The sequence below is a fragment of the Kitasatospora sp. NPDC088346 genome, assembly GCF_044740765.1.
Classification (GTDB): Bacteria; Actinomycetota; Actinomycetes; order Streptomycetales; family Streptomycetaceae; genus Kitasatospora.
In genome coordinates this window covers 1-55,003 of the sequence record NZ_JBIURH010000042.1, presented here as the reverse complement: position 1 = coordinate 55,003, position 55,003 = coordinate 1, and the positions used below count along the sequence as shown (strand labels likewise).

Annotated in this window: 52 protein-coding genes and 2 pseudogenes (1 of these 54 cut by a window edge); 26 read left to right on the top strand and 28 right to left on the bottom strand. The window is 75.2% G+C overall.

Annotated features, from left to right (window positions below; translation table 11 throughout):
- The 8 genes from ACIOFR_RS33475 to ACIOFR_RS33440 all read left to right on the top strand — a co-directional run.
- Positions 1-321 carry the 3' portion of a DJ-1/PfpI family protein gene (locus ACIOFR_RS33475; protein WP_401003114.1) on the top strand. 318 nt of this gene lie to the left of the window's left edge, so 321 of the gene's 639 nt are visible here — the last part of the coding sequence; its start codon lies beyond the left edge, outside the window; its stop codon occupies positions 319-321.
- 335 nt (positions 322-656) lie between these two features.
- A complete protein-coding gene (locus tag ACIOFR_RS33470) occupies positions 657-1,124 on the top strand; it encodes a hypothetical protein (RefSeq protein ID WP_401003112.1) in 468 nt (155 codons plus the stop codon).
- Between the two features lie 338 nt (positions 1,125-1,462).
- Positions 1,463-2,233: a hypothetical protein gene (locus ACIOFR_RS33465; protein WP_401003111.1), complete on the top strand. Its 771-nt coding sequence runs from the start codon at positions 1,463-1,465 to the stop codon at positions 2,231-2,233.
- Between the two features lie 584 nt (positions 2,234-2,817).
- Positions 2,818-4,476 carry an APC family permease gene (locus ACIOFR_RS33460; RefSeq protein ID WP_401003109.1) on the top strand — a complete coding sequence of 553 codons (1,659 nt, stop codon included), beginning with the start codon at positions 2,818-2,820 and terminating at the stop codon, positions 4,474-4,476.
- A 153-nt stretch (positions 4,477-4,629) separates the two neighbouring features.
- On the top strand, positions 4,630-5,754 hold the full coding sequence (locus ACIOFR_RS33455; protein ID WP_401003107.1) for a phosphotransferase family protein: 1,125 nt from the start codon (positions 4,630-4,632) through the stop codon (positions 5,752-5,754).
- A gap of 2 nt (positions 5,755-5,756) precedes the next feature.
- Positions 5,757-6,998: an acyl-CoA dehydrogenase family protein gene (locus tag ACIOFR_RS33450; RefSeq protein WP_401003105.1), complete on the top strand. Its 1,242-nt coding sequence runs from the start codon at positions 5,757-5,759 to the stop codon at positions 6,996-6,998.
- Positions 6,999-7,020: 22 nt separating this feature from the next.
- Complete coding sequence (locus ACIOFR_RS33445) at positions 7,021-8,196, top strand: acyl-CoA dehydrogenase family protein (RefSeq protein ID WP_401003134.1); 1,176 nt, start codon at positions 7,021-7,023, stop codon at positions 8,194-8,196.
- Positions 8,193-9,314, top strand: coding sequence for an acyl-CoA dehydrogenase family protein (locus ACIOFR_RS33440; protein WP_401003103.1), 1,122 nt, complete (start codon positions 8,193-8,195; stop codon positions 9,312-9,314). Before ACIOFR_RS33445 ends, ACIOFR_RS33440 begins: the two co-directional genes overlap by 4 nt.
- 173 nt (positions 9,315-9,487) lie before the next feature.
- On the opposite strand, the gene ACIOFR_RS33435 is transcribed toward ACIOFR_RS33440, so the two are convergent.
- From ACIOFR_RS33435 to ACIOFR_RS33425, 3 genes are read right to left on the bottom strand one after another with little or no spacing between them, the layout of a single operon-like run.
- Complete coding sequence (locus tag ACIOFR_RS33435; protein WP_401003132.1) at positions 9,488-10,474, bottom strand: NADPH:quinone oxidoreductase family protein; 987 nt, start codon at positions 10,472-10,474, stop codon at positions 9,488-9,490.
- Between the two features lie 50 nt (positions 10,475-10,524).
- The gene (locus ACIOFR_RS33430) at positions 10,525-11,313 is read right to left on the bottom strand and encodes an SDR family oxidoreductase (protein ID WP_401003101.1); all 789 of its coding nucleotides are present in this window, start codon (positions 11,311-11,313) and stop codon (positions 10,525-10,527) included.
- The gene (locus ACIOFR_RS33425; protein ID WP_401003099.1) at positions 11,310-12,065 is read right to left on the bottom strand and encodes an SDR family oxidoreductase; all 756 of its coding nucleotides are present in this window, start codon (positions 12,063-12,065) and stop codon (positions 11,310-11,312) included. Before ACIOFR_RS33425 ends, ACIOFR_RS33430 begins: the two co-directional genes overlap by 4 nt.
- 111 nt (positions 12,066-12,176) lie before the next feature.
- Here ACIOFR_RS33425 and ACIOFR_RS33420 point away from each other — a divergent pair, with 111 nt between their 5' ends.
- The 3 genes from ACIOFR_RS33420 (at position 12,177) to ACIOFR_RS33410 (ending at position 13,744) form a co-directional block, all read left to right on the top strand.
- On the top strand, positions 12,177-12,788 hold the full coding sequence (locus tag ACIOFR_RS33420; RefSeq protein WP_401003097.1) for a TetR/AcrR family transcriptional regulator: 612 nt from the start codon (positions 12,177-12,179) through the stop codon (positions 12,786-12,788).
- A 65-nt stretch (positions 12,789-12,853) separates the two neighbouring features.
- Positions 12,854-13,411: a GNAT family N-acetyltransferase gene (locus ACIOFR_RS33415; RefSeq protein WP_401003095.1), complete on the top strand. Its 558-nt coding sequence runs from the start codon at positions 12,854-12,856 to the stop codon at positions 13,409-13,411.
- Positions 13,412-13,489: 78 nt separating this feature from the next.
- The gene (locus ACIOFR_RS33410) at positions 13,490-13,744 is read left to right on the top strand and encodes a hypothetical protein (protein ID WP_401003093.1); all 255 of its coding nucleotides are present in this window, start codon (positions 13,490-13,492) and stop codon (positions 13,742-13,744) included.
- A 76-nt stretch (positions 13,745-13,820) separates the two neighbouring features.
- Here ACIOFR_RS33410 and ACIOFR_RS33405 read toward each other — a convergent pair whose 3' ends face one another.
- A complete protein-coding gene (locus tag ACIOFR_RS33405; RefSeq protein ID WP_401003091.1) occupies positions 13,821-14,621 on the bottom strand; it encodes a VOC family protein in 801 nt (266 codons plus the stop codon).
- 169 nt (positions 14,622-14,790) lie between these two features.
- Between ACIOFR_RS33405 and ACIOFR_RS33400 the strand changes: the two genes are divergently transcribed.
- Positions 14,791-16,008 (top strand): NAD(P)/FAD-dependent oxidoreductase, encoded by a 1,218-nt coding sequence (locus ACIOFR_RS33400; protein WP_401003090.1) that lies wholly within the window; start codon positions 14,791-14,793, stop codon positions 16,006-16,008.
- 22 nt (positions 16,009-16,030) lie between these two features.
- Here ACIOFR_RS33400 and ACIOFR_RS33395 read toward each other — a convergent pair whose 3' ends face one another.
- The 3 genes from ACIOFR_RS33395 to ACIOFR_RS33385 are packed head-to-tail and all read right to left on the bottom strand — an operon-like array spanning position 16,031 to position 23,126.
- Positions 16,031-17,020, bottom strand: a complete 990-nt coding sequence (locus ACIOFR_RS33395; protein WP_401003088.1) for an ABC transporter ATP-binding protein — start codon at positions 17,018-17,020, stop codon at positions 16,031-16,033.
- Positions 17,017-19,794 (bottom strand): hypothetical protein, encoded by a 2,778-nt coding sequence (locus ACIOFR_RS33390; protein WP_401003086.1) that lies wholly within the window; start codon positions 19,792-19,794, stop codon positions 17,017-17,019. Before ACIOFR_RS33390 ends, ACIOFR_RS33395 begins: the two co-directional genes overlap by 4 nt.
- A complete protein-coding gene (locus ACIOFR_RS33385) occupies positions 19,791-23,126 on the bottom strand; it encodes an FtsX-like permease family protein (protein WP_401003084.1) in 3,336 nt (1,111 codons plus the stop codon). The genes ACIOFR_RS33390 and ACIOFR_RS33385 overlap by 4 nt, the downstream gene beginning before the upstream one ends.
- A 150-nt stretch (positions 23,127-23,276) precedes the next feature.
- Here ACIOFR_RS33385 and ACIOFR_RS33380 point away from each other — a divergent pair, with 150 nt between their 5' ends.
- Together ACIOFR_RS33380 and ACIOFR_RS33375 are read left to right on the top strand one after the other, a co-directional pair.
- On the top strand, positions 23,277-23,993 hold the full coding sequence (locus ACIOFR_RS33380) for an ABC transporter ATP-binding protein (protein ID WP_401003082.1): 717 nt from the start codon (positions 23,277-23,279) through the stop codon (positions 23,991-23,993).
- Positions 23,994-24,045: 52 nt separating this feature from the next.
- The gene (locus ACIOFR_RS33375) at positions 24,046-25,425 is read left to right on the top strand and encodes an MFS transporter (RefSeq protein ID WP_401003080.1); all 1,380 of its coding nucleotides are present in this window, start codon (positions 24,046-24,048) and stop codon (positions 25,423-25,425) included.
- Here ACIOFR_RS33375 and ACIOFR_RS33370 read toward each other — a convergent pair.
- Entirely contained in the window at positions 25,385-25,654 is a 270-nt protein-coding gene (locus ACIOFR_RS33370) for a DUF1876 domain-containing protein (protein ID WP_401003130.1), read from the bottom strand. The genes ACIOFR_RS33375 and ACIOFR_RS33370 overlap by 41 nt on opposite strands.
- A gap of 132 nt (positions 25,655-25,786) precedes the next feature.
- Here ACIOFR_RS33370 and ACIOFR_RS33365 point away from each other — a divergent pair, with 132 nt between their 5' ends.
- A complete protein-coding gene (locus ACIOFR_RS33365; RefSeq protein WP_401003078.1) occupies positions 25,787-26,383 on the top strand; it encodes a DUF1990 family protein in 597 nt (198 codons plus the stop codon).
- Here ACIOFR_RS33365 and ACIOFR_RS33360 read toward each other — a convergent pair.
- From ACIOFR_RS33360 to ACIOFR_RS33345, 4 genes are all read right to left on the bottom strand, one after another.
- Positions 26,337-27,674: a hypothetical protein gene (locus tag ACIOFR_RS33360; RefSeq protein WP_401003076.1), complete on the bottom strand. Its 1,338-nt coding sequence runs from the start codon at positions 27,672-27,674 to the stop codon at positions 26,337-26,339. The two genes, ACIOFR_RS33365 and ACIOFR_RS33360, sit on opposite strands and share 47 nt — an antisense overlap.
- A complete protein-coding gene (locus tag ACIOFR_RS33355) occupies positions 27,671-29,623 on the bottom strand; it encodes a hypothetical protein (protein WP_401003074.1) in 1,953 nt (650 codons plus the stop codon). Before ACIOFR_RS33355 ends, ACIOFR_RS33360 begins: the two co-directional genes overlap by 4 nt.
- 20 nt (positions 29,624-29,643) lie before the next feature.
- Complete coding sequence (locus tag ACIOFR_RS33350; RefSeq protein ID WP_401003072.1) at positions 29,644-30,432, bottom strand: toll/interleukin-1 receptor domain-containing protein; 789 nt, start codon at positions 30,430-30,432, stop codon at positions 29,644-29,646.
- Between the two features lie 134 nt (positions 30,433-30,566).
- Positions 30,567-31,811 carry a multiprotein-bridging factor 1 family protein gene (locus tag ACIOFR_RS33345; protein ID WP_401003071.1) on the bottom strand — a complete coding sequence of 415 codons (1,245 nt, stop codon included), beginning with the start codon at positions 31,809-31,811 and terminating at the stop codon, positions 30,567-30,569.
- A 193-nt stretch (positions 31,812-32,004) separates the two neighbouring features.
- On the opposite strand from ACIOFR_RS33345, the gene ACIOFR_RS33340 reads away from it, so the two are divergent.
- Together ACIOFR_RS33340 and ACIOFR_RS33335 are read left to right on the top strand one after the other, a co-directional pair.
- Positions 32,005-32,637 carry a class I SAM-dependent methyltransferase gene (locus ACIOFR_RS33340; protein ID WP_401003069.1) on the top strand — a complete coding sequence of 211 codons (633 nt, stop codon included), beginning with the start codon at positions 32,005-32,007 and terminating at the stop codon, positions 32,635-32,637.
- A 65-nt stretch (positions 32,638-32,702) separates the two neighbouring features.
- Positions 32,703-33,257 carry a hypothetical protein gene (locus ACIOFR_RS33335; protein WP_401003067.1) on the top strand — a complete coding sequence of 185 codons (555 nt, stop codon included), beginning with the start codon at positions 32,703-32,705 and terminating at the stop codon, positions 33,255-33,257.
- 82 nt (positions 33,258-33,339) lie between these two features.
- Here ACIOFR_RS33335 and ACIOFR_RS33330 read toward each other — a convergent pair whose 3' ends face one another.
- The 3 genes from ACIOFR_RS33330 to ACIOFR_RS33320 form a co-directional block, all read right to left on the bottom strand.
- Positions 33,340-34,008 carry a zf-HC2 domain-containing protein gene (locus ACIOFR_RS33330; RefSeq protein ID WP_401003065.1) on the bottom strand — a complete coding sequence of 223 codons (669 nt, stop codon included), beginning with the start codon at positions 34,006-34,008 and terminating at the stop codon, positions 33,340-33,342.
- Positions 34,005-34,589: a sigma-70 family RNA polymerase sigma factor gene (locus tag ACIOFR_RS33325; RefSeq protein WP_401003063.1), complete on the bottom strand. Its 585-nt coding sequence runs from the start codon at positions 34,587-34,589 to the stop codon at positions 34,005-34,007. The genes ACIOFR_RS33330 and ACIOFR_RS33325 overlap by 4 nt, the downstream gene beginning before the upstream one ends.
- A 198-nt stretch (positions 34,590-34,787) precedes the next feature.
- Entirely contained in the window at positions 34,788-35,390 is a 603-nt protein-coding gene (locus tag ACIOFR_RS33320; protein WP_401003061.1) for a hypothetical protein, read from the bottom strand.
- Between the two features lie 200 nt (positions 35,391-35,590).
- Between ACIOFR_RS33320 and trxA the strand changes: the two genes are divergently transcribed.
- Positions 35,591-35,983, top strand: a complete 393-nt coding sequence (gene trxA / locus ACIOFR_RS33315; RefSeq protein ID WP_401003060.1) for a thioredoxin — start codon at positions 35,591-35,593, stop codon at positions 35,981-35,983.
- A gap of 86 nt (positions 35,984-36,069) precedes the next feature.
- Here the strand turns inward: trxA and ACIOFR_RS33310 are convergent, their stop codons facing one another.
- Entirely contained in the window at positions 36,070-36,699 is a 630-nt protein-coding gene (locus ACIOFR_RS33310) for a TetR/AcrR family transcriptional regulator (protein WP_401003058.1), read from the bottom strand.
- Positions 36,700-36,835: 136 nt separating this feature from the next.
- Here ACIOFR_RS33310 and ACIOFR_RS33305 point away from each other — a divergent pair, with 136 nt between their 5' ends.
- Positions 36,836-38,362, top strand: coding sequence for an APC family permease (locus ACIOFR_RS33305; protein WP_401003056.1), 1,527 nt, complete (start codon positions 36,836-36,838; stop codon positions 38,360-38,362).
- Positions 38,363-38,503: 141 nt separating this feature from the next.
- Positions 38,504-39,921 (top strand): annotated as a pseudogene (locus ACIOFR_RS33300) (dihydrolipoyl dehydrogenase family protein).
- Between the two features lie 51 nt (positions 39,922-39,972).
- Here ACIOFR_RS33300 and ACIOFR_RS33295 read toward each other — a convergent pair.
- Entirely contained in the window at positions 39,973-40,734 is a 762-nt protein-coding gene (locus ACIOFR_RS33295) for a pirin family protein (protein ID WP_401003054.1), read from the bottom strand.
- 160 nt (positions 40,735-40,894) lie between these two features.
- Here ACIOFR_RS33295 and ACIOFR_RS33290 point away from each other — a divergent pair, with 160 nt between their 5' ends.
- Both ACIOFR_RS33290 and ACIOFR_RS33285 read left to right on the top strand, forming a co-directional pair.
- A complete protein-coding gene (locus tag ACIOFR_RS33290; protein WP_401003052.1) occupies positions 40,895-41,983 on the top strand; it encodes a WD40/YVTN/BNR-like repeat-containing protein in 1,089 nt (362 codons plus the stop codon).
- A 157-nt stretch (positions 41,984-42,140) separates the two neighbouring features.
- On the top strand, positions 42,141-42,560 hold the full coding sequence (locus ACIOFR_RS33285; protein ID WP_401003050.1) for a molybdopterin-binding protein: 420 nt from the start codon (positions 42,141-42,143) through the stop codon (positions 42,558-42,560).
- Between the two features lie 45 nt (positions 42,561-42,605).
- On the opposite strand, the gene ACIOFR_RS33280 is transcribed toward ACIOFR_RS33285, so the two are convergent.
- The 5 genes from ACIOFR_RS33280 to ACIOFR_RS33260 form a co-directional block, all read right to left on the bottom strand.
- Positions 42,606-42,950: a hypothetical protein gene (locus ACIOFR_RS33280; RefSeq protein ID WP_401003048.1), complete on the bottom strand. Its 345-nt coding sequence runs from the start codon at positions 42,948-42,950 to the stop codon at positions 42,606-42,608.
- 206 nt (positions 42,951-43,156) lie between these two features.
- Positions 43,157-44,020 carry a leishmanolysin-related zinc metalloendopeptidase gene (locus ACIOFR_RS33275; RefSeq protein ID WP_401003046.1) on the bottom strand — a complete coding sequence of 288 codons (864 nt, stop codon included), beginning with the start codon at positions 44,018-44,020 and terminating at the stop codon, positions 43,157-43,159.
- Positions 44,021-44,066: 46 nt separating this feature from the next.
- Entirely contained in the window at positions 44,067-44,729 is a 663-nt protein-coding gene (locus ACIOFR_RS33270) for a hypothetical protein (protein ID WP_401003044.1), read from the bottom strand.
- Positions 44,726-45,898, bottom strand: a complete 1,173-nt coding sequence (locus tag ACIOFR_RS33265) for a hypothetical protein (protein ID WP_401003043.1) — start codon at positions 45,896-45,898, stop codon at positions 44,726-44,728. The genes ACIOFR_RS33270 and ACIOFR_RS33265 overlap by 4 nt, the downstream gene beginning before the upstream one ends.
- A 404-nt stretch (positions 45,899-46,302) precedes the next feature.
- On the bottom strand, positions 46,303-46,797 hold the full coding sequence (locus ACIOFR_RS33260; protein WP_401003041.1) for a molybdopterin-dependent oxidoreductase: 495 nt from the start codon (positions 46,795-46,797) through the stop codon (positions 46,303-46,305).
- A 348-nt stretch (positions 46,798-47,145) separates the two neighbouring features.
- Here ACIOFR_RS33260 and ACIOFR_RS33255 point away from each other — a divergent pair, with 348 nt between their 5' ends.
- On the top strand, positions 47,146-48,627 hold the full coding sequence (locus ACIOFR_RS33255; RefSeq protein WP_401003039.1) for a PucR family transcriptional regulator: 1,482 nt from the start codon (positions 47,146-47,148) through the stop codon (positions 48,625-48,627).
- A gap of 24 nt (positions 48,628-48,651) precedes the next feature.
- Here the strand turns inward: ACIOFR_RS33255 and ACIOFR_RS33250 are convergent, their stop codons facing one another.
- Both ACIOFR_RS33250 and ACIOFR_RS33245 read right to left on the bottom strand, forming a co-directional pair.
- Positions 48,652-49,164, bottom strand: coding sequence for a protein phosphatase (locus tag ACIOFR_RS33250; RefSeq protein WP_401003037.1), 513 nt, complete (start codon positions 49,162-49,164; stop codon positions 48,652-48,654).
- A gap of 107 nt (positions 49,165-49,271) precedes the next feature.
- Positions 49,272-49,736: a MarR family winged helix-turn-helix transcriptional regulator gene (locus ACIOFR_RS33245; RefSeq protein WP_401003035.1), complete on the bottom strand. Its 465-nt coding sequence runs from the start codon at positions 49,734-49,736 to the stop codon at positions 49,272-49,274.
- A 148-nt stretch (positions 49,737-49,884) separates the two neighbouring features.
- On the opposite strand from ACIOFR_RS33245, the gene ACIOFR_RS33240 reads away from it, so the two are divergent.
- Complete coding sequence (locus ACIOFR_RS33240) at positions 49,885-50,667, top strand: dioxygenase (protein ID WP_401003034.1); 783 nt, start codon at positions 49,885-49,887, stop codon at positions 50,665-50,667.
- Positions 50,668-50,694: 27 nt separating this feature from the next.
- Here the strand turns inward: ACIOFR_RS33240 and ACIOFR_RS33235 are convergent, their stop codons facing one another.
- On the bottom strand, positions 50,695-51,093 hold the full coding sequence (locus tag ACIOFR_RS33235; RefSeq protein ID WP_401003032.1) for a VOC family protein: 399 nt from the start codon (positions 51,091-51,093) through the stop codon (positions 50,695-50,697).
- 15 nt (positions 51,094-51,108) lie between these two features.
- Positions 51,109-51,522, bottom strand: coding sequence for a DUF4267 domain-containing protein (locus tag ACIOFR_RS33230; RefSeq protein WP_401003030.1), 414 nt, complete (start codon positions 51,520-51,522; stop codon positions 51,109-51,111).
- 109 nt (positions 51,523-51,631) lie between these two features.
- On the opposite strand from ACIOFR_RS33230, the gene ACIOFR_RS33225 reads away from it, so the two are divergent.
- Complete coding sequence (locus tag ACIOFR_RS33225; protein ID WP_401003028.1) at positions 51,632-52,225, top strand: TetR/AcrR family transcriptional regulator; 594 nt, start codon at positions 51,632-51,634, stop codon at positions 52,223-52,225.
- A gap of 19 nt (positions 52,226-52,244) precedes the next feature.
- Positions 52,245-53,010: pseudogene (locus ACIOFR_RS33220) on the top strand (IS5 family transposase); the annotation flags it as partial.
- A gap of 9 nt (positions 53,011-53,019) precedes the next feature.
- On the opposite strand, the gene ACIOFR_RS33215 reads toward ACIOFR_RS33220, so the two are convergent.
- Complete coding sequence (locus ACIOFR_RS33215) at positions 53,020-53,784, bottom strand: maleylpyruvate isomerase family mycothiol-dependent enzyme (RefSeq protein ID WP_401003026.1); 765 nt, start codon at positions 53,782-53,784, stop codon at positions 53,020-53,022.
- A gap of 75 nt (positions 53,785-53,859) precedes the next feature.
- On the bottom strand, positions 53,860-55,003 hold a 1,144-nt coding region (locus tag ACIOFR_RS33210), incomplete at its 5' end, for an ISL3 family transposase (RefSeq protein WP_401003024.1).

Sequence of the window (55,003 nt, the reverse complement as noted above, 5' to 3'; positions counted from 1 at the left end):
GCGGGCGCCGGACTGCTCGCGGGCCGACGGGCCACCTCGCACTGGCTCGCCCTGGACCGCCTCACGGAACACGGCGCGATCCCGTCCACCGACCGGACGGTCATCGACGGCAAGTACGCCACCGCAGCCGGTGTCTCGGCCGGAATCGACCTCGCGCTCCTGCTCGCCGGCCGGCTCGCGGGGGACGAGGTCGCCCAGGCGATCCAGCTGATGACCGAGTACGCACCCGAGCCCCCGTACGGCGCGGGCAGTCCGGCGACGGCGCCCGCCCACCTGGTCACGGCGATGCGCGCCCGGTCAGCCGAGTTCCTCGGCGCCTGAGCCCTGGGCCGTCCCCCGCAGCCTGGCTCGGCCCACCGGCACAACCGTCCCGGTCGGGCCCCACCGGCACCCCGACGCCGCTCCGCCCCGCAGCCCCGGCCCCGCAAGCCCCGACCCCCGGGCCCGCTCATCCGAAAGGCCCACCGCCCGCCGCTCTCGGCATCCAGCCCCGGGCCGGCCCGGTGTTCGATCCCCACCGGGCCCCACCGGGCCCCACCGGGCCCGTGAGGATGCCCCGCCCGCGACCGGGCACCGCCTCGCGGCCGACCGTCCACCCCCGCCCCGGGCGGCCGGCGTTCCGCACGGTCCCGTTCGGGCTGAGTGACACTGGATGCATGGGCGAGACACAGGGCAGCAGCAGCGGGGACATCTTCACCCCGCCGGTCGTGGTACGCCCGCCCACCCGGGGCACCCGACCGTACCGGCGGGTCGAGATCTACGGGCGGGCGGTCGGCAAGGCCTTCGACGCCGCCGACGTGGCGGAGTTCATCCGCCGCGCGGGCGTCGACGAGCCCGACCTGAGCGACCCCGACCTGGTCGGCTGGCGCGGGGGCGACCAGACCGTGTGGTCCGCCACCGGGCACGGGGCCGAGCACGACGAGCTTCCGGACGGCGGGCTGCCCGACGACGGACAGCCGAGCGGACCGACCCAGGCCGCCGACCCCGCCGAGTCCACGAGGCCCGAAGCAGCGCCCGAGGCGTCCGACGCACCCGACGCACCCGACGCACCGACGAAGCCCGAGGAACCCGTCGGCCCCGCAGAACCCGCGGAACCCGAGGACGAGAGCGCCGCCGCGAGCTGAGCCACCCGGCTCCGAGCCGTCGAGCAGCACCGCCCGCACCCGCCCGCAGCGGACACACCCCACGCCGACGCGCCCGCGCCCCGGCGCACCACCCACGCGCCGCCGCTCCCACGCGCGCGCTCAAGCTCCCGACCGCACGCCACGCCACCCCATCCCGGCGCCGCCCGCACGCCCGGCAGGCCCGCACGCCCGCCCGCCCGCCCGCGCGCACGCCGATCAACCATCCAGGGCAATTCGTTCCCCCCAGGCGCTGATGCTGCCGCGCCTGCGGTGGCCGGGGAGGCGAACCCGGGCGGTAGTGGAGGAAAGCGCCACCACCCCCGCCCGAGGAGCAGCGCATGAGTCGGACCCGCCAGGCAGCCACGTTCACGTCCGCCGCGCTGCTCGTCGTCACGGTGGGCAGCTGCGCGACCGAATGGCGTCCGCTCCCGCCGGAGGCCCCGACGCCGACGGTGACCGCCACCGTGACCGCCACGGCCACGTCGCCGGTCGCCCCCGTGGCCGGACCGGCTCCGGCCGTCGTCGCCCCGGCCGCCACCGGCTCTCCCGACCCCAATGCCTCGGGCGCCGCCTCGGCACCCGCGTCCCCCGGTGCCACCGCCTCCCCCGCCGCCTCGGCGTCGGCCTCGGTTTCCGCGTCGGGTTCGGCCTCGCCCGCCCCCGCGGCGTCCGCGGCGGCCGGCGCCGGTTCGACTGCCGGTTCGGCGGCCGGATCTGGGGCCGCCGTCGCCGTCGCGAGCACCGACCGTCTGGGTCAGGTGCTGGTCGACGGCCAGGGCCGCACGCTCTACGTCTTCGAGGGCGACAGCACCACCATGTCCACCTGCTACGACGCCTGCGCCAGCGCGCTGCCGCCGCTGACCACCAAGAGCTTCCCGGTGGCCGGCCCCGGCGCCGACGACGGGCTGCTGGGCACCAGCCTGCGCGCGGACGGGAGCTACCAGGTGCTCTACAACGGCCGCCCGCTGTACCTGTGCGCCGAGGACACCTCGACCGGCGACGCGTACGGCCAGGAGGTCAACCGGTTCGGTTCCACCTTCTACGCCGCGGACGCCTCGGGGCACTCCGTCAAGGCCTCCGCGGCGCCCGCGGAGGACAGCGCCGGCTGACGCTCCCGACCGACCGGGCCGGAACCGTCCGGAACCGTCCGGAACCGTCCGGAGCTGCCCGGCGACCCCGTCCCAGCCCTCCCGCAGCCGCTCCCCCGGCCCCCGAGGCCGCCCCGAAGCCGCCCCGAAGCCGCCCCGAATCCGTCGCGCATCCGTCCCGACGGCGGTCCCGACGGCGGTCCCGAACCTGCCCCGAACCCGCCCCGCCCCACCCGAATCCGTCCGGATCCACCCGATCCACCGGCAATTCGCACAGGTGATACATCACCAAAACTATCGATCAAGTCATGTATAAATCCTTACCGTCAGGGCCGGTTTTTCGGGCCGGAACCCCTCATGACTATGCAGCGACCGGCGAACCGATACCATCGCCCGACAATTCTCAAATGTTCCTCAAATCTCCAGGCCACCCGGCCCGACCTGCACAGATGCACTTACTGAAGCCATATGTGCAGTACCCGTGAAGCCGACCCCGTGAATGTAACTATTCGGCTTCGCGTCTGTTCTGCGACGGCACGCTCGCCCTAGCCTTGGGCAACTCTCAACCCCTCCACCTGCCATTCACCGAGAGGCTGCCTACCCCCATGGCTTCTGTCGACCAGCTCGCCCCCTCAGCCGCCCCACCGTCCGGTTCGCCGGGTCGCAGCCGTTCGCTGCGACGTGAGGTCGGGCTGATCGGCCTGCTCTGGGCCTCCGTGGGCTCGATCATCGGCTCCGGCTGGCTCTACGGCGCGAAGAACGCCGTCATGGTCGCCGGCCCGGCCGCGCTCGTCTCCTGGGGCATCGGGGCGGTCGCGATCGTCCTGCTCGCCTTCGTGCACGCGGAGCTGGGCGGCATGTTCCCGGTGGCCGGCGGTACCGCCCGCTACCCGCACTACGCCTTCGGCGGCCTGGCGGGCATGTCCTTCGGCTGGTTCTCCTGGCTGCAGGCCGCGACGGTCGCGCCGATCGAGGTCGAGGCCATGATCGGCTACGCCGGTCACTGGGAGTTCGCGAAGAGCTTCCTGAACGACAACGGCACCCTCACGGTCAGCGGCTTCGTCGTCGCCGTCTTCCTGATGGGCGTCTTCGTCGCGGTCAACTTCCTCGGCGTCCGGGTGCTGTCGCACACCAACAGCGCCGCCACCTGGCTGAAGATCTTCGTGCCGCTGCTCGCGATCTTCGCGCTGGCCGTGTCCAACTTCCACGGCGGCAACTTCACCTCGCACGGCTTCGCGCCGTTCGGCACCAAGGGCATCCTGGCCGCGATCAGCACCAGCGGCATCATCTTCGCCCTGCTCGGCTTCGAGCAGGCCATCCAGCTCGCCGGTGAGAGCAAGAACCCCAAGCGCGACATCCCGCGCGCGGTGCTCGGCTCCGTCGCGATCGGCACGATGATCTACGTCCTGCTGCAGGTCGTCTTCATCGCCGCGCTGCCCGCCGCCTCCTTCGCCAACGGCTGGGAGAACCTCGACTTCCCCGGCATCAGCGGCCCGTTCGCCGGTCTCGCCACCACCGTCGGCCTCGGCTGGCTGGCCTGGGTGCTGTACTTCGACGCCATCGTGTCGCCCGGCGGCACCGGCCTGATCTACACCACCTCCACCTCCCGCATCTCCTACGGCCTCAGCAAGAACGGCTACGCCCCGCAGATGTTCGAGCGGGTCGACCGCCGCGGCGTGCCGTGGTTCGGCCTCACCATCTCGTTCCTGACCGGCGTGATCTGCTTCCTGCCCTTCCCGAGCTGGCAGGAGCTGGTCGGCTTCATCACCTCGGCCTCGGTGCTGATGTACGCGGGTGCCCCGCTCGCCTTCGGCGCGCTGCGCCGCCGCCTGCCGAACCGTGAGCGCTCCTACCGCCTGCCCGGCGGCGCGGTCATCGCCCCGCTGTCCTTCGTGGTCGCCAGCCTGATCATCTACTGGACCGGCTGGCACACCCTGGCCCGCCTCGGCATCGCCATCGTGCTCGGCTACGTGCTGCTCGGCAGCTACGCCGCGTACGCCACCAAGAAGGGCCTGCCGAACGCTCCCAAGCTGGACTGGCGCGCCGCCCAGTGGCTGCCCGCCTACCTGCTCGGCCTCGGCGTGATCTCCTGGCAGGGCAGCTTCGGCGACGGCCTGGGTCACCTGCCGATGTGGTGGGACATGCTCGTGGTCGCGGCCTTCGCGATGGCGATCTACTCCTGGGCCACCCGGGTCGCCCTGCCCGCGCACCTGATCGAGCAGATGATCGAGGACGTCGAGGTGGTGGACGAGGGCGGTCACTGACCCCTCACGCCCTCCCGACACGTCCGCGGAGCCCGGCCGGTACCCACCGGCCGGGCTCCGCGCGTGCGGGGGGCGGGTTGTGACCGTTGACAAGGGCGACACCTCGCGGGGATTCTAAGCAAGCGCTTAGTCAACGACCCAGGCGAGGAGCCCATGACCGACGCCCCCGACAGCCCGGACACCTCGGACGCCCCCGACGCCCCCGACGCTCCCGACAGCCCGGACGCCCCCGCCGCCGCGGACCCCCAGGACACCACCGCGGCCCTCCCCGGGCTCGACCTCGCACGGCTGCGCGAGCGGCTCGACCGCGACCTGCCCGGCCTGCTGGACGGGCCGCTGCGGGCCCGGCTGTTCGAGGGCGGCAAGTCCAACCTGACCTACCTGCTGACGGACGGCACCGGTCGCTGGGTGCTGCGCCGGCCGCCGCTGGGCCACGTCCTGGCGACCGCGCACGACATGGCCCGCGAGTTCCGGGTGCTCGGCGCGCTGCACCCCACGGCCGTGCCCGTCCCCGAGCCGCTGCTGCTGATCGAGGACGCGGAGGTGATCGGGGCACCGTGCTACCTGATGCAGTACGCCCCCGGCGCCGTCTTCCGGGACGAGGAGCAGTTCGCGGGCCTCGGCCCCGAGCGGGTGCACGGTCTGGGGCTGCACCTGGTGGACACCCTGGTCGCGCTGCACGCGCTGGATCCGGCGGCCGTCGGGCTCGGTGACTTCGGGCGCCCCGAGGGCTTCCTGGAGCGGCAGCTGGGGCGCTGGGGCAAGCAGCTCGCGGCCTCGCGCAGCCGCGAGGTCGCCGGGATCGACGAGCTCCAGGCGCACCTCGCCGCCACGCTGCCGCCCTCCCCCGCGCCCGCCCTGGTGCACGGCGACTACCGGCTGGACAACGTGCTGGTCGACGGGGACGACCGGATCACCGCCGTACTGGACTGGGAGATGTCCACCGTCGGCGATCCACTGACCGACCTCGGCCTGCTGGTGATGTACGTCGAGCTGGCCCGCCGCTTCGACGGGGTGCTGCCGGGTGCCGTGCTGGCCCCGGGCTTCCCCGCCACCGGGGAGCTGGTCGCCCGCTACGCGGCGGGCTCCGGGCGGGACGTGTCCGCGCTCGGCTGGTACGTCGGTTTCGCGTCGTTCAAGCTCGCCGTCGTCCTGGAGGGCATCCACTACCGCTGGACCAAGGGCGGCACGGTCGGCCCCGGTTTCGACCGGGTCGGCGAACTCGTGCCCGCCTTCGTGGAGTTCGGCCTCGCCGCACTGAAGCTGAAGGAGCACTGACCGTGGACTTCGCCTACGACGACCGCACCGAGGAGCTGCGCGGGCGGCTGCTCGCCTTCATGGACGAGGTCGTGTACCCGGCCGAGCCGGTGCTGACCGCCCAACTCGCCGACCCGGCCCGGGAGGCGTGGACCGTCCCGCCGGTCGTCGCCGAGCTCCAGGCGGCGGCCCGGGCGCGCGGCCTGTGGAACCTCTTCCTCGTGGACCAGCACGGCGGCCCCGGCGGCCCCGGCGCGGGCCTCACCAACCTCCAGTACGCGCCGCTCGCCGAGATCACCGGCCGCTCGCTGCTGCTGGCCCCCGCCGCGCTCAACTGCGCGGCCCCGGACACCGGGAACATGGAGCTGCTGGCCGAGTTCGGCGACGAGGCGCAGCGCAAGCAGTGGCTGGAGCCGCTGCTGGCCGGCGAGATCCGGTCGGCCTTCGCGATGACCGAGCCGGAGGTGGCTTCCTCGGACGCCACCAACATCACCACCCGGATCGAGCGGGACGGGGACGAGTACGTCGTCAACGGCCGCAAGTTCTACATCACCGGTGCGATGAACCCGAACTGCCGGATCCTCATCGTGATGGGCAAGACCGACCCGGGCGCCGACCCGCGCCGCCAGCAGAGCATGATCCTGGTCCCGCGGGACACCCCCGGGGTGACGGTGAAGCGCGGGATGACGGTGTTCGGCTACGCCGACGAGGACCACGGCGGGCACGCCGAGGTGCTGTTCGAGGACGTCCGGGTCCCGGCCGGGAACCTGATCGGCACCGAGGGCTCGGGCTTCGCGATCGCGCAGGCCCGGCTCGGCCCGGGCCGGATCCACCACTGCATGCGGGCGATCGGGGTGGCCGAGCGGGCCCTGGAGCTGATGTGCGACCGGGTGAGCGGGCGGGTCGCGTTCGGCAGGCCACTGGCCGAGCAGGGCGTGGTGCAGGACTGGATCGCGGAGGCCCGGGTCCGGATCGAGCAGGCCAGGCTGCTGGTGCTGAAGACCGCCTGGCTGATGGACACCGTCGGCAACCGGGGCGCGCACACCGAGATCCAGGCCATCAAGATCGCCGTCCCGGCGACGGTGGAGTGGATCCTCGACAAGGCCGTCCAGGCGCACGGCGCCGCCGGGGTCGGCCAGGACACCCCGCTCGCCCAACTCTGGGCGGCGATCCGGACGCTGCGGCTGGCCGACGGCCCGGACGAGGTGCACAAGCGGTCGCTGGCGCGGCGCGAGCTCGCACGCCGGCAGGACGGGAGGGGCTGAGGTGGGGTCCGAACAGTACGACGTGGAGTCGGAACTGCGCGAGCGGGTCAGGAGGTTGCTCGCCGGGCACGATCCCGCCGGCCCCGACCGGACGGCCTTCCTGCGGGCCCGGTTCGACGCCGGGCTGGCCTGGGTGCACTTCCCGCCCGGACTCGGCGGCCTCGGCGCACCGCGCGCCCTGCAGTCCCTGGTGGACGCGGAGTTGGAGGCGGCCGGGGCGCCGGACAACGACCCGCGCCGGATCGGCATCGGGCTGGGCATGGCCGCGCCGACGATCCTGCGCTACGGCACCGAGGAGCAGAAGCGACGCTTCCTCCGCCCGCTGTGGACCGGCGAGGAGGTGTGGTGCCAGCTGTTCAGCGAGCCCGGCGCCGGCTCCGACCTGGCCGCGCTGGCGACCAGGGCCGTGCCCGAGGGGGACGGCTGGCGGGTCGACGGACAGAAGGTGTGGACCTCGACCGCGCACACCGCCCGTTGGGCCATCCTGATCGCCCGGACGGACCCGGACCTGCCCAAGCACCGGGGCATCACCTACTTCGTCTGCGACATGACCGACCCCGGGGTGGAGGTCCGCCCGCTGCGGCAGATCACCGGGGAGGCCGAGTTCAACGAGGTCTTCCTGACCGGGGTCCGGATCCCGGACGCCCACCGCCTCGGCGAGGTCGGGGAGGGCTGGCAGGTCGCCCAGACCACGCTGAACAACGAGCGGGTGGCGATCGGCGGCCAGGCGATGCCCCGCGAGGGCGGCATGGTCGGCGTGGTCGCCACCACCTGGCGCGAGCGGCCGGAGCTGCGCACCCACGAGCTGCACCAGCGGCTGCTGAAGTCCTGGGTGGACGCCGAGGTGGCCAGGCTGGCGGGCGAACGGCTGCGCCAGCAGCTGGCCGTCGGCCAGCCTGGCCCGGAGGGCGCCGCGATGAAGCTGGCGTTCGCCCGGCTCGCCCAGGAGTTGAGCGGTCTGGAGGTCGAACTGCTGGGCGAGGAAGGCCTGGTGTACGACGACTGGACGATGCGGCGGCCGGAGACCGTCGACTTCAACGGCCGCCGGGCCGGGTACCGCTACCTGCGGGCCAAGGGCAACTCCATCGAGGGCGGCACCTCGGAGATCCTGCGCAACATCATCGCCGAACGGGTACTGGGCCTGCCGGCCGAGCCCCGGACCGACAAGGACACCCCCTGGAAGGAGCTGCCGCGATGAGCGCCCCCGATCTGCTCTACTCCGAGATCGAGGAGGACCTGCGCGCCAGCGTGCGGGACCTGCTCGCCGACCGCTGCCCGCCCTCCGCCGTGCTGACCCGCTGCGAGGGCCCGTCCCCGTACGACCCGGCGCTGTGGCGCGGCCTGGCGGTGGAGCTCGGGGTGACCGGGCTGCACGTCCCGGAGCAGTACGGCGGCGCGGGTGCGACGCTGCGGGAGACCGCCGTGGTGCTGGAGGAGCTCGGGCGCCGGGTGGCTCCGGTGCCGTTCCTGGGCAGCGCCGTCCTGGCGACCGGGCTGCTGCTGGCGGCCTGCCCGCAGGACCCGCTGCTCGCGCAGCTTGCGGCGGGTGCCCGGACGGCGACGCTCGCCGTCCCGCTGTCCACCGCGCCGGGGGCGGGTTTCCCCGGCACCGTCCGGGCGGCGGGCGGCGGCCGCCTGAGCGGCCGGGTCACCTCGGTGGCGGACACGTCCGGCGCGGACCTGCTGCTCGTCCCCGCCGAGGGGCCGGCCGGCCCGGCGCTGTACGCGGTGGAGGCGGACGCGGCCGGGCTGGGCGTCGCCCGGCGGACGTCGCTGGACCTGACCCGGCCGCTCGCGGACATCACGCTGGACGAGGTGCCCGGGCGCAGGCTCGCCGAGGGCGGGCCGGCCGTCGCGGCACTGCGGCAGGCGCTGACCACCGGCGCCGGACTGCTGGCCTCGGAGCAGCTCGGCGTGGCCGAGTGGTGCCTGGCGACGACGGTCGAGTACCTGAAGGAACGCCGCCAGTTCGCCCGCCGGCTGGGCTCGTTCCAGGCGCTCAAGCACCGGCTGGCCGATCTGTGGCTGGAGACGGTCGGGGCCCGGGCGGCGGCGCGGTACGCGGCCGCCACCCTGGCGGCCGGCGGTCCGGACGCGGAGGTCGCGGTGGCGGTCGCCCAGGCGCACTGCGGCGCGCTCGCGGTGCGGGCGGCGGAGGAGTGCGTCCAGCTGCACGGCGGGATCGGCATGACCTGGGAGCACCCGGCGCACCTGTACCTCAAGCGGGCCAAGGCGGATCAGCTGGCGCTCGGCACCCCCGGCCACCACCGCGCCACGCTGGCGCGGCTGGTGGACCTGCCGGGTCCGGTGGGCTGACCGTCCGGTGGGCTGACCGCCGGACGGCCGACGGGACGGACGCCGCCGACGGGACGACGAAGGACGACGAAGGACGAAGAAGGGGGCCGCGCCGGCGTACGGCGCGGCCCCCTTCGGTCGGGCTCCCCGGCCGGGCACCTTGCGGCCCGGCCCCTGCGGTCGGGCCCGTGCGGTCAGAGCCCCGGGAGGACGGCGATCCGGCCGGTGCTGGCGCCGGCCGCGACCGCCTGGACGGCCTCGGCGGCGCGGGCGAGCGGCAGGCGCTCGCTGACCAGTGGGCGGACCACGCCCTTGGCGGCGAGCTCGGTGAGCTCCCGGTGGGCCTGCCGGACGGCCTGCGGATCCCGGGTGTTGTAGAGGCCCCAGTGGAGGCCGAGGACGGAGTAGTTCTTGACCAGGGCGTGGTTGAGCGCCGGGGCGGGCACGGTGCCGCTCGCGAAGCCGACCACCAGGATCCGGCCCTCGAAGGCGACGCACTTGGTGGAGGCGGTGTAGGCGTCCCCGCCGACCGGGTCGAAGACGACGTCGGCGCCGCGGCCGCCGGTGGCCTCCTTCACCGCGGCGGCGATGTTCCCGGTGCGGCGGTCGATCACCAGGTCGGCGCCGAGGTCCCGGGCCGCCGCGGCCTTCTCGGGGCCGCCGACCACGCCGATCACGGTGGCCCCGGCGGCCTTGCCGAGCTGGACGGCGGCACTGCCGACGCCGCCCGCCGCCGCGTGGACCAGCAGCGTCTCGCCGGCCGCCAGCCGGGCCCTGCGGTGCAGGCCGAACCAGGCGGTCTGGTAGCCGATGTGCAGGGCGGCGGCCTCGGCGTCGTCCAGGGCCCCGGGGGCGGGGAAGGTCGCGGCGGCGTCCATCAGCGCGTACTCGGCGAAGGCGCCGGCGGGCAGCAGCGGCGTGCCGATCACCCTGCCGCCCGTACCGTCCGCGGTGCCCGGGCCGTCGACCACCTCGCCGCACAGCTCCACGCCGGGCGTGAACGGCAGCGGCGGGCGGACCTGGTAGTGGCCCCGGCACATCAGCGCGTCGGGGAAGTTGACGGCGGCGGCCAGGACCCGGACCAGCACCTGGCCCTCGCCCGGTACCGGCCGGGGCACGTCCGGCCGGAGCCGCATCACCTCGACGGGCTCGCCGAGCGCCCCGACCTGCCAGGCCCTCATCGCACCCGTGGCACCCGTCCCGTTCGCCGCACCCGTCCCGTTCGCCGCGTTCATCGGTGGCCCTCCTCGGTGGCTCCGGACAGTTCCAGTCCGCGCTGCAGCTTGTTCATCCCGGCCAGCCAGCGGTCCGGGGTGGTCGCCCGGGCCGCGTAGTAGTCGGCCACCTCGGTGTGCGGGAGGATCAGGAACTCCTCGGCCGCGACGGCCCGCAGCACCGCGTCGGCGACGGCGGACGGCTCGATCGCGGTCGGTTCGAGCAGCGCCTGCCCGATCTCCCCGGTCGAGTCGAGCATGGCGGTGCGCACGCCCTGCGGGCAGAGCGCGTGCACCTTCAGGCCGCGGTGCCGGTAGGTCGCGGACAGCCACTCGGCGAAGGCCAGCGCGCCGTGCTTGCTGACCGCGTACGGGGCCGAGCCGAGCATGGTGAGCAGGCCGGCGGCCGAGACGGTGGCCAGGAACCGGCCCTCGCCGCGCTCCAGCCAGGCGGGGAGCAACTGTTCGGCGGCCCGGACGTGGGCCATCACGTTCACCTCCCAGGCCTGTGCCCAGGCCTCGGGGCCGGCGTCCGCGCCGCCGGTCGGGGCGACGCCCGCGTTGGCGCAGTAGAGGTCGACGGCGCCCAGCTCGCGGCGGGTGGTGGTGAGCAGCGCGGCGATGCCCTCGGCGGAGGCGGCGTCGCCCGGGACGGCGAGGCCGCCGATCCGGGCGGCGACCTCCTCGGCGCGGGCGGCGTCGAGGTCGTTGACCGCGACCCGGTCGCCGCGGGCGGCGAAGGCGGTGGCGAGCGCCGCGCCGATGCCGCCGCCGGCACCGGTGACAACGACGACCTGCCCGGTCACAGCCCGCCCCCGAGGGTCACGCCGCCGTCGACGACCAGGGTCTGGCCGGTGATCCAGCCGGCGTCGGCGGAGAGCAGGAAGGCGACCGCGCCGGCGACGTCCTCGGGGACACCGAGGCGGCCGAGCGGGTAGGCGCGGATGACCTTCTCCTCCCGGCCCTCGTACAGCGCCTCGGCGAACTTGGTCTTGACGATGGCGGGGGCGACGGCGTTGACCCGGATGTCCGGTCCGAGGTCGGCGGCGAGTTCGACGGTGAGCCGGATCAGGGCGGCCTTGCTGACGCCGTACATGCCGATGCCCTGCGAGGCGCGGATGCCCGCGATGGAGGCGAGGTTGACGACGGCTCCGCCGTGCTCGCCCATCCAGGCGTCGCGGGCGAGGCGGGTCCAGGCGAGCGGTGCCAGCACGTTGACCGCGAAGATCTTGGCGGCGGCGACCGGGTCGGTGTCCAGGACCGGGCCGTAGACGGGGTTGATGCCGGTGTTGTTGACCAGCATGTCCAGCCGGCCGAAGGCCTCCATGGTCCGGGCGACGGCCTCCTCCTGGTGGGCGGTGTCGTCCGCCTTGCCGGCCACCGCGATCGCGTGGTCGGCGCCGCCGAGGTCGCGGACGGCGTCGTCGAGCGGCTCGGCGTTGCGGGCGGTGATGCACACCTTGGCGCCGCGCTGGACGAGTTCGCGGGCGATGCCGAGGCCGATGCCCCGGCTTGCTCCGGTGACCACGGCCACCTGGCCCTTGAGGGAGGAGGTCATCGCCGAACCTTTCGAGAGGGTGACTAAGCGCTTGCTCAGCATCTTGGTGACGGGCCACACTGTCAACAGGCCGAGCCGTCCGGCGTTGATCCATCTGCGAGGATTAGTCCTATGAATGACCGAGCGACCGCCGACCTCTGGCCCGGCGAAGGCACCGAGGCCCCCCGTCGGCTGCTGCTCGCGGCCGTGGACTCGTTCGCCCGGCGCGGCTACCACGCCACCACCACCCGGGACATCGCCACCGCCGCCGGGATGAGCCCCGCCGCGCTCTACATCCACTACCCGTCCAAGGCCGCGCTGCTCGCCGAGATCAGCCGCACCGGCCACCAGGCCACCTTCGACCTGGTCGAGCGCGCCGAGGCCGCCAGCACCGATCCGGTACGGCAGATGCGGCGCCTGGTCGAGGACTTCACCGTCTGGCACGCCCGCGGCCACACGGTCGGCCGAATCGTCAACAACGAGTTGCACGCCCTCCCCGAGGACACCTTCGCCGCCGTGGCGGAGCTGCGGATCCGGATCGAGGAAACGGTTCGCCGCATCATCGAACACGGCGTCGCGGCAGGCGTCTTCGAGGTCTCCGACCCACGGACGGCCGCCCGCGCCGTCACCTCGCTCGGCGTCGACGTCTCCCGCTGGTACACCGAGCGCAGCAGCGAGGCGCCGGAGGAGCTGGGCCGCCGCTACGCCGAGCTGGTGCTGCGGATGCTGGGCGCGACCGGCTGACCCCGGCCCGCCGGCCCCCGCCGTCACCCCTCCCCACCGCCCGCGGGCCGGAGTACGGTGACCCGATGATCACTCGACCCGTCGCCGTCACCCCCGAGATCCTGCTGCGCCCGGTCGCCGGGGACGACTCCGCCGCACTGCTGCGCGCGTACCTGCGCAACCGCGAGCACCTGCGCCGCTGGGACCCGCGCCGGGACGACGAGTTCTTCACCGCAGCCGGCCAACAGGCCCGACTGCGGGAGCAGTTGGAGCAGCGCGAGGCCGGGCGGACGGCACCGTTCGTGCTGGTGCACGGCGAGGAGGTAGTCGGCGCCGTGACGCTGTCCAACCTGGTGCGGGGCCCGCTGCAGAGCGCCGGCCTCGGCTACTGGATCGACCACGGACACGTCGGCCGGGGCCTGGCGAGCGCGGCGGTGACGCTGGTCTGCCGGGCCGCCGACCAGCAGCTCGGGCTGCACCGCCTGGAGGCCGGGGCGGCCACCGACAATCCCGGTTCGCAGCGGGTGCTCACCAAGTGCGGATTCGAACGGATCGGCACCGCGCCGAGGCTGCTGCTGATCGACGGCCAGTGGCGGGACCACGTGCTCTTCCAGAAGATCCTCAACGACCGCCTGCCGGCCTGAGCCGCACCCGACCGGCCGCGCCGCCTTCCCGACACCCCTCACCTTAGGTTAGGCTCACCTAAGAATCGAGGAGGACGGATGCCCCACGCCGAGAACCAGCCGACCCGCGTCGCCGACCGGCCCACCACCCGGCACACCGCACCGACGGCCGCCGAACGAGCCCGCACCATCCTGCAGTTCGCCTCCTCCGTGGTGGTCGACGTGCCGGGCATCGAGCTGGTCAACCGGCCGGGCATCCTCCTGGACGCCCGCTTCGAGTTCCACCGCCCGGTCACGGTGCCGGACGAGCTGCCGGAGGCCATGCACCGGCTGTTCGCGGGCCTGCGGCACTGAGCTCCCGCGGCAGCACCGACCGGGCCGGCCCAGCTCCCCCGGCCGAACTCCCCCGGCCGCGCCCGGCGCCGCGCCCTCAGCCGAGCGGGCTGATGACCGAGAAAAGCCCGCCCTCGGGGTCGCTCAGCCGGGCCACCCGCCCGTACGGGGTGTCGACCGGATCGCCCACCACCTTGCCGCCCAGCTCCACGGCCTGCCGGAGCGCGGCCCCGGTGTCGGCGACCGAGAAGAAGACCTCCCAGTGCGGGCCGAGTCCGGCCTCCGCGCCGCGCAGCGCGGCGATGCTGCGGCCCTCGACCCGCAGCACCACCCGCTCGTGCTCGTAGCGCACCTCGAAGTGCGCCGGGTCCCGGCCGTCCCAGCGGAACACCTCGCCGTAGAACAGCGCGGCCGCGAACGGGTCGGGGGTGCGCAGCTCGATCCAGGACGGCGTGCCGGGCGCGCCCATCCAGGTCTCGTCGGCCGGCTCGCCCTCCCAGATGCCGAAGGCCGCCCCGGCGGAGTCGGAGGCGAGGACGATCCGGCCGGCGTCGAAGGCCAGCGGGCCGACGCCCACCGTGCCGCCGCGCTCGCGGACGCCGTCGGCGGACTGGTCGGCGCTCTCGGTGCCGAAGACGGTCGTCCAGGCGACCGGGACCTGCCAGTCGCCGCCGATGACACCCAGCCCGGCGACCTCCACCCCGTCCACCACGGCCCGCAGGTACGGTCCCCAGCGATCCGGCCCCGGCTCGAAGCTCCAGCCGAGCAGCGGTCCGTAGAACGCCTTCGCAAGGTCGAGGTCCCTGGCCGTGAGACTGACCCAGCACGGCGCACCCGGCACGCAGCGCACCCTGACCGTCTTCTCGTCGACCGTCTTCTCGCCCATCGGATCACCCATTCGGAGCCGTCCCTTCCGGTCCTGCCGACCTCAGCCTAGGTGCTGCCGGGCCGACCGGGCCGGATTGGACCGGTGCGCCCCCGGCCGGGTGACTCCGGCGTGGCCTGCGCCCGGACGGATCGCCGCTCGGCTGTGATGGGCGGTCGGAACACGGGGTAAGGAGCGGGGTATGGACACCTCATACGTCATCCTGGGCGCGAGCCTGGCCGGGGCGAAGGCGGCCGAGGCGCTGCGCGAGGAGGGCTTCGACGGTCCGGTCGTGCTGGTCGGCGACGAGCCCGAACGCCCCTACGAGCGTCCTCCGCTCTCCAAGGGCTACCTCCAGGGCGGCACCGAACGGGAGAAGATCTTCGTCCATCCGGCCGACTGGTACGCCGGGCACGGGGTCGACCTGCGGCTGGGCACCACGGCCACCGCGATCGACCTCGGCGCCCGCACGGTGACGCTCTCGGACGGCAGCCGGATCGGCTGGGCGAAGCTGCTGCTGGCCACCGGTTCGGCACCGCGCCGGATCCCGGTGCCCGGCGGGGACCGGCCGGAGGCGCTGTACCTGCGGCGGGTCGGTGACAGCGAGCGGCTGCGGGCCGCGTTCCGGCCGGGCGCCCGGATCGTCGTCGTCGGGGCGGGCTGGATCGGGCTGGAGGCGGCCGCGGCCGCCCGGGCCGCCGGCTGCGAGGTCACCGTGCTGGAGACGCTGGAACTCCCGCTGCTGCGGGTGCTCGGACGGGAGGTGGCGCAGGTCTTCGCCGACCTGCACGCGGCCCACGGCGTGGACCTGCGCTTCGGCGTCCAGGTCTCCGAACTCACCGCCGAGGGGGTCCGGTTGGGCGACGGCACGCTCGTCCCGGCCGACGCCGTGGTGGTCGGCGTCGGGATCAGCCCGAACACCGCGCTCGCCGAGGCCGCCGGCCTGGAGGTCTCCAACGGCGTCCGCACCGACCAGCACCTGCGCACCTCGCACCCGGACGTCTTCGCGGCCGGCGACGTCGCCAACGCCTTCCACCCGCTGTACGGCAAGCCGATCCGGGTCGAGCACTGGGCCAACGCCCTCAACCAGCCGAAGGTCGCGGCGGCCTCGATGCTGGGCCGGGACGCCGTCTACGACCGGGTGCCGTACTTCTTCACCGACCAGTACGACCTGGGAATGGAGTACACCGGGTACGCCGAGCCGGGCGGCTACGACCGGATGGTGTTCCGGGGCGACGTCGCCGCACGGGAGTTCATCGCGTTCTGGCTGGCCGGCGGGCGTGTGGTGGCCGGGATGAACGTCAACGTCTGGGACGTCACCGACCCGATCCGCGACCTGGTCCGCTCCGGCCGGGAGGTGGACGCGGCCGCCCTGACCGACCCCGGGGTGCCGCTGGAGGAGCTGGCGAAGCCCCTCTGACCGGGACGGCCGGGCGCGGCGCTCACTCCTCGGCCGCCGTGCCCGGCCGGACCTCGATGTGGTCGGCGGCGAGGTCGACCGCCACCCGGTGCTCCATGCCGAGCGCCTCCAGGAACTTCGCCGGGAGCTGGACCCGGCCGGTGCGGTCGAGCATCACGTACTCCCGCTCGGTGACCGACTCCGTCCCGTGCTCGTCGGTGACGGTGCGGCGGAGCACCTCGCTGCTGGTCCGGCCGTCCCGGACGGCCACCGTACGGCGCACCTCGCCGGCCACCAGCGGGTCGTGGGTCACGATGACGACCGTGGCGCCGAGTTCGCGGTTGACGGTGCGGAAGGCCTCGAAGATCCCTGCCCCGGTCTCCGAGTCGAGTTCGCCGGTGGGCTCGTCGGCGAGCACCACCGCCGGGTCGTTGGCCAGGGCCACCGCGATCGCCACCCGCTGCTGCTGCCCGCCGGAGAGCCGGTCCGGCCGGCGGTCGGCCAGCTCGCCGACGTCCAGGGCCTCCAGGAGCTCCGCGACGCGGACCCCCTGGCGCTTCGCCGCGGCGCGCGAGCGTCCGCCGCCGCGCAGTTGCATCGGCAGGGCCACGTTCTGGGCGACGGTCAGGAACGGCTGGAGGTTGCGCGCGGTCTGCTGCCAGACGAAGCCGACCACCTCGCGCCGGTAGCGCAGGCGCTCCCGGGCGGACATGCCCAGCAGGTCGCAGCCGGCCACGGTGGCCCGGCCGGCCGTCGGCACGTCGAGGCCGGCGAGGATGTTGAGCAGCGTCGACTTCCCGCTGCCGGAGGCGCCGACCAGGGCGACCAGGTCCCCCCGGTCGACCAGCAGGTCGAGCCCCTGGAGGGCCTGCACCTCGATCCGGTCCGCGCTGAAGATCCGCACCAGCCGGTCGCAGACGATCGCCGCGCCGGCCCCGTACGCCCGGGGCTCGGCGGCGGCCAGCGCCCGGTGCTGAAGGTCCCGCAGGGTCGGCGACCCGTCCGCGGCCAGGTCCTGGGACGCGCTGCTCAACGGCTGTCTCCCGCTCTCAACTCGGTGCTGATCTGTCGGCGGCCGCGCAGGGCGGCTTCGGCCAGTACGCCCAGGACGACCGGCACGGCGACGGCCAGCGCCTGGAGCAGGACGGGGGCGGCGGCGGGCCGCAGCCCGGTGTCCACCGGGGTGCCCACCATCGACGAGAGGTCGACGGCCGGTCCGAGCAGCGCCACCGCGGCGAGCGCCGCCAGGGCCCCGCCCACCGTCGCGACCAGGGCCTGCGGCAGGGCCTCGGCCAGCAGCAGGGCCACCGCCTGGCGCGGGCGCAGGCCCATCGTCCGCAGCCGGGCGAGCAGGGCGGCCCGCTCGGGCGCGGCCCGGACCAGTCCCAGCAGGACGGAGAGCAGGGCGAATCCGGCAGCCCCGGCCACGGTCGCGCCGAACAGCCGCTGCGCCGTCCGCTGGAGCGGGTCGTCGCCCAGTTCCGCGACCTGCGCGGCGCTGGTCCGCACCTGGTGCGCGGACCGCTCGGCGTCCTCGCCGGTGACGCCGGTGGCGCGGGCGAGCCGGCGCAGCGCGTCGTCGTCGACCGTCCCGAGGCCGAACCACCGGTTGGGCCTGGCCAGTTGCGGCAGACGGGCGGAGGCGGGGCCGACCGGGAGGACGATCGTGGCGGTGCTCACGCCGGGGAGGGCGGGCGTGCCGTCGACCGGGCCGGCGAAGGCGGTCGGGAGGTCGCCGCCACCGGGGAGGCGCAGGGTGTGCGGCCCGGTCGGCTGCCGGTTCGCCAGGTCCCGGCTGACCAGTGCGGGCACCGCGTCGGCCGGGCCGCCGCCGGTCGCGAGCAGCGCCGGGTCGAACCGGCCCCGCCCCACCGTGCGGGCCAGTTCCGCGTACGGCTCCGGGTCCACCACGACCAGGGTCACCCGGACGGGGACGCCGTCGGCGCCGACCACGGTGACCCCGTCGTCGGTGTGCGCCGCGGTGGCGGTACGGACCCCGGGCAGCGCGGCCGCGGCTGTCAGGAACGGCTGGGGGAGGTCGGTGCCGGGCACGGCGGACACCTCGGCGTCGCCGCCGACGGCGAACCGGGCGGCCTGGAGCCGCGCCGTGTCCACCGAGGCCAGCACGGTGGCGCCGAAGCCCGCGGTGGTGACCGCGAGCACCAGGGCGAGCTGGGGCAGGAGCGACGGGCGCCGCCGGCCGTCGCCGCCGCGGGCCGCCCGGGCGAGTCCCACGAAGCCGACCGCCCCCGGGCGCCGCGCGGCGGCCCGCGCCAGGACGCCGATCAGCAGGGGCTGGAGCCGGGCGAGCAGCAGCGCCGCGGTGAGCGCCAGCAGCAGCGGGGCGGCGACCAGCAGCGGGTCGACCCCCTCCCCGGCCGGGGCCACGCCGCGGCGGCGGAGCTCGGACACGGCGGCCGCCGTCGCGACCAGCACCAGGACCTCGGCGGCGATCCGGCGCCGGCCGGCGGGGCGCTCGCGGTCGGTGAGCAGGACGGCGGCCCGCAGGGGGAAGGCCAGCAGGGCGAGCAGGGTCGCGGTGAGCGCGGCCGCCGCGGCGGCCGTCCAGCGCGGGGTCGGCAGCAGCAGGAAGGCGAGGGCGGTCGCGGCCGCCGCGGCCGGCAGTACCGTCGCCGCCCCTTCGCCGAGCAGCCGGCGCAGGATCCCGGCGCGGGAGCCGCCGCGGGCCCGCAGCAACCGGAGCTCCTGCGCCCGGCGGTCGGTGGTGAGCACGGCGGCCAGGCAGAGCACCACGGCGACCACCCCGGCCGCCCCGGCCGGACCGGTGGCGGTGAGCGGGGCGGCGGCCGCCCGGCGGGCCCGGGCCCGTTCGAGCAGGTCGGGCAGGGCGGAGGTGATCCGCAGGTCCGGGCGGGCGGTGGTGCGGGTCAGCTCGGTGGCCGTCGGCCCGCCGACGTAGGCCCTGATCTCCCGGGCGGTTTCGGGCAGCAGGTCGGCCCGCAGGGCGCCGGTGTCCACCGGGAGCCGCCAGAAGTCCTCCGACTGGACGCCCCAGGCCCGGAAGGCCGGCAGCGACTCCGGTCCGGTCAGCGCGGCGGCCTGCCAGAACCTCCGGGGCGGGATCTCCTGGTCGGTGTCGACGCAGGCCTTGACCAGGCAGGGCAGGCCGGTCCAGACGGGGTCCGCCGGGTCGGCGGCGTAGAGGCCGACCACCTGGACCAGCTGGCGGCCGGCCATGTTGGTGCCCCCGTCGAGGACCGCGCCGACCCGGGCGCCCAGCGTGTCGGCCACGGCCTGGGACAGCGCCACCGGGACCGGGCCGTCGGGGTTCGGCCGTCCGCCGGGCCAGCGCCCCTCGACCAGCCGGGTGTGCGCGGCCGCCTCGGCCACGTAGGCCAGGGCGAGGGTGGGCGGCACGCCGTCGGGGCGGGCCAGCTCCGGATTGGTCAGCGGCCGCGGCTTGAGCGCCCGGGCGCCGTGCACGGGCCCGGCCGCGTCCAGCCCGAAGCCGTGGCCGGTGCGCGCGGCGAGCCGGCCGAGCACCGTGTCCAGGTCCTGGGCGCTGCCCGCCGCGGTCGAGGCCGAGGTGGCGAGCAGGCTGGTGCCGGCCGGACCGCTGCGGGCCAGGTACGTGTGCAGCGCCCCGTCGGCGCCGCGGTCGAGCGCCCGGGGCAGGGCGGCGGCCAGCAGGACGACGCCGAACGCGAGCAGCGCGCCGACCAGCGCGGCCGCCGGCGCGGCGCGCAGCCGGGTGAGGACCCAGGCTGCGGGCCGCAGCGGCGGGTGGCCCGCCCCCGCCGGGGTCTGCGGGGCCGGTCGTCGGGCCGGGGTCACGGGCGCGCTCACGTCTCCTCCACGAACCGCAGGCGGGCGGCGAGGTCGCGGTGCCGCCGCCCGCCGAGGACGGCCGACAGCAGGGGTCCGGCGGCGACGGCCGCCGCCAGCAGGGCCGTCGGCCCGGCGGGCAGGTCGACCAGGACCTCGGGGACCGGGCGCCCGGCGGCCGGGGTGAGCACCACCAGCGGGACCACCAGGTGGGCGATCAGGGTGCCGAGGGCGAGCCCCAGCGCCGTACCGAGACCCACCAGCACGGCCTGCTCGGCGACGGCCGTCCGGGCGAGGCGCCGCCGCGGCGCACCGAGGGCCAGCAGGACGGCGGACTCCCGGGCCCGTTCGGCGGCCCCGGCGGCGGCCGCCGCGGTGAAGCCGATCGCGGCCAGCACGGCGGCGGCGACGGCCAGGGCGGCCAGGGCGCTCTGCGGCGCCGCGCCGATCGGGTCGGCGAGCAGTGCGGCCGCGGTCTCCTCGCGCAGGTCGAGGGTCTCGGCGCCGGCCGAGGCGCGCAGCGCGGCGGCGGCCCGTACCGGGGCGTCGTCGTGCGGGTCCGCGGCGGGCAGCCACCACTCGGTGGGGACCGGCCGGTCCTCCCCCGCCGCGGCCAGCAGGCGTCCGGCGGCGGCCAGGTCGACGACGACCGCGGTGTCGCCGACGGCCGGGAGCGAGCCGACCGCGGCGGTGATCCGCAGGGGCACGGCGCTGCCGCCGAGCGGGGCCCGGACCAGGTCGCCGACGGCGGCGCCGACCGCGTCCAGGTAGCCGCGGGTGGCCAGCGCCGGGAGCTCCCGGGCGGCCGCCGGCGGGCGGCCGCCCGGGGACGGTGTGAGGGTGGCCCGGGCGCTGACGCCCGCGGTGGGCCCGGCGCGGTAGCCGACGACGAGGAGGGCCGTACGGTCGGCGGCGACGGGCGTCCACGACCCGCCGCCGGTCGGGCCGCCGGCCGGGGCGGCGACCGACCAGCCGAGCCCGGCCGGCACGGCGACGTCGGTGCCGGGCCCCCGGGCGCTGTCGGATGCCGTGATCCGGCGGACCGTCAGCTCACCCTCGACCCGCTCGCCCGGCTGCGTGCCGCCGGCGACCACGAAGCCGGCCAGGGTCAGCGGCGCGGCGACGGAGCCGAGCGGTCCGCCGGCCGCCGCGGCCAGGTCGACCGAGACCGTCGCCCCGCCCTCGGCGGGCAGCGCGGGCACCGCGACCCGGTGGGTCACCCCGAGGCGGTCGGTCAGCAGCAGCCACAGCTCGGGCCGGCTCGGGGCGGCGGACGGGGCCGCGGGACCGCCGTCGGGCGACCACACCGAGCGGGACCGCACCAGGACGCCCAGCTCCAGGTCGATCCGGACCGGGTGACCGGGCAGCTGCAGGCCCGCGCCGTCGGACGCCGTCGGGGCCAGCGGGCCGAACAACTCCCGTACGGTGCGGCCGTCGAGCAGGTCGGCGCGGACCGGCAGGTGGTCGGCGGCCCGGGCGGTGTCGAGCGCGAGGAGCTGTCCGGTGCGCCCGCCCGGCAACGGCTGGTCGGAACGGACCACGGGGATCAGGCGGTCGCCGCCGGGCAGGGTGCCGTAGCGGCCGCCCTGGCCGATCGGGGCCACCGAGGAGGCGGTGATCCGCAGGCCGCCGGCGGTCGCGAAGTCCGCCTGGTCGCGCTGCGAGTCCGACCAGGCGGTGTGCTGCCCCAGGGCCAGCACACCGCTCGACACCGCGAGCGTGAGCAGCAGCACGGGGCCGGTGGAGCGGGCCGGTCGGCGGGCCAGCTGCCAGCTGACCAGCGCGGTCGCCAGGCCGCGGCCCCGGGCCGCCAGCGTGCCGGCCAGCCGGGCGGCGTACGGGAGCGTCCGCAGCACCAGCAGACTCCCCGCGCCCAGGGCGAGGGTCGGCGCGGCGACCAGGACGGGGTCGACGCCGGCGCGGGCGGCACCGTCCGGGCCGGGCCCGCCGTGGCCGTGCCGGGCGAGCTGCTGGTAGGCCAGGACGGCCAGCACGAGCAGCGCCAGGTCCGCACCGGAGCGGGCCGTGCCGGCCACCAGGGGCTGCCTGCGGCCGGCCCGGCGCAAGGTGAGGGCGCCGACCCTGCGGAGCAGGGCGGGCGCGGCGGTGAGCGCGACGCAGGCCAGCGCGCAGCCGGCCGCGACCGGCCACAGCGTCCACCTCGGTCCGGTGTCCAGCGGGACGGCGGCGAGCGGCCCGAACCGGCCGAGTGCGCGCAGCAGCAGCGGGGTGAGCAGGGGTGCGAGGACGGCCGCCGGCAGCGCGAGCAGCAGGGCCTCGACCGCGGCCAGGGCGGCCAGTTGCCGGCGGGCGGCGCCACGGGCGGCGAGCAGGGTGTTCTCGCTCTCCTGACGGGCCGCCATCAGCCGTACGACCAGCAGCAGGGCCGCGGCGGCGAGCACGGCCAGTTGCAGCGCGCCGACCAGCAGGGTGGACCGGGCGAGCGCGGCGTCGGTCCTCAGGTCGGCTATCAGGACCGGGAGTTCCGTCCGGACCTGGAGGCCGCCGGTCCGCTGGAGGGCCTCCTGGAGCGGCCCGGACCGGGCGCGCAGCGCGTCGACCTCGGCGGGCCGGACGGTCGCGAACCCGGCCGTGACGAGCCAGCTCTGCCCGTACTGGGGGATCGTGCCGGAGGTGAAGACGGTGTCGTCGACCAGCATCGGGCCGTAGGTGGTGAAGCCGACCACCTGGATCTCCCGGCCGCCGAGCGGATCCAGCCGCCAGTACGGCGCGGCCCGGTTGAGGGCCCGGTACGCGCCGGTGATCCGCAGGGTGAGGGGTGGGCCGCCGAACCGGTCGTCGAGGACCACCGCGGCGGGCAGCGCGTCCGGTGTCAGGCCGAGGCGGGTGAGCGCGGCCTGCGGCACGGCGGCCTCGGCGGCCTCGCCGGGGGCGCCGGGGGCGCCGGACCGGGCGGGGAGCCGGCCGGCCGTCAGCTCCACCCGGCTCGGGTCGAGGGCCGCCAGCAGGGTGAGGTCGGGGTCCTTGCCGGTGGGGCTCCCGGCGGCGGCGGTCGGCGCGGCGGTCGCGGTGCCGGCGGCGGGCAGCCCGTACGAGCGGCTGCGCGGGACGCTCTCGACCGTGGTGGGGAGGCTGCCGAAGAGGTCCTGGGCGAAGGTCCGCACCGTCGCCTCGTCGTGCGGGCGGGCGGCGGCGTCGCGGGTGCTGGTGACCAGGACGGTCGTCCTGGCGCGGCCCGGGCCCTGGAGGGCCTGCCGCAGCCCGGCCTCGCCGACCGTCCGGTCGAAGGCGACCAGCGCGGTCAGCACGGTCGTGGTGATCAGCACCGTGAGCAGGACGGCCGCGGCGAGCGCCGGTCGCCCGCGCAGGCGGCGGACGACAAGGCCGAGCATCGGTTTCCTCCCCTGGCTCCGGCCGAGAGCACCGGATATCGGACGATGCTGTCAGATTCGGTCACTACACGGAAGAGACTTGCGCTTCCTATGTTGCTGATGAGCAAATTCGAGCATCGCGCCGACAATCCGCCCCAGGGGGAGAGCACCATGACGCAGCAGCGGGACCGGACCGCGGCACCGGAACCCATGGTCGAGGTCCAGGACCTCCGGCGGAGCTTCGGCACCGGACCGCAGGCCGTGCACGCCCTGCGCGGGGTGTCCTTCTCCGCCCACCGCGGCGAACTCACCGCGCTCAAGGGGCGCTCCGGGTCCGGCAAGACCACCCTGCTGAACCTGGTGGGCGGCCTGGACCGGCCCACCGCCGGCACGATCCGGCTGGACGGCACCGACCTCGCCGGGCTCACCGAGGACGACCGGCTCGCCCTGCGCCGCGACCGGATCGGCTTCGTCTTCCAGTCCTTCGGCCTGATCCCGGTGCTCACCGCCGCAGAGAACGTCGGCGTCCCGATGCGGCTGCGCAAGGTGCCCGCCGCCCGCCGCGAGGAGCGCGCCCGCACCCTGCTCGCCCTGGTCGGCCTCGCCGACCACGCCCAGCAGCGGCCCGGCGAACTCTCCGGCGGACAGCAGCAGCGCGTCGCCATAGCCCGGGCGCTGGCCAACGAACCCGCCCTGATCATCGCGGACGAGCCGACCGGCCAGCTCGACCACGAGACCGGGCGCTCGGTGATGCAGCTGCTGCGCGCCGTGGTGCGCAGCGAGGGGGTCACCGCCCTGGTCGCCACCCACGACCCGGCGCTGATGGAACTCGCCGACCGGGTGGTGGAACTGCGCGACGGCCGGATCGTCGAGGAGGTCCGCGTCTGACTGTCGGAGCCGTGCCCTACGGTGCTGTGACGGACACGGGGAGGGGGCCCTGATGGGCAGCAGACTGGTTCCGCCGGCCGGGCCGCCGCGCCGGCTGGCCGCCGCACAGCTCACCAACGCCCTGGGCGACGGCGCCTTCCTGGTCTGCTCCGCGCTGTACTTCACCCGGGTGGTCGGGCTGACGGCCACCCAGATCGGCTTCGGCCTCACCCTCGGCTGGGCGGTCGGCGCCGTCGCCGGCGTCCCGCTCGGCCACCTCGCCGACCGGCGCGGCCCCCGCGGCGTCGCCGCACTGCTCGCGGTGGCCACGTCGGTCTCGGTCGGCGCGTTCCTGACGGCCCGCTCCTACCCGGCGTTCCTGGCCGCCGCCGTGCTGTACGCCTGCGCGCAGTGCGGGCTCTCGGCGGCCCGGCAGGCCCTGCTCGCCGGCCTGGTGGCGCCCGAGCGGCGGACGGAGGTCCGGGCGTACCTGCAGTCCACGGTGAACGCCGGGCTGGCGGTCGGCGCCGCCCTGGGCGGGGTGGCGCTCCGGATCGACACCCGGGCCGCGTACCTGACCGTGCTGACCGTGGACGCGCTGAGCTTCCTGGCCGCGGCCGCCGTGCTGCTGCGGCTGCCGGCCGTACGGCCCGCCCCCGCGTCCACCGGTGAGCCCCGGCTGGCCGTCCTGCGGGACCGGCCGTACGCCGTCGTCACGCTGGTCAACGCCGTCCTGCTGCTCTACATGCCGCTGATCTCGCTGATCCTGCCACTGTGGATCGTCGGGCGGACGGCCGCACCCGACTGGGCGGCGGCGGCCCTGCTGGTGGTCAACACGGTCAGCGTGGTGCTGTTCCAGGTCCGGGTGGCCGCGCGGGTCGACGGCCTGCGGACGGCGGCCCGGTACGTCCGCTCCGCGGGGCTGGTCCTGGCCGTGTCCTGCGCGGGCTTCGCACTGTCGGCCTCCGGCGGGTCGGCCTGGGCGGCGGCCGGGGTCCTGCTGGCGTCGGCCGGCCTCCAGGTGGTCGGGGAGATGATGCTCGCCGCGGGCGCCTGGGAGATCGGCTTCGCCCTGGCACCGGCCGACCGGCAGGGGCAGTACCAGGGCTTCTTCGGCAGCGGCGTGGCGGTGGCGCGCATGGTCGGGCCGCTGCTGCTCACCACGCTGGTCCTCGACGGGGGCGCGCCGGGCTGGCTGGCGCTGGGCGGGCTGTTCGCCGTGGCGGGCACCGCGATGGGGCCCGCCGTCCGGCGGGCCGAGCGCTCACGGGCCGGGCAGGTCGAACAGGCCCAGCAGGCCGAGCAGGCCGAACGGTCGCAGGCCGACGCCCTCGGCCGGCCGGTCGCGGGCACGGCGGCCGAGGACGGTCCGGGGGCGGCGCCGCGGCGGGCGTCCGGTCACGCCGGCGGCGTCACATCAACGGGCGGTCCGGGGTCCGCGCACCGGACTTGAGCTCGTCGTGGGCCTTGGTCAGCAACTGCATGGCGAGGTCGTTGAGCGCCCGGGCACCCGCCACCTCCTCGCCGACCCTGAGCTGCGGGGCGTCCGCCCGGTGCCGGGTGCTGTAACCGTGCGAACGGACCTCCGTCCCGTCCGCCAGGCGGACCATCGCGGCCGCCTTGGTGCGGTCGCCCTCCTCCTGGAACTCCATCTCGACGTGCCATCCGACCAGGGTTCTCATCACTGCCACCACCCTTCCTCCCCACCCTCCCAGTGTGCGCCGCCGCGCGCACCCAGGGCGGTGCCGACGGCCTCCGGCCACCTGCGTAGAGTCGGCGGGGCCGGGCCCCGACGCGCTCGGGAAGGAGCCACCGTGACCGCCCCGACCGCCCCACCGTTCAGCTACCGCGAGGTCGGCGCGACCGCCCGGCCCGGGCCGCTCCCCGGCGGGTACCACCACCTGCGCCACCGCGTCCTGATCGGCCACGGCCGCGACGTCCTGGAGGCCGCCGGCGCCGCCGTCACGACCTGGCGGATGCACCGCGGGGCGGGCGTCCGGGCCGACTCCCCGGCCGGACGGGCCGAGGCCGGCGCCCGGGTGGACTGCACCGTCGGCGCCGGGCCCCTGCGGATCACCGCCCCCTGCCGGGTGGTCTGGGCGACTCACGGCCCCGACCGGATCGGCTTCGCCTACGGCACCCTCCCCGGGCACCCCGAGTGCGGCGAGGAATCCTTCGTCGTCGAGCTGGACCGGACCCTCGCGGTCTGGTTCACGGTCACCGCCTTCAGCCGCCCGGCCCGCTGGTACACCCGCCTCGCCGGCCCCGCCGTCCCCGTCCTGCAGAGGATGTACGCGCGCCGCTACGGTCGCGCCGTACGCCGGGCGGCGGGAGCAGCCCGGGGCCTCGGCGCGCCGGGGGCGGTCAGCGGTGGCCGCTCCGGTCGGCCTCGGGGGCGGGACCGGGGGTGACCGGCTCGGCTCCGCCGGGCGTCGGGCGGGCCGTCTCCCAGAGGGCGGCGACCGCCTCGAAGTGCCCGGCGTCCGCCGCGTCGTCCGGCGGCTCCTCCTGACCGTAGCCGGGGATCACCACGCCCGTGACGCCGTGGGTCCGGTGCACCGGACCCACGGGCGTCGCGGCCGGCTCGCCCGGCGAGGCGCCGCTCCGGTCGTCCGAGCGCGGAGCGATCAGCGCCTGCCGGATGTGTCCCGCCGCGGCCGGCTGGCCGGCGGCCTCGGCCGAGCGGACGATGCGGTGCAGGAAGACGGCCCGCTCGTCGGACCCCTCGGCCAGCCCCAGATCGTCCAGCAGCTCGGCCACCGGACCGATCACGGGGTCGTCCGTTGCCGCTCGGAACACCGGCGCGGGCGCCGCCTCGGGCCCTGCTCCGGTGAGCGTCCACTGCATCGGCTCGGCGGTCGACGGCTCCTCGACAGGGTCCCCGACGGGGTCCCCGATCAGATGCCTGAACGGCTCCGGCACCTCCCGGTCGTTCGCGACCGACGAGAGCCGGACGAGCGGGCCGATCATCTCCACCGCCTTCTCGACCTCCTCGTCGTGCCGCGCCAGCCACCACACCACCGCACTGCCCGGGCTCCGGAGGACGTCGTCGTGCAGGTAGGTGCGCTGGTTGCGCTCGTAGGCGCGTTGCTGTTCCCAGGCGTCCTCCGACTTCCGCAGGCCCTCGATCCGCTCCAGCCGTTCCCGGTCCGCCTGGGCGAGGCCGAGCGTGACGTCGGCGGCGGAGGCGGTGATCAGGGCGGACGCGTCCTGGAGCTGGATGCCCAGCGCGCCGCCGAGCCGGTGCCCGGCCAACTCGCAACGGACCGGGGACTCCTGCCGCGCCATGGCGCCCGCCCGTTCGAGGACGGAGGCGATGGCCAGGCTGGCCGGGCTGGTGTGGAAGGCGCCGGAGTGGTTGTGGACGGGCCGCCACCACACCGTGGCCGAGAACAGGAAGTCGTAGTCCTCCAGCGCGCTCGGCAGCGCCACGTTCACCACCCTCACCTCCTGGAGCGGCAGGTCCGCGGGCACGGTTGGCACCATCGGCGGCATGCTCCCGACCGGGTCGGCATCCGGGGCCCAGCTCCCGCCCCCACCGTCGGGCAGGGTCATCGCCCGCAGGGCGACTCCGGTCAGGACCAGCGCCGACAGGCACACCCAGAGCCAGACCGGCCAACCCAGCAGCCACCCGCAGGCGACGGGAACGATGCCCCCGCCGAAGGCGAGGAGGGTGAACCTGATGTTGCTCCTTGACGTCACTGGGTCTCCCGCGGGTCGGATGCTCCGGGGCCGGCGTCCACGGCGCCGATCCCCTGAGCGGCATCGATCTTCTGCCAGAACCGGGTGGCGACCGCCACCCGGGCCGTACGCTGCGCCACCGGCGCGAAGGGGTCTTCCTCCGCCCAGTCGCAGGTGATCAGGTAGAGCCTGACGAGGAGGTCCGCACGGCCCGAAGCGGCTCTCAGCAGGACGTCCAGGACCGGCCCCAGGCTCCCGTCCCGGTGCACCGCGGTGAGCCAGCGGTGCACCGCCGGGCCCCAGTCGGCCGACGGGCAGCCCGTCATGACCGCGCGCCAGGCGTCGGTGAGCGACGGCCAGGGTGGGCGGATCCGGAGCCCGGCGGGGTCGCCGAGCTCGCGCAGGATCGCCAGGTCCGTCTCCGACCTGGCCGCGGACGACTGCCGGGACAGCGCCCTGCCCACCAGTCGGCGGTAGAGCCGGCGGTCACCCGCGGCAAGCTCCAGCAGGGCCGAGCGGGCCGCCCGGCCCTCCTCTCCGCCCTGCCGCAGCGCCAGGTGGTGCAGCCGGACGAGCGCCTGGTCGGGGTGGGTCGCCGCCAGCACCTGCTGGCACACCTCCGTGAGCACCCGGGCGAGGTCGGGGGCGAGCGCCGGCCCGGTCGCCAGGCTGTAGATCCGCGCCCGGAACTCCGCGCCGTACCGCTCGTGGCCGAGCCCCAGCTCGACCGCGGCGGCGGCTTCGGCCCGCAGCCGCCCGGACGCGGTGGGCCGCGTCCACCGTTCGACGAGGTGCCAGAGGTGGTCCGGGCATCCCACGGCCAACGACTGCTCCGCGAAGCGGGCGACCAGGCCCATCCGGTCGTCACCGCTGAGCGCCGGCAGCGTGACCGCCTGCGCCACCCAGTCCCGCAGGGTCTCCCTCAGGTCGGGGAAGTTGGTCCAGAAGTGGGCCCGGACGGCTCCGTCGTAAGCCAGGCGCTCGAAGCCCACCCGACCTTCCGCGTCCCGGGCGATCGCCAGGGAGGCCAGTTCCTCGCCCAGATCGGCCTGGGCCAGCCTCGGTGTCCCGTCCCCCTGGTAGCCGACGGCCGCCAGCAGCTTCTGCGTCGCCTGGAAGACGGCGTCGGCGGGTGCGCCGCTCAGCATCGCGGCGACCACCAGCAGGGCCCGGGCCCGGACCGTCCGGTTCTTCCTGACCTGCCCGGCCACCTCGCCGGAGCAGTCCTTGACCGCGGCCAGCGCCGCGGCGCACCAGGAGTCGAAGTCGGAGCCGCAGTGCCCGCTGTCCCGCGCACGCCGGATCAGCTCCGCCAGTCGTGCGATCTCCCGCACCGGGGAGTCGTCGAGCACGGGGAGCAGCTCTGGACGGGCCAGTTGCTCCGGTTCGAAGCCGATCGCGTCCACCCGCAGGTACCGGCTGAGCACCCGCACCCCGCGCGGCCGGCCGATCCGGACCACCAGCGGCGCGAACTCGGCGCCGAGCAGGTACTCCAGACCGGCCGGCAGGACGGCGACCAGACGGGCCCCGACCTTCTCGACGACGGCCCGGTACCCGGCGAGGACGCGCTGCGCCTCGGGGTAGTCGTCGTCGCTCACGCTGGACAGGTCGAGGAGGAAGCGGTCGTCGGGCGCCGCGTCCAGGTCCTCCTCCTCGCGCTCGACCGACAGCTCCTCGAACCTGCCGACCGGACCGCCGAGTTGGTGCAGCAGCATGGTCGCCGCCGTCCGGCGCCCGCTGCCGCGCGGTCCGTCCAGCAGAACCGCCGAGCCCGGCTCGGCCAGCCGCCGGATCGCCCGGCCGTGGCCCTTCGGCGGCACGAACCACTGGCTGAGCCGGCGGCGGTGCTCGTGGACGATCCGGTTCCGGTCGACACCTGCCCTGACCAGGGGACCGGAACCGGGTGCCGCCATCCAGTAGATGTACTGGTTTCCGCTGCCGCTGTGGACCGGGCCCCGCGGGTCGCTCACACGGACGTCTCCGCCACCGGTCACCGCTCCTCGCCCCGGCGCCGGCCGCCGAACTGCTGCCGGATCGCACCGGAGTTGTCACCCGCGACGTAGTTGACGCCGTCCCCGGAGAACTGCGGCGCGTTGTACTGGTTCCCGCTGCCGGCGTGCACCGGGCCGTGGGACTCGCCGATGAACGTCCCGGAGAGGTCTCCGGTGAGGTTGCCGATGCCGCCGCGCTGCCGGTGCCGCAGGTCGCGGGCCTGGATCTGGGTGCCGTGGACCTCCCCGGCGCTGTTGCTGACGTGGCCGTCGTCGTCCTGCGGTGCCCGGCGGTCGGCCTTCCTCGCCGCCTCGACGGCACCCAACTCGGGCACCAGCTCGGCGAGTTCGTCGCCGATCCGGGCCAGGTCGGCCTCGGCGTTGCGGTTGTCCAGCCGCCGGTACTGGTGGTCCGCCAGTTCGGACAGGACCGGCGGGAGATCCGCGCCCTTCAGGCGGGTCCCCTTGCCGACGAGCACCGGGATGACCAGGGCGCCGCTGTCGAAGGCCTCCAGGATCTCGCGGCGGGTCCAGTCCTCGGGGTCGTCCAACGCCCTCCCGCCGCCGGCGGCCGGCGCCTCGGCCCAGCGCGGGCCGATGACGACGAGCAGAACGCTGCACCGGCGGACCGCCGTGATCAGCTCCTGCGGGAAGCGCCGGCCGGGGCCGATCGACTTGCTCGCGCGGAACACCCGCTCACTGCCGAACCGGTGCGAGAGCACCGTCTCGATCAAGGTGGCATCACTGTCCGCATCACCGGTGCGGTAGTTGACGAAGATGTCGGGCACGACGAATTCCCTCCTGAACGCGAATGGACGGCCGGGGCCCGCCACGGGCCACGGCGCAGAGAACGAAACGGGTCGCCCCGAGCGGCACGGCGCAGCACCCCGGCTGCTCAGGCCGCCGAGGCCGCCGAGGCCGCTCAGGCCCCGGCGGGAGCGAGTGCCCTGGCCAACGCGGGCTGGAGGTCGCGCACCGCCCGTTCGGCCCGGAACCGGGAGAGCTCCCGGGCGAGCCGCCGGACGTCGGCACCGACCGTGGCCGAGGGGACGGACGCCGTGAGATCCAGCAGTTCCGCCGCGATGCCGCAGGACTGCTCGATCTCGCCCGCCGCCGCGTGGGCCAGTGCCCGCCGCAGCCCGTACCTGGTCCGTGCGCGCAGTGCTCGCGGGTCGATGCGCGCGCACTCCCGATCGAGCACCTCGGCGGCCTCCCGCGGGCGGCCGAGGTCGTACAGGCACCACCCGGTGACCATGGCGGCCGGGTCGGCCAGGCTGGTGGTGCCGATCACGGGCTCGCCGCTCCCGGAGCCGGCGTCCGCGGAAGCGAGCAGTGCACGGGCGCGCTCCAGACCGGCGAGGGCCGCCCGCTCGTCGCCCGCCAGCGCGTGGCCCTGGGCCTCGCGCTGCGCGGCCAGCCCGCGGATCCGGGGCGGGAGCCCACTGCTCTGCGCCCGGCGGGCGAGGGCGACGGTCTGCGCGGCGTCGGAGCCGTAGAGGGTCACCAGCGCCCGGCGGACGAGGGCGTACGAGGCCAGGTCACGGTCGCCGGCGGCCTGCGCCAGCTCCACGGCGTCGGCCGTCCAGGACAGGGCGGCCGCGTTGTCGCCGGCCTCCTGGGCCATCCAGCCCGCGTACTCCGCGAACCGGGAGGCCAGCAGCAGCATGCCCGCGCGGTCCGCGGGCGCGCCCCGGCCCGCGAGCTCGGCCACCGTGCGGGTCTGCGCCTCCAGGAGCGGCAGCACGACCGCCGGGTCGGTGCTCTGCCCGAGCTGTCGCATCTGGTCGAACTGCACCCGGAACAGGGCGAGCGTGGGCGACACGGCGTCCGTCCCGGCGACCGCTTCACTTGTGCCGAGTCCGAGGCCGATCAACGATCCGGCTCCGGCTGTGAGGAGGCTGCGACGGTCCACCAGCCAGGTGCCGTCCTCCGGCGCGGGGCGGGCGGGCTGCGCGTCCGGTTCGGCCAGCCGCTGCAACCGGCCCTCGGCGCCGAGCAGCGCGTCGCACCGCCGGGCGAGTCCGGGCGGGGTCCGCTTCTCACCCCGCTCGATCTTGCTGAGGTGTCCCTTGCTGTAGTTCACCGCCAGGGCGAACCGGCCGAGCGAGAGGCCCGCCTCCTGGCGCAGCCGGCGCAGCTCCGAGCCGAAGCGTAAAGACGCGCCCATCCGACGACCACCCCTTGAAGCGTCCGGCCGCGGCAGCCCTGGTGCGGCCGCCGCGGCATTCCCCGTCGTTCCTCGGAGAGTCTGGCACGCGGTGTCCGTGGGGAGCGGGGATCCGCCCGGGTTTCCCGTTTCCTCCCGCCCCGGGCCGCGGCCACGCCCGCGGTGGGCGGCGGGAGTGCCAGACTGGAGGGGAGTGCGGGAGGTTGCCATGGGCTTCTACGCCGAGCAGGTCGTGCCGCGGCTCGTGAACGTCGCGTGTTCCCTGGGGGAGGCCGGGGAGCTGCGGGAGCGGGTGTGTGCGGGACTCGCGGGTGAGGTGCTGGAGATCGGGTTCGGGTCGGGGCTGAACGTGCCGCACTACCCGGCGGCGGTGACGCGGGTGGATGCGGTCGAGCCGTCGGAGGTGGGCTGGCGGCTGGCCGGGAAGCGGCTCGCGGCCTCGCGGGTGCCGGTCCGGCGGGCCGGTCTGGACGGGCAGGTGCTGCCGTTCCCGGACGACAGCTACGACGCCGCGCTGTCGACCTGGACGCTGTGCACCATCCCGGACGTCGCCGCCGCCCTGCGCGAGGTGCGGCGGGTGCTGCGGCCGGGCGGGGCCCTGCACTTCGTGGAGCACGGGCTGGCCCCGGACGAGGGCGTCCGGCGCTGGCAGCACCGGTTCGACCCGCTGGAGCAGCGGCTGTTCGCGGGCTGCCATCTGGACCGGCCGATCGTCGGCCTGCTGACCGATGCCGGGTTCACCATCGCCGAGCTCGACGTGTTCTACGAGAAGGGCGCGCCGAAGGCGATGGGCGCCGCCTCCCTCGGTGTGGCCGTGTCCGCCTGAACTCCGGTGCCGGGCGGGAAAAAGCAGTGGCCCGGCCCGCACCGGGGCGGGAGGCTGGGGCGGTGATGACGACGCGTCCCGTCCTGGAGATCGAACCGCTCGACGCCTTCACCCGCTGGCCGGTCGCCGCGCTCCCACCGTTCCGGCTGCTGCCGCTGCACGGCGGGTTGACCGACCTCGAACTGGGCGCGGTGGCGGCGTCGGTGCTGAGCTGCAACTCCTGGGAGGACGACGATCCGCGGGAGTTCCCGGCCGAGGACGGTCTGGCGATCCCGGGCGGGCTGCGGGTCGCGGACCACGGCAGCGGGACGACGGTGGACCCGGGGTGCTGTTCCGGCCTGGAGGACTGGCAGGCCTGGTACGAGGTCGCGGAGGGCGAGGCGATCTGGCTGGGGCACGACCCGACGCCCGAGCTCCGCTTCGTCGGCGACAGTGTCCGGCTGCGCCAGGACAGCGCTTCGCCCTGGCTCGATCTGCCCCGGGCCGGGCTGCCGGAGCTGCTGCGGGGCGTGCGGCGGGAACTGGACGGCTTCCTCTCCGCGGCCTCCCGCTGGGCGGTGCGCGCCGGCTGCCCCGGGCTGGTCGAGGCCGTCGGCCGGGGGCTGGCGCCGGTCGGCTGACGCCGGTGGGCGACGGCCGACCGGCCGCACCGCCGGTGCTCGGCGGTGCGGCCGGTCGGCCGGTGCGGTCAGGCCGGTGCGGTCAGGCCCGGAGCGGGACGGAGACCAGGAGCTGCTTGCCGTCCAGGGTGCGGACCTCGAAGTGGTCGATCTCGGACGGCTGCAGCGCCGCCCCGCCGGTGGTCTGCAGGGCCACGGCGCCGTAGCCGGTCGGCGGGACGGACCAGCTGGTGACCGTCTGCCGTTCGCCGGCCCGGGAGACGGCGACCAGGTCGCACTCCTTGGGGCCCGGGACGTTGGACAGGGCCAGGCTGATCTGGCTGCCCCACTTCTTCTGGGTGACGCCGACCGTGGCGGAGACCCCGGTGGTGGGGTCGGTGGCGCTGAACTGCTGCGCGGCGACGGCGGCGGGCCTGTCCTCCTGGGTCACGGCCAGCGTCACGGCCGGACCGCCGATCACCAGCACGGCCGCGGCGGCGACCAGGAACAGCCGGCGGGTGCGGGTGCGCCGGCGGGCCGCGGAGATTTCGTCCACGAGCCGGCCGAGCAGTTGGTCGCTCGGCTGTTCCAGGACCGGTCCGGCGTCGACGAGTTCGGCGAGCAGCGGTTCCAGGCCGCCGAGCTCGTCCATCTCGGCGCTGCAGCGCGGGCAGCCGGCCAGGTGCGCCTCGAACCGCAGCCGGTCGGCGTGGTCGAGGACCCCGAGGACGTACGCGCCGACGTCGAGGTGCTCGTCCTGATGCGACGTCACGGTGTCACTCCTCGCTCCTCCAGCGCGATCTTCAGCGCACGCAGGGCGTAGAAGATCCTGGACCGGACTGTGCCTGCTGGGATGCCGAGCTCGGCGGCCGCCTCATTGACCGTACAGCCTTTCAGGTAGGTGGCGACGATGACCTCGCGATGGGCGTGGGTGAGGTCGTCGAGCGCGTCGGAGATGGTCATCAGTCGTAGCGCCTTTTCGAGTTCGTCCTCGGCGGGCAGCAGTTCGAGCGGCGACGGGTCGACCTCGCGCGGGCGGGCCAGACTGCTGCGGTGACCGTCGATGACGATGCGCCGGGCGACCGTCACCAGCCACGGGCGGACCGACCCGTGGTCGACGTCTAGGCGGTGGATGTTGCGCCAGGCCCTGACCAGGGTCTCCTGCACGACGTCCTCCGCCCGCTGCCGATCGCCCGCGACCAGCCGCAGGACGAAGCCGAACAGCGGGCCGGCGTGGTCGCGGTAGAGCGTCCGCATCAGCTCCTCGTCCGGCCCCGGGCCTGTCGGCGGCCCGCCGTCGGACAGCCGTCCGGCGGCGCGGGGAAGGTCGGTCACGGTGCCATCCTTGCGCACCCGTTGCCTCCAGGTCGAGACGGGTCGCCCGGGGCGGACGAATTCCGTCGGTCGCTACGGGCGGCCGCCTCAAGTCGGCGGCCGCATCTGTCGATATCCCCAAGGGGTGCGGCGCGGGCGCCCGCGCCGCACCCGACCCGCCCGGTCCGGCCGCCCGGCGGGCGGGCGGACCGGGGGCGGGCCGGGGCCCCCGGTGGCTCAGTAGCCGTAGCCGGAGTCGCTCGCGCTCGGGCTCGCCGCGGGGGCACCGGCGCCGCCGACGGCGGCGGCCTTCGTCCCGGTGGGGGTGGAGGCGAACCAGGTCCCGCCGACGCCCTGACCCTTGGTGTCGCCGGGCTTGGCGTCGGAGGCGTAGCGGTACAGCGGCCAGCCGTTCAGGGTGAGCTGCTTGGTGCCGTCGGCCCGGGTCACGGTGCCGACCAGCTTGCTGTCGACGCCCTTCACCTGCGGGTTGTCGGTGGCGACCGCGGGCGGCCAGGTGGTCGCACAGCCGCCGTTGCAGTTGGAGGCGGACGGCTTGGCGGTGTCCTTGTCGAACCGGTAGAGCGTGTAGCCGCTGCCGTCGGTGACGATCATGCCGAGGCTGGCGGAGGTGGCGGTCTGGAGCGCGCCCTTGGCGCCGTCGGCGGCCGGGGCCTGCGCGCCGCCGTCGGCGGGGGCCGGGGCCTGCGCGGCGCCCGAGGAGGCGGCCGGGGCCGAGCCGTAGCCGTCCTGGCCGCCGTCGGGGTCACAGGCCGTGACGAGCGCGACGACGGCGACGGAGGCGGCGGCAAAGGCGGCGGCGCGGCGGTACTTGGGCATGGCGGATCCCCCACATGGCTTGTGTCGGTTGGTTGTTCGGGTGGCTGTGGTGCCCCCGCGAGCGCCGTCCGGCACCCGCTCACCCAGGGATACGGACGCCCCGGCGGCAGCGTTCAACGTCACGGAAAGTTTTTTCGGAATAGACCGGACGCCCTGCCGGTTGAGGCGGTCGAGCCACTACGAAGGGCAGGGAGAACCCGATGAGCACGGTCGAACTGACCAAGGACAACTTCGACGAGCTGGTCCAGGCCGAGGGCAAGGAGTTCGTCCTCATCGACTTCTGGGCGGGCTGGTGCGGCCCCTGCCGGATGTTCGCGCCGGTGTACGAGCGTGCGGCGGAGCGGCACACCGACCTGACCTTCGCGAAGGTGGACACCGAGGCCCAGCAGGAGCTGGCGGCCGCCTTCGACGTCCAGTCCATCCCGACACTGGCGATCATCCGCGAGGGCGTCCTGGTGTTCGCCCAGGCGGGCGCACTGCCGGAGCCCGCCCTGGAGAACCTGATCGAGCAGGCCCGCAAGCTGGACATGGCCGAGGTGCACGCCAACGTGGCCGAGCAGAAGGCGAAGGCCGAGGCGCAGGCGCAGGGCTGAGCACGCTCCACGTGCGGTGGGGGCCGGGACGAGCCGGCCCCCACCGGCCTGTCCGAGGGCCGGCGCGGCCGGCGGGAGGGGCCGGTTCAGGCCGTACGGGCCGCGAGGCCGTCCAGCAGGAGCCGCAGGGCCAGTTCGAAGCCGCGCTCGTCGAGGCCGGGGCCGCGTTCGGCGGACGCTTCGAGGGCGCCGGCCAGCGCGGGCTGGTGCGGGCGGTAGGAGGCGGCGTCGCGGGTGAATCCGGCGCTGAAGGTCTCCAGGGCCGAGCCGAGGACCAGGTAGTCCAGGGCGGCGGCGGCCTCGGCCGCGTCGGCGGGGGCGAGGCCGGCCCGGCCGAGCGCGGCGAGCAGGGTGTCGTAGGTGAGCAGCTGCCGGCCGGCCTCGACCCGGCGGCGGGCGAGCAGCGCGATGGTGTTGGGGTGGCGCAGGAAGACGGCGCGGTAGCCGCGGGCGTACGCGGCGAGGTCCTGGCGCCAGTCGGCCGGGGCCGGGCGGCGCAGCGGGGTGAGGTCGATCTCCTCGTTGACCAGTTCGGCGAGCGCGTCGAGCAGTTCGTCCTTGCCCGCGACGTGGTTGTAGAGCGAGGCGGCCTTGACGCCGAGGCGGTCGGCCAGGGCGCGCATGGTGAGGCCGTCGGCGCCGTACTCGTCGACCACGTCGAGGGCGGCCCTGGCGATGACGTCCCTGCTCAGCAGTGGCCTGCTCGGTCGCCCCACGCTCCCCCGCCCTTCGCCCGTTGTGTCGACGCGGTCACGTTACAGCCTGGTGTCGGCCCCTTCCCCTCCCCCCGGGCACCGGCTACCGTCCCTGACTAACAAAGTTAGTTTTTGTCGACGGCAAGGTGGCCCGGACATGACCGAGAACCCTCCCAGAGCACACGCACACGCACCCGCCCCCGGGGCCGACAGCGACCAGCTCGCGGCCCTCGGCTACCGGCAGGAGCTGCGCCGCAGTCTCGGCGTGCTGGGCAACATCTCGATGGGCTTCGCCGTCGTCTCCCCCGTGGTCGGCCTCTACGCGGTGGCCCAGGTGGGGATGGGCGTGTTCGGCGGGGCCTGGGTCTGGGCGCTGCCGATCTGCCTGCTCGGCCAGCTGCTCGTGGTCTGCGTCTACTCCGAGCTGGCCTCGCAGTGGCCACTGGCGGGCGGCGCCTACCAGTGGAGCCGTCGGCTGGCCGCCCCCTCCTTCGCCTGGATGACCGGCTGGATGTGGCAGTTCGCGGTGATGTTCGCCAACACCACCGTCGCCTACCTGGCCGCACCCTGGTTCTTCGCGCTGTTCGGCGCCGTCCCGTCCCCGGCCGCGCTGGTGCTGGTGGCCGCCGGCTTCATGCTGGTCTGCGCGCTGGTCAACGCCTACGGCATCACCCTGCTGCGGCGCATCGTCTCGCTCGGCATCGCCGCCGAGGCCGTCGCCTCGGTCCTGGTCGGCCTCGCGTTGCTGCTGTTCTTCCGCGCGCACGGCTTCTCCCTGCTCACCGACACCCTGGACGCCCCCGCCGCCACCGGCACCGGCGGCCCGATGGCCTTCCTCGCCGTGGTCGCCGTCGGCGGCTGGGCCTTCATCGGCTTCGACGCCTGCGTCTCCACCGCCGAGGAGACCAAGGACGCCGCCCGGCAGGTGCCGCGGGCGATGCGCTGGGCCCTGCTGAGCGTCGGCGTCGTGGTGATCCTGAACGCCGTCTCGGTGGTGCTCGCCCACCCCGACCCGGCGGCCGTGGTCGCCGGCGCCGACCTCGACCCGGTGACCACCGCCGTCACCACCGGATTCGGCGACTGGTCGGCCAAGCCGTTCGTGGTGGTCGTCCTGGTGAGCTTCACCGCCTGCCTGATGGCCTCGCAGGGCGGCGCCGCCCGCGGCCTCTACTCGCTCGCCCGGGACGGCGTCTTCCCGTTCGCCGACCGGGTCCGCCGGGTCAACCGCCACCGGGCGCCGATCGGCGGCCTGGTCGCCACCACCCTGATCAGCGCCGCCGCACTGCCGCTCGGCCTGGAGTCCACGGCGATCGGCAGCCTGATCACCTTCGGCACCGCCGCCACCTTCCTGCCGTTCTTCCTGCTCAGCCTGGCCGCCCTCATCGCCCGGCTGCGCGGCACCTGGCGCCCGGCCGGCGCGGTCTCGTACGGCCGGTGGGGCACCCCGCTGAACGTCCTGGCGGTGCTGTGGACCGGCCTGGAGGTGGTCAACATCTGCTGGCCGCGCGCCGTCCTGGCACCGCCCGGCGCGCCCTGGTACCAGGTCTGGGCCGCGCTGCTCGGCACCGGCGCGGTCACCCTGACCGGCCTCGGCTACCTGCTGGTCCGCCGCCCGCAGCGGCTGATGACCGCCGGCGTCCCGCAGCGCCCCGACACCGACGAGCTCGCACCGGCCGTGCTCTGAGCGCGCACCGGATCCGCACCGGGAGCGGCCTGTCGACCCACCGGCACGGCGACACACCGGCACCCGGACGCTGGCCACGGCACCTCCCCCCGGCAGAGGATGGGCGCGCAGTGCCCCAGCGTCCGACGTCGAAGGAGAACCATGTCCGAACCGGCCGATGAGTACGACGTGGTGGTCCTCGGCGGCGGTCCGACCGGCGAGAACCTCGCCGACCGGACGGCCGCGGCCGGGCTGCGCACCGCGCTGGTCGAGAGCGAACTGGTCGGCGGCGAGTGCTCGTACTGGGCCTGCATGCCCAGCAAGGCGCTGCTGCGCCCTGGTTCGGCGCTCGCCCACGCCCGTGCGCTGCCCGGCGTGCCGGCCGGGGACCGGCTGGACCCGGCGCCCGTCCTGGACCGGCGCAACGGCTTCACCTCGCACTGGAAGGACGACGGCCAGGTGGAGTGGCTGCGCGGCGCGGGCATCGAACTGGTCCGCGGACACGGCCGGCTGGCCGGGGAGCGGAAGGTACAGGTCGGCGACCGGCTCCTGACCGCGCGTCACGCCGTCGCGGTCTGCACCGGCACCCGGGCCGCCCTTCCCCCGGTCCCCGGCCTGCCCGAGGCCCGGCCCTGGAGCAGCCGGGACGCCACCAGCGCCCAGCGCGCGCCCGGCCGCCTCGCGGTGGTCGGCGGCGGGGTGGTCGCGGTCGAGATGGCCACCGCCTGGCGGTCGCTCGGCTCCGAGGTGGTGCTGCTGGTGCGCGGCGGCGGCCTGCTGGACCGGATGGAGCCCTTCGCCGGGGAGATGGTCGCCGACGGGCTGCGCGCGGCGGGCGTCGACGTCCGGCTGAACACCGAGGTCGAGGAGGTCCGCCGGGACGGCGAGGGGCCGGTCGAACTGCTGCTGTCCGGCGGCGGCTCGCTCACCGCGGACGAGGTGCTGTACGCCGTCGGCCGGACCCCGAACACCGCGGACCTCGGCCTGGCCACCGTCGGGCTGGAGGACGGCGGCTGGCTCGCGGTCGACGACGGCTGCCGGGTGACCGGCAGCCCGGCGGCTGGCTGTACGCGGCCGGGGACGTCAACCACCGCGCCCTGATGACCCACCAGGGCAAGTACCAGGCCCGGATCGCCGGCGCCGCGATCGTCGCCCGCGCGCGCGGCGAGCGGGTCGACACCGGCCGCTGGGGGGCGCACGCCGCGACCGCCGACACCGCCGGGCCGCCGCAGGTGGTGTTCACCGAGCCGGAGGCCGCCTCGGTCGGCCTGACGGCCGCGCAGGCCCGGCAGCAGGGGCTGAACGTGCGCGCGGTCGACCACGACCTCGGCCAGGTGGCCGGCGCCTCCCTCTACGGCGACGGCTACACCGGACGGGCCCGGGTGGTGTTCGACCAGGACCGGTCCGTGGTGGTCGGCGCGACCTTCGTCGGGCCGGCGGTCGCGGAGTTGCTGCACTCGGCGACCGTTGCCGTGGTCGGTGAGGTGCCGATCGACCGCCTCTGGCACGCCGTGCCGTCGTACCCCACCATCAGCGAGGTCTGGCTGCGGCTGCTGGAGGGCTGCCGGGACGGCGGGTAGCCGTCCCGGCCCGCGACGCCGCGGCCCCGGACGGCCGTGGCCCGGCGTGCCTCAGCCGACGGTGACGGCGGCGTCCATCTCCCACTGCAGCACCTCGGCGCCCTCGGGGCCGGCGGTCACCCGCTGGCCCTCGGCACCGGTGATCCGCGCCGCGTCGCCCTCGCCCAGCAGGCCCGCGCCCTCCACGGAGACCTCGCCGCGCGCCACGTAGAGGTGGACGAACGGCGCGGTCGCCAGCTCCAGCGTCTCGCCGGGGCGGACCCGGGCGACGTGCAGCGCGGCGTGCCGCTGCCGGATGCCGATCGCCCGCTGCGCGGAGTGCTTGGGCATCCCGGACGCGAGCGTCGTCCAACCGCCCCTGGCCAGCTGGTCGTTGATGTCCAGCTGCTGGTACCCGGGGACGGTGCCGGCCGCGTCCGGGACGGTCCACATCTGCACGAAGCGGACCGGCTCGCGGTGCTCGGGGCTGCCGTCCAGCGTCCAGGAGTCGTTCTTCTCGCTGTGCAGGATGCCGGTGCCCGCGCTCATCCGCTGCGCCAGCCCGGGGTAGACGATGCCGCTGTGGCCCTCGGAGTCCTGGTGCACCAGGGCGCCGTCCAGCACCCAGGTGATGATCTCCATGTCCCGGTGCGGGTGGGTGTCGAAGCCGGTGCCCGGCGCGACGGTGTCGTCGTTGGAGACCAGCAGCAGGCCGAAGTGGGTGTTGGCCGGGTCCCAGTGCCGCGAGAAGGAGAAGGAGTGCCGGGAGTCCAGCCAGTCGGTCCGGGTGTGGAAGCGGTCGCCGGCGCGGCGCAGGTCGATCGTGGAAGCCATCTGCCTCTCCTCCGGTACGGGGCTCCTGCCCGGAGCCGCCTTGTTGAATTGTAAACTATCATCCGTGGCCATCCATTCCCGGCGCGGTGGCGTGCGGCCCCACCGGGCCCGGCGCAGACTGGCGCCCGGGGGCCCTACGACTCTGGGCAGGTGGTTCGCCATGACCGAGGTGCTGCTGGCCGTCGGCACGCAGAAGGGCCTGTTCCTGGGCCGCAGCCGGGACCGCGAGGAGTGGTCCTTCACCGGGCCGCACTTCCGGATGAACGCCGTGTACTCGGTCGCCGTCGACCGGCGCGGGGGGCGGGTCCGCCTGCTGGCCGGCGCCGACTCCAGCCACTGGGGGCCCTCCGTCTGGTGGTCGGACGACCTCGGCGCGAGCTGGCACGAGCCGCCCCGGCCCGCGGTGCGCTTCCCCCCGCACACCGGCACCTCGCTGGAACGGGTCTGGGCCCTGCAACCGGCCGGCCCGGAGGCCCCGGGCGTGGTCTACGCGGGCACCGAACCCGCCGCGCTGTTCCGCTCCACCGACCGCGGCGAGAGCTTCGAGCTGGTCGACGCCCTGTGGGAGCACCCGCAGCGCGCCGAGTGGAACGCCGGCTTCGGCGGCCAGGGCCTGCACACCGTCCTCACCGACCCGCGCGACCCCGCCCGGGTCACCGTCGCCGTCTCCACCGGCGGCGTCTACCGCACCCACGACGGCGGGGCCAGCTGGCAGCCGTCCAACCGCGGCATCAAGGCCGAGTTCCTGCCCGACCCGGACCCGGAGTTCGGCCAGTGCGTGCACAAGGTCGCCGCCGACGCCGGCGACCACGACCGCCTCTACCTGCAGAACCACGGCGGCGTCTACCGCAGCGACGACGGCGGCGACAGCTGGCGCCCGATCGAGGACGGCCTGCCCGCCACCTTCGGCTTCGGCATCGCCACCCACCCCCGCACCCCCGGCACCGCCTACCTCTTCCCCCTCGACGCGGACTACGCCCGCCTCCCCGCCGGCCACCGCTGCCGGATCTACCGCACCCGGGACGGCGGCGACAGCTGGCACCCGCTCTCCGACGGCCTGCCGGAGGACGCGCACTACGGCGTCGTACTGCGCGACGCGCTGTGCACCGACGACGCCGAGCCCGGCGGCGTCTACTTCGGCAACCGCAACGGCGAGGTCTACGGCTCGGCGGACGACGGCGAGAGCTGGTCGCTGCTCACCTCGCACCTGCCGGACGTGCTCTGCGTCCGTGCGGCGACCATCGGCTGACCCGGCGTCCGCCGCGGCCCGGTGGCATCCGCGAGCCCGGCCGCGCCCTCGCCCTGGCACCTGAGAAACCTTTCCGACCTGCGGGTTCGTCGCCGTCCAGAGTGGCGGTGGCGCGTCCGGAAAACCCTTCCAACGACGAAACCGAGGCACCGACCCCATGAACCTGAGCATCCGCAACCAGATCCCCGGCACGGTCGTCTCCGTCACCACCGGCGCCGTGATGGCCACCGTCAAGGTCAGCGTCGCGGGCGGCCAGGAGCTGACCGCCGCGATCACCGTGGACGCCGTCAAGGAGCTCGGTCTGCACACCGGCACCGAGGTCCGGGCGCTGGTGAAGTCCACCGAAGTGGCCCTCGCCACCGGCCCGCTCACCGGCGTGAGCATCCGCAACCAGCTCACCGGCACCGTCACCGAGGTCGCCCGGGGCGGCGCGATGGCGGGCGTGAAGGTGTCCGTCGAGGGCGCCGAGCTGACCGCCGCCATCACCGTGGACGCGGCCGACGAGCTCGGCCTGGCCGCCGGCTCCCCCGTGGTCGCCCTGATCAAGTCCACCGAGGTCTCGCTGGCCTCCGCCTGACCGCCGCGCCCGCCCCTCGCGCCGGCGCCGGGCGGGCCGCCCGGTTCAGCCGGAGCGGACCGTCCGGGCCAGGAACAGGTCGGTGACGGTGACGAGTTCGACGCTCCCGCCATGGTCGTCGACGGCCTGCCCGATGGCGGCGAGGGCTGCCGCACGGGTGCCCTCCGGCATCATCCGGTACTCGGAGATCGATGTCAGCAGCTCCAGGTAGCGGGCCGAGGAGTAGGAGTGCCGGCCGCGGTAGCGGCGGCCGGCCAGGTCGGTGAAGCGGGCGTCGCCGGCGAGCCGGGCGGCCGGCCAGTCGCCGCCGACCTCGATCTCCCCCGCCAGGGCCTGCGCCGACCCGCCGTGCGGGACGTGGCCGGGGTCGGCGCCGTACCGCCGGTCCACGGCCGCGAGTCCAGTACCGGCCCGCGGGTGCCGGCGAACGCCGGCACGTCGGCCACCAGCGCCTCCGGGCACCCCGGGCGGGCGGCCTCGTACTGCTCGACCGCCTCGCCGAAGACCACCCGTCGCTCACGCCCCGCCATCGACACCCCGCCCCTCGACCGGCTCCACCCGAGCACCCCACCGTAGTCGCCCCGGGCGACCGGGCGTCAGGGGCGCCCGGCAGGGGTCCTGCTGGGGATGACCGGGAGCACGATGCCGCCGTTGACCAGGCCCTCGGGGACCAGCGACGCACCGGAGCTGGCGTCGGCCAGGAGGTCCGGGAGGTCGTACGGCTCGGCGGCGTCGACGTCGACCAGGTAGCCGAGGTCCTCCAGGCTCGCCGCGGTCAGCCGGCTCAGCGGGTTGCCGGCGGCGGCGATGGACGGGGACATCAGCTCGTTGCGGAAGACCGACTCGCGCCAGTGGCTGTCGCGCGACCCGGGGCCGCCGACGTTCGCGACCGGCACCGGGACCGCCTCGCCGGCCCCGAGGAGCTTGCCGAACTCGGCGGCCGCACCGGGGCCGGTGAAGGTGGGGTTGGAGGTGCCGGCCCCGTGCAGGAGGTCGAAGTCGGTCCAGACCGTGCCGATGCCCAGCACGTGCCCCATCTCGTGGGTGATGACGTCGACGAGCGTGTCGTCGGTCTCCATCTGGGCCAGGTCGGCCGAGTCGAACCTCATGACCCCCTTCGCCGGGAGCAGCGCCCCGGCAACGGCGGACGCGTCCCGGAAGTCGGTAGGGCCGGCCATCCCCAGGACGTTGCCGACGCCGTCGATCACCACGCCCTCGGCCTCGACGAGCAGGTCGTCGATGACGTCGTCGCCGACCACGGCGGTGTCCAGGTCGCCGACGATGACGTTCGCCCAGCGGTCCGCGGCCCGCGCGAACGCGTCCTCCTGACTGTTCGTCAGACCGCCGAGGAAGCGGACCTCGATCGAGAACGGCGATGTGGTGTCGGCGAGTTGGCGGGCGCGGGTGGCGTCGGCGACCGCGCGGTAGGACCGGTGGGTCCCGGTGCTGTACTTACCCATGATCACTCCTTGGTGGTGGGATCGGGGGGTTGGTGCGACCGGGCCCTCATGCCCTCCGGGCCCAGGCCGTCGGTTGCGCCGCGAGGCCCGCGGGGACGACCGCGGGCGGCGGTGGAGGTGGGGGCAGCAGCTCGATGCCGTGGCGCAGTTCGACCGCGCCGGGCAGTTCCAGCCGTCCCCGGCGCTGGGCGAGGACGACCTGCTGCGCGGCGAGCCTGCCCGTCACCACGCAGCTCCCGGTGCGGACGGCGGCCAGCCGCGCCTGCCGCACCACCGCCACCAGGGCCTCCAGGTCGAACACCAGGCGCAGGTCGAGGTGGACGGTGCCGACGCGGGCCCCGTCCACCAGCACGTCGACGTCCGGGCGGTGACCGGAGACGATCCGGTGGGTCGCCAGGGCGACGACCTCCTCGCTGCCCGGGGCGGCGCGGGTGCGGCGCGCGGCCTCCCGGAGCGCCGCGTGTCGGCGCCAGCCCCCGGCCGCGAGGTCGATCAGGTCGATTGCGAGGAAGCCGTCGACCACGGACGCCAGCTCCCGTTCGACGGCCCGGACGACCGGGGCGGTGGCGCGAAACGGGTCGCCCAGGACTTCCCGCGCCGCGCCCTGGCCGTGCAGGGCCTCGGCGAGCGCCTCGGTGGCGGCGGCAGGCTCCGTACCGAGCAGGAGGTCCCGGACGGTGGTGGCCCGTTGGAGGGTGTCGGTGGTCATGTCCCCATCCCCTTGATGGTCTGGGTGCCGGGGTCGGCACGGGGTTCGAGGCGCACGGTGCAGGTGCGGGGGCCGGTGATCTCGGGCTCGGCCAGCTGGACGTAGGCCGGTCCCGCCGGCCGGAGGGTGGCGGTCACGTGCGCCCCGGCCTCCCCCGGCCCATGGCCCCGGCCGGGGGCCCGGCTGCGGCTGCGGCGGACCAGGTAGGCCGCGGCACCGGCCAGCAGGACGGCTCCGCCGGCCGCCCACCCGATCGGGGTGGTGGCGGACCCGCCGCCGGTTCCGTTGCCGGACACCCCGCCGCCCGAACCTCCGCCCGAACCTCCGCCTGCGCCCGCGTCGGTCCCCGCGCCACCGCCACCGCCACCGCCACCGCCACCAGCACCGGCACCGGCACCGGCACCAGCACCAGCACCAGCACCAGCACCAGCACCAGCGGTGTCCCCCGGCAGGACGGTGTAGGACGCACGGTCCGCCAGGTCGGGGTTGTTCCGGCAGACCGCCGCCATCTCGTGCGGGCCCTGCGGGGCGTCCGGCGGGACGGTGATCCGCTCGCTGAAGCCGTCCCGGCCGCCGGCCGGCACCGTGGCGAGCGTCGTCCCGTCGTCCCAGATCAGCGCCACGACGGCGGGGCCGGACCCGCCCGGGCAGGTGAACCCGGTGCCGGTGGCCCGGACGTCCGTACCCGCGGCGCCCTGCTCGGGGTCGAGGGCGAGCGTCTGCTCCTCGTCCGGTTCGACCGCCGCACCGTCGACCGTGAACAGCGCCGTGGTGCGGAGGGTCCCGGTCTCCACGGCGACGTGCGCACCGAGCCCCAGCGGCCGCTCGGACTGGGTCCGGCACTGCGCCACGACCTGGTGCTCGCCCGCGCTCGTCCCGGTCGGGACGGTGAAGCCCACCGCGAAACCCTCGAAGGTGCCGATCGGCGGATCCCCGATCGCGCCGTCGTCGCCGTCCAGGCTGAGCGACAGCGGTGGCAGGCAGGTCCCGAAGCCGCCGCCGGTCACGGTGACCAGGGTGCCGGGAGGACCGTGGTCGGGCCGGACCGCGACACCCGCCGCCGCGGCCCGGGTGGGGACCGCGAGCGCGGAGAAGGCCAGCGCGACCATGAGGCCGAGGAGCAGGACGAGCAGCCGTCGGCCGGCGGAGCGGACCATCGTGCCGGACATGACCGTCAGTCACCCGGCGGGGTCGGCTTCCCGATGATGCGGTGAAGGTTGTCTCAGAAGGTTGTCGCACATGGCGCACCGTCCCTCGGGAGTGGTTCCCATTCTCCTCCCCGTTCCGGGTTCCGTACAGGTCAGGGCGGTCGCCGGTTTCCCGGAACGGGGTTCGGTGGCCCGGCGTCAGCTCCCTTCGCGGCAGGGCCTCCCAGGACGGGACCAGGCCGGCCGGCGGTGTCGGCCGACCCCGGGTCCGGGTAGTTCCACCCCGGCTTCCGTGGGCCGTTCTGCCCCTGGCGGGGCATGCCGGAGACGGCGAAGAATGTCAGCGGGAGGGGGCGATTCCGAACGGCCGGGAGGGGGCCAGGGTCCGGGTGCCCCCCGTCGCCCCGGGTTCGGGTGACGTCTCGTCACGGCCCTGCGGCGCCGGGTGCGGCGGGCAGGGCGACGGCGTCCACCGGGCCGACCCAGATCCCGGTGACCCCACTGACGTAGCGCGCACCGCAGTGGTCGGACGGCACGACCAGCTGCGGGCCGGACGCGTCCAGCGGGGTGCCGTCGACGCTGGTGGCGAGCAGGATCCGCTGACCGCCGAAGTCCGGGTCGATCTCGGCCCAGGAGAGCACCGCCCGGTGGCCGTCGGCACCGGTGACGGCGAGGAGGAAGGCGAGCCGCTGCTTGCGGCCGGTGAAGTCGATCCGCGGGCGGGCGGCGCGCAGCACGTCCCAGAGCTTGGGCCCCTCGAAGCCGTGGCGCTGGAGCCCGCTGCCGAGGCAGTCGAAGCCCGCGTCGACCCGGTGGGCGGGCAGCTCGCGCAGCTCGGCCACGGTGAGGCGGAGCGGCTCGTCCAGGCTCCCGTGCAGGCGGACGGCGGGGGCTTCGAGTGCTCGGGCCGGAGTACGCATGGGCCTTCCCTCCCGGGCCGCACCGCGCGCGGCCCGGGAGGGCTGGTACCCGCGCCGAACCGCGAATACCCCACATGTCGACACAGTGTCACCCGCAGATGCCATGGACAACATGCGCGGAAGGCCGCATCTGCGGCTCGCACGGCGGGGTGCTGCCCCGATTCAAGCAGGAGCACAACCGGTCGAACGACTGGCGCCGCACACCAGGTCGGGGGGCCCGCACTGGGCGATCGAACAAGAGGTCGCCACTCGGCCAACCCTTGCATTTACGATGCCTGTGCCCACCCGCCCCTTGCGTTCGCCATGGGAACGAGCGGCGGGTCCGGCGCGGAGCACAAGGAGCGAGACATGATCGTCGGAGACCTGCTGGAACTGGACGGCCTGCACATCGGGGTCGCCTGGGCCACCCCGGAACTGCTCGGCCGCCGGGTCACCGGGGTGACGTCCACCGACCTCCAGGACCCCGCCCGCTACCTGCAGCGCGGCGAGCTGGTCCTGACCGGTCTGGTCTGGTGGCGGCCCGGGGACGCCGACGCGCCCGTCCGTTTCGCCAACGCGCTGCGCAGTGCGGAGGTCGCCGCGCTGGCCGGCGAGGGCACCCACGGCACCGTCCCCGAGGCCCTGGTGACCGCCTGCCGCACCCACGGCATACCGCTGCTGTCGGTGCCCTCCGGCACCAGCTTCCGGGCCGTCACCGACCGGATCTACCTGCGGCTGTGGGGCGACCTCCAGGCCGGGTCGCCGGGGGTGGCCGCGGTGCCGGAGGCAATCCGCCGCGAACTGGTCGGGCTGATGCACTCCGACGCCCCGCCGGGCGACGTGCTCGGGCACGCCGTGGCCAGGCTCGGCCTGCCCGACTGCTCGGTCCTCACCGGCGGCGGCCGACTGCTGGCCACGACCGCCGAGGGCACCGGCTCCCGCGGCGCCGTCCCGATCGGCCCGCCCGGCGACTCGCCGTTCGACGGCTGGCTGCTCCAGCCGCACGTCGAGCCCGCCCCGGACACGGCCACCGTGCTGCACGGGCTCGCCGAGCTGCTGGCCCCACTGGCCACCCGGGCCCGCGCCACCGCGGCCGCCCGGCGCCAGACCGCCGCGCGGGCCCTGCACCTGCTGGACCAGGACGGCCCCGGGCTGACCGACGCCCTCGGCGCCTGCGGCCTTCCGGACGGCGCCCCGCTCACCCCCGTCTCGGTCCGCATCGAGGGCGGCTCGACGCTCTGGGCGGCGGCGGCCCTGGCCGACGCCCTGCAACGGCTGGACGCCCCGTTCGCGGTCGCGCCGGACGGGAGCGCCGGCGCGGCGGGGGCGGTCGGCCTGGTCGCCGCCCCGGTGGCCGGGGTCACCGGCGCGTTGCGGGACGCCTGGCCCGCCCTGCAGTCCAGGCTGACCGCACGGCGGCTGCTGCGCGCCGGGGTCGGCCCCGCCGTCCCTCCGGACGCCGCCGCGCTGCGCGGGGCACTGGTCCAGGCCGGGTACGCGCTGGAGTCCCGGGCCGGCGGAACGGTCGGCAGCAGCGGCGAGCTCGACTCCCTCGCCGCACTGTTGCGCGGCGTCCCGGCCGAGGTCACGGCCGCCTTCCACGCCCGGCTGCTGGCCCCGCTGGCCGAGCACGACCGGCAGAACGGCGTCTCCCTGCTCGGCACCCTCGGCACCTTCCTCGACCACGACGGCTCGTGGTCCCGCACCGCCGAGGCTCTGCACATCCACGTCAACACCGTGCACTACCGGATCCGCCGGATCGAGGAGTTGACCGGACGCAGTCTGGCCCGCCTGGAGGACCGGCTCGACCTGCGGGCGGCCCTGCTCTGCGCGCCGCCACGGCGCGGCTGAGCCGCCGGCCCGGGAGCGGCCGGGTCAGACCGGTTCCTCCAGGCCGGTGAGCAGGCCGGCGATGTCCAGGCCGACCTCCAGGTACTGGACGAAGACCTCGGTGCCGAGCGCCCAGGGCGAGCGGCGGCGGCGGATCAGCCCGACGGCGGCCGCCCGGTCGAGGCCGAGGAGGATCAGGGTCTGGGCGACCACCAGGCCGGAGCGGTTGTAGCCGGAGTGGCAGCGCACCAGCACCGTCCGCCCGCCCCGGACGGCCTCCGCGGTGAGCGCCGCCAGTTCGCAGACCCGCCCCAACTGCCCCGAGGTCAGCGGCGCGTCGGGCAGCTCGGCGAGGTGGTGGTCGATCCGGGGCGCGGGCCCGTGGCCGGGGCGGCTAAACAGGCTGACCACCAGGTCGAACTCGTCGTCCACCACGACGGACCGCATCTCGCCCGCGCCGTCGAACCAGTAGTGCCCGCCCATCCACAGGCCGGGCCAGATCTCGCTCCAGGGCGCCGCGGGCGGCGGGGTGTCGCGATCGCGCTGCCGTGTTCTCATTCGCACGCCTCCCGAAGATCCGCTGCCTTCGGCTCAACGGCCCTGACCCGCAAGGGGTTCCGGCGCGCGACGAACAGTTGTTCCGGTGGTCGGTACCGGCATGCCGGTCAGTGGTCGGCGGCGCGCAGGCGGTCGCTCACCACACCCAGGGTCTCGGCGAGAGCGGCCAGCTGGTCGGGGGTGAGCACGTCGATCAGGACCTCGCGGACGGCGGCGACATGACCGGGGGCCGCGGCGCGCAGCGCCTGCCAGCCCTGGTCGGTGATCTCGGCGAAGACGCCCCGCACGTCGCTCGGGCAGGACCGGCGGAAGACCAGGCCCGCCTTCTCCAACTGGGTGATCTGGTAGGTCAGACCACTCTTGGAGGTGACCAGCCGGTCGGCGAGGTCGGTCATCCGCAGCGAGCCGTCGGGGGCCGCGGAGAGCTGGACGAGGATCTCGTACTGGGTGTGGGAGAGGCCCGCGTCCTCCTTGAGCTGGCGCTCCAGGTGGCGGGCGACGAGATTGCTGGCCGCGACGAACCCCCGCCAGGCGGCCATCTCGCGCTCGTCGAGCCATCGGGGTTCGTCCATGACCGCATCCTACTCCTGTTGTTCAAATTCGAACTCGGGTGTACCGTCGCAGCCATACGGTTCAAATTTGAACCATCTCGGCCCCGGCCCGGGTCCGAGAGCACCACGGGCCACCCGGGCCACCCCGGGCCCCACGGAGGAGACCCCGATGAGCACCGCCGCCCCCGAGCGCATGCCCACGCTCTACCTCTCGCACGGCGCGCCGCCGCTCGCCGACGACCCCGTCTGGCCCGGCCAGCTGGCCGCCTGGTCGACCGGACTGCCCAGGCCGCGGGCGATCCTGATGGTCTCGGCCCACTGGGAAGAGGCGCCGCTCGCCGTCGGCGCCACCACGGCCGTCCCTCTGGTGTACGACTTCCGGGGCTTCCCCGAGCACTACTACCGCGTCCGGTACGCCGCCCCGGGCGCGCCCGCCCTCGCCGAGAGCGTCCGGGCACTGCTGCGCACCCCCGGCACCCCTGTGCAGGACATCCCCGACCGCGGGCTCGACCACGGCGCCTACGTCCCACTGGTGGAGATGTTCCCGGAGGCCGACGTCCCGGTGCTGCAGATCTCGCTGCCCACCCTGGACCCGCAACGCCTGCTGGAGATCGGCCGCAGGCTCGCGCCGCTGCGCGACGAGGGCGTCCTGATCGTCGGCAGCGGGTTCTTCACCCACAACCTGCGGGCCCTCAGCACGGAGGGGCGGGTCTCCTCGGTGATGACGGAGTTCGACGACTGGGGACGCCGGGCCCTCGCCGCCCAGGACCTGGACGCCCTGCTGGACTTCGAGCACAAGGCCCCGGCCGGCCGCCTCGCCCACCCGCGCACCGAGCACTTCGCCCCGCTGTTCGTCACCCTCGGCGCCGGTGAGGCCGACCTCGGCAGCCAGCGCAGCGTGATCGACGGATTCTGGATGGGGCTGGCCAAGCGCTCGATCCAGCTCGGCTGAACCGGCCGGGATCCCGCCGGGGTCGGGTCAGCCCCAGGTGCGGGAGCAGAGGACCAGGCGGTAGCCGTCCGGGTCGGCCACGGTGACGCCGTGCTCGTCCCAGTAGGGGTTGTGCGCGGGGACGCGGGTGCCGCCGGCGGCGACGAGGCGGGCGACCAGGGACTCCTCGACCGGGGCGCCGAGGTAGAGGACGAACAGGTCGTCGACGGTGGGTGCGGGCTCGATCGGGCGCTCGGGGTCGCGGGTGAGCTCGAAGTGCCAGGGGCCGCCGGCCGGGCCGACCATCAGCAGGTCATGCTCGCCGGACACCCGCTCGGTGGTGCGCCACAGCACCTCCAGCCCGAGGCCCTGCACGTAGAAGCGTTCGGCGGCGGCGAGGTCACCGCAGGGGCGGGCGATACGGATGTGCGCGCTCGGATCGATCATGGCCGCCAAGCTACTTCAGGCCGCCTCGGCGGCGAGCGGGCGGGTCTCCCGGAACAGCAGGCCGGCGGCGAACAGCAGGGCGGCGGCCGTCGCCCCGTGGATGCCGAAGGCGACGGCGGCCGTACCGCCGTGGGTGAGCACGACGGCGGCGTCGGTGGCCGGGGTGAGGGCGGCGGCGAGCATGGTCCAGCCGAGGGCCCGGCGCAGGCCGAGGGCGAGCGGGATGAGGACGACCAGGCCGGAGACGATGTCGCGGACGCCCTTGACGTCGAGGTAGCCGAGGGCGTCGCCGGTGGGCGGGGTGACGCCGAAGCCGGCGGCGCCGGCCTCGGGGGCGAGCAGGAAGCGGATGCCGACCGCGATGATGCCCACGCCCGCGAGCAGGGTGATGCCGGTGGCGAGGTGGGCGGCGAAGCGGTTCTTGCGCATGGCGGGGTCCCTCCCGGTCCTGGAGCGCCACCGATCTAGCAGCGCTAGGTTCTATAGCGACGCTAGCACTGCCGGTGCTCGAATATCTAGCACTGCTAGAATTCTGAGCATGCCGACACAGCAGCGCCGAGAGCGCGAGCGCGCCGACCGCGAGTCGTTGATCGTCCGGGTCGCCCGGGAACTGGCCGAGGCCGAGGGCTGGGACGCCGTCACCACCCGCCGCCTCGCCGAGCGGATCGAGTACAGCCAGCCCGTGCTCTACAGCCACTTCGCCGGGAAGACCGCCATCGTCACCGCGGTCGCCCTGGAGGGCTTCACCGAGCTCACCAGCGCCCTCTCCGCCGCCCGCCGGAGCACCGCCGACCCCGCGGCCGCCCTCACCGCCGTCGCCCACGCCTACGTCGGCTTCGCCCAGGCCGGCCCCGCCCTCTACGAGGCGATGTTCACCCTGGCCACCGACCTGCCGTTCGGCCCGGAGAGCGCCCCCGCCCCCCTCCAGGCCGCCTTCGCCGAACTGGGCAACGTGCTCGGCCCGTTGGCCGGCGGCCGGGACCTGGTGCTGTTCGTCGAGGTCGGCTGGGCCGCCCTGCACGGCCTGGTCACCCTCGCCCGGGGCGGCCGCCTCGACCCGTACCAGCAGGCGGACCGGGTCGACCTGCTGGTCGGTCAACTGCTCGCGGTACCGCCGCCGTACCCGGTGTAGCGGGGTCTCGTCCCGGTCGGCCCACCATGACCCCCGGTACACGGGGCGGGACACAGTGGGCCGAGTCGCGGCAGGGTCAAGCGCACTTGTGTTGGCGGCGATCGTGTTCGTGGCGACGTCGGGGTGCACGTGGGCTCAACTGCCGCCCTGTTTCGGCCCGTCCGGGCCTACCGCCCATCGGCGCTTCACCGAGTGGAGCAGGGCCCGGGTGTGGGCCAGGCTCCACCGGGTCGTCCTGGACGAACTCGGCGCGCACGGCGAGCTGGACTGGTCGAGGTGCGCGGTCGATTCGGTGAACATGCGGGCCCTGAAAAGGGGGAGCTGACGGGTCCGAATCCTGTGGATCGGGGCAAGTACGGGTCGAAGATCCACCTGCTCACCGAACGCACCGGTTTACCCCTGTCGCTCGCAGTCTCCGGGGCGAACGTCCACGACAGCCAGGCCCTGATCCCGCTCGTCGACGCGATCCCGCCAATCCGCTCGCGACGCGGCCCGAGACGGCGCAGACCCGGCAAGCTGCACGGCGACAGGGCCCATGACCACCGCTTCGTCCGCGCCTTCCTGCGCCGTCGGCGGATACCAGCCCGCATCGCCCGCCGCGGGATCGAGGCCCCTCCAACCGCCTCGGCCGGCACCGCTGGGTGATCGAGCGCACTGTCGCCTGGCTCGGCGGCTTCCGCCGGCTCCACCGCCGCTACGAACGCAAGGCCGACCACTTCGCCGCCTTCGCCGCCTTCGCCAGCATCGCAGCAGCCATCATCTGCACCCGCAGACCCTCCGAATGAGATGTCCTGTCAGCCCCAGTTCTGCAGCTGCTGGAGCATGTCGGCGTCGCCCTCCATCCGCAGCGAGCCGCCCGGGATGCGCATGTACATGAGCAGGGCCATCTCGCTCGCCGTGCCGTGGATGGCCGCGGTGGGCTTGCTCTCGGCGGCCTCCGCCGCGGTGAGGCGGGTGAAGCGGGAACCAGCGGCGTCCACCGTCTGGCGCCAGGAGCCGGCCTCGGCTGCGTGGTAGTCCATGGTGGCGGGCTCGCCCGGCCACGGGACCGTGACGGTGCAGACGGTGGCGAGGAACTCCTCGATGGCGTCGACCGCCTCGGTCGTCGGCAGCTCCTGCGGGGTACCGGAGGCCAGCTGGGCGTCGTAGGTGTGGATCAGCGACTCCGGGACGCGGCGGCGGGCCACGGCGGCCACCGTGTGCGGCGAGGCCAGCGGCTCCCACCAGGCCCAGCAGCCCCGGTCCGGGCCGGCCTCGCGCAGAGCAGTAAGCAGCTGCTCCGTCGAGTCGGCCAGCCAGGTTATGAGGGCCTCGCGCTCCCTCGGCGCCGCCAGCCCGTCCTTGCTCGGCCGCTCGTCGCCCGGCGCGGTGTTCAGCACGATGTAGGCCCAGAAGCGGTCCCCCTCACTGAGGTGGTTCGCCAGGTCGTACAGCGTCCAGCCCGGGCAGGACGGGACGTCGGCATCGAGGCCGGGGGCCGCGGCGACGGCGGCGCGGAACGCGGCGGACCGCTCGTCAATCATCCGCAGCAGGGCGGGGAAGTGGAGATGCTCAGTCACGCAGACCTTGTATCACCCGGACCGGAACTCTCGCACTCGCTTTAAGGGGCTCTTGTGCTGGACCTGTGGGTCGGGTCATGCGAGTTGGCGTCGGGGCAGGGTGGGGCGGTTGCCGCCGAGGCAGAGCATGACGAGGGCGATGACGGCCTCGGCGGAATGGAAGCCGAAGCCTCTGCGGATGATCAGGCGGGTCTTGGTGTTCGTCGACTCGATCAGGCCGTTGGAGAGCTTCTCGACGATCGCGTGGAGGATGGCCTCGTAGTGGCGCTTGATCTTGCGCGCCAGATCGGTGAAGGCCGGAAGGCGGCACCGGACAGCCCAGGACAGCCATCGGTCCAGGGCCTTCGCCGCGGCCTGGACGCCCTCCTCGGCGGCGATCCGGTAGATCGTGCGCAGGCCCTCCTTCAGCAGGTAGGCGCGGTGCAGGCGGGGGTCGTTGGTCGCGATCCAGGCGAGTTTGACCTGCTGGCGGTGGGTGAGGTCCTCGGGGTTCTTCCACAACGCGTGGCGTGAGTGCTTGAGGCGGCGGGCGAGTTCGGGGTCGGCGGCCTCGCGTCGTGCCCGGTTCCACGCGGAGCGGCGTTCCTCGTCCAGGGCCTCGGTGGCCCAGGCCACGACGTGGAACGGGTCCATGGCGCGTACCGCGTTGGGAGCGCGCTCGGCGACCACGTCGGCGATCCACTCGGCGCCGTCGGCGCTGATGTGGGTGAGCCGGTGCGCGCGGTCGGCGCCCAGCGCATCGAAGAAGGAGCGGAGCACGTCCTTGCCGTGGCCGTCGGCCATCCACACCACCCGGCGGGAGTCGTGGTCGACCACGACGGTCATGTACTTCTGCCCGCGCCGGTAGGAGATCTCGTCGATGCCGACACGCCGCAGGCCGGCGAGCCGGTCAATCCCGGCGTCGGCGTCGGCCTGGTGGCGGGTGATGATCGCGCCGACCGTGCGCCAGGCAGTCCGCATCAGCTGGGCAGTGGCCGCCTTGGAGCATTCGGTGGCCATCCAGGCGACTTGTTGATCGAAGTCGCGGGTGTGCCCGGCGTCGTGGCGGGCCCAGGGGACGGCGGCGACCACCACCCCGTGCCGCCGGCAGGTCACCCGGGGCGCGTCGGCCTCCAGGTAGAGCTTGAGGCCGGCGGCGTCCAGGTGACGCCAGCGCCGACGCCCCGCACCGGCGTCGAACCCCGGACAGCGGCTCCCACAGATCCCGCAACGGCGACGC

What these genes read in the sequence shown, in the direction of transcription:
- ACIOFR_RS33470 (WP_401003112.1), top strand. Translation starts at nt 657, where the DNA reads ATGGGCGAGACACAGGGCAGCAGCAGCGGGGACATCTTCACCCCGCCG.
- ACIOFR_RS33465 (WP_401003111.1), top strand. Translation starts at nt 1,463, where the DNA reads ATGAGTCGGACCCGCCAGGCAGCCACGTTCACGTCCGCCGCGCTGCTC.
- ACIOFR_RS33460 (WP_401003109.1), top strand. Translation starts at nt 2,818, where the DNA reads ATGGCTTCTGTCGACCAGCTCGCCCCCTCAGCCGCCCCACCGTCCGGT.
- ACIOFR_RS33455 (WP_401003107.1), top strand. Translation starts at nt 4,630, where the DNA reads ATGACCGACGCCCCCGACAGCCCGGACACCTCGGACGCCCCCGACGCC.
- ACIOFR_RS33440 (WP_401003103.1), top strand. Translation starts at nt 8,193, where the DNA reads ATGAGCGCCCCCGATCTGCTCTACTCCGAGATCGAGGAGGACCTGCGC.
- ACIOFR_RS33435 (WP_401003132.1), bottom strand. Translation starts at nt 10,474, where the DNA reads ATGAGGGCCTGGCAGGTCGGGGCGCTCGGCGAGCCCGTCGAGGTGATG.
- ACIOFR_RS33425 (WP_401003099.1), bottom strand. Translation starts at nt 12,065, where the DNA reads ATGACCTCCTCCCTCAAGGGCCAGGTGGCCGTGGTCACCGGAGCAAGC.
- ACIOFR_RS33420 (WP_401003097.1), top strand. Translation starts at nt 12,177, where the DNA reads ATGAATGACCGAGCGACCGCCGACCTCTGGCCCGGCGAAGGCACCGAG.
- ACIOFR_RS33415 (WP_401003095.1), top strand. Translation starts at nt 12,854, where the DNA reads ATGATCACTCGACCCGTCGCCGTCACCCCCGAGATCCTGCTGCGCCCG.
- ACIOFR_RS33410 (WP_401003093.1), top strand. Translation starts at nt 13,490, where the DNA reads ATGCCCCACGCCGAGAACCAGCCGACCCGCGTCGCCGACCGGCCCACC.
- ACIOFR_RS33405 (WP_401003091.1), bottom strand. Translation starts at nt 14,621, where the DNA reads ATGGGTGATCCGATGGGCGAGAAGACGGTCGACGAGAAGACGGTCAGG.
- ACIOFR_RS33400 (WP_401003090.1), top strand. Translation starts at nt 14,791, where the DNA reads ATGGACACCTCATACGTCATCCTGGGCGCGAGCCTGGCCGGGGCGAAG.
- ACIOFR_RS33385 (WP_401003084.1), bottom strand. Translation starts at nt 23,126, where the DNA reads ATGCTCGGCCTTGTCGTCCGCCGCCTGCGCGGGCGACCGGCGCTCGCC.
- ACIOFR_RS33380 (WP_401003082.1), top strand. Translation starts at nt 23,277, where the DNA reads ATGACGCAGCAGCGGGACCGGACCGCGGCACCGGAACCCATGGTCGAG.
- ACIOFR_RS33375 (WP_401003080.1), top strand. Translation starts at nt 24,046, where the DNA reads ATGGGCAGCAGACTGGTTCCGCCGGCCGGGCCGCCGCGCCGGCTGGCC.
- ACIOFR_RS33370 (WP_401003130.1), bottom strand. Translation starts at nt 25,654, where the DNA reads ATGAGAACCCTGGTCGGATGGCACGTCGAGATGGAGTTCCAGGAGGAG.
- ACIOFR_RS33345 (WP_401003071.1), bottom strand. Translation starts at nt 31,811, where the DNA reads ATGGGCGCGTCTTTACGCTTCGGCTCGGAGCTGCGCCGGCTGCGCCAG.
- ACIOFR_RS33335 (WP_401003067.1), top strand. Translation starts at nt 32,703, where the DNA reads ATGACGACGCGTCCCGTCCTGGAGATCGAACCGCTCGACGCCTTCACC.
- ACIOFR_RS33320 (WP_401003061.1), bottom strand. Translation starts at nt 35,390, where the DNA reads ATGCCCAAGTACCGCCGCGCCGCCGCCTTTGCCGCCGCCTCCGTCGCC.
- trxA (WP_401003060.1), top strand. Translation starts at nt 35,591, where the DNA reads ATGAGCACGGTCGAACTGACCAAGGACAACTTCGACGAGCTGGTCCAG.
- ACIOFR_RS33305 (WP_401003056.1), top strand. Translation starts at nt 36,836, where the DNA reads ATGACCGAGAACCCTCCCAGAGCACACGCACACGCACCCGCCCCCGGG.
- ACIOFR_RS33295 (WP_401003054.1), bottom strand. Translation starts at nt 40,734, where the DNA reads ATGGCTTCCACGATCGACCTGCGCCGCGCCGGCGACCGCTTCCACACC.
- ACIOFR_RS33290 (WP_401003052.1), top strand. Translation starts at nt 40,895, where the DNA reads ATGACCGAGGTGCTGCTGGCCGTCGGCACGCAGAAGGGCCTGTTCCTG.
- ACIOFR_RS33285 (WP_401003050.1), top strand. Translation starts at nt 42,141, where the DNA reads ATGAACCTGAGCATCCGCAACCAGATCCCCGGCACGGTCGTCTCCGTC.
- ACIOFR_RS33275 (WP_401003046.1), bottom strand. Translation starts at nt 44,020, where the DNA reads ATGGGTAAGTACAGCACCGGGACCCACCGGTCCTACCGCGCGGTCGCC.
- ACIOFR_RS33270 (WP_401003044.1), bottom strand. Translation starts at nt 44,729, where the DNA reads ATGACCACCGACACCCTCCAACGGGCCACCACCGTCCGGGACCTCCTG.
- ACIOFR_RS33265 (WP_401003043.1), bottom strand. Translation starts at nt 45,898, where the DNA reads ATGTCCGGCACGATGGTCCGCTCCGCCGGCCGACGGCTGCTCGTCCTG.
- ACIOFR_RS33260 (WP_401003041.1), bottom strand. Translation starts at nt 46,797, where the DNA reads ATGCGTACTCCGGCCCGAGCACTCGAAGCCCCCGCCGTCCGCCTGCAC.
- ACIOFR_RS33255 (WP_401003039.1), top strand. Translation starts at nt 47,146, where the DNA reads ATGATCGTCGGAGACCTGCTGGAACTGGACGGCCTGCACATCGGGGTC.
- ACIOFR_RS33250 (WP_401003037.1), bottom strand. Translation starts at nt 49,164, where the DNA reads ATGAGAACACGGCAGCGCGATCGCGACACCCCGCCGCCCGCGGCGCCC.
- ACIOFR_RS33245 (WP_401003035.1), bottom strand. Translation starts at nt 49,736, where the DNA reads ATGGACGAACCCCGATGGCTCGACGAGCGCGAGATGGCCGCCTGGCGG.
- ACIOFR_RS33240 (WP_401003034.1), top strand. Translation starts at nt 49,885, where the DNA reads ATGAGCACCGCCGCCCCCGAGCGCATGCCCACGCTCTACCTCTCGCAC.
- ACIOFR_RS33235 (WP_401003032.1), bottom strand. Translation starts at nt 51,093, where the DNA reads ATGATCGATCCGAGCGCGCACATCCGTATCGCCCGCCCCTGCGGTGAC.
- ACIOFR_RS33230 (WP_401003030.1), bottom strand. Translation starts at nt 51,522, where the DNA reads ATGCGCAAGAACCGCTTCGCCGCCCACCTCGCCACCGGCATCACCCTG.
- ACIOFR_RS33225 (WP_401003028.1), top strand. Translation starts at nt 51,632, where the DNA reads ATGCCGACACAGCAGCGCCGAGAGCGCGAGCGCGCCGACCGCGAGTCG.